Genomic DNA, 52,603 nt, shown 5'->3' with positions numbered 1-52,603 from the left:
TCGTGGCGGAGGCGCCCGACGGGCGGACGGCGGTGGACGCCGCGCTCCGGCACCGTCCGGACGTGGCGCTCGTCGACCTGGAGATGCCCGGCCTGGACGGCATGGCCGTCACCGCCGAGCTGGCGAGGGCGCTGCCCGGCTGCGCCGTCGTGATCCTCACCGGCCGCGGGCGGCCGCCGCACCTGCGCCGCGCCCTCACCGCCGGGGCGCGCGGGTTCGTCCCGAAGGGCGCGTCCGGGTACACCCTCGCCGACGTGATCAGGCAGGTCCACGCGGGCGACCGCTACGTCGACCCGAGGATGGCGGCCGACGCGCTGACCGCGCCCGACTGCCCGCTGAGCGCGCGCGAGCTGGAGGTGCTGCGGCTCGCCGCGTTCGACCTGCCGGTGCGCGACATCGCGCGGCGCGCGGGCCTCGCCGCCGGGACCGTCCGCAACTACCTGTCGGCGGCGCAGGCCAAGCTCGGGACGCGCGACCGCGCCGAGACGATCGAGACCGCCGACCGGCACGGCTGGCTGTGACACATCCGCGGGCTGTGACACATCCGCGGGCGGCGGCGCTGAGGGAGATACCGGCGGTGACTTCCCCAGCCGTCGCCGAGGGGTCACCCCCGCGCCTTGGGAGCGGCGCCCGGGGTGACCGGCCCCGCCCACCCGCGCGACCGTCCCCAGGCGAGAGGGCGGGGCCGCCCGGGGGGCCGGGGCCGCCCCGGCGAACGCGGGGTCGCGCGAAAGGCTCGGAAAGACGAACGTCCAGGCCGACCCTCGCGGATCGGCCTGGACGTTCGCGTCGCCCCGGGCGGGACGTGCGGACTAGCGCAGCTCGAAGCGGTCCAGGTTCATGACCTTGTCCCAGGCCGCGACGAAGTCGCGCACGAACTTCTCCTTGGCGTCGTCGCTGCCGTAGACCTCGGCGACGGCGCGCAGCTCGGAGTTCGAGCCGAAGAGGAGGTCGACGCGGCTGCCCGTCCAGCGGACCTGGCCGCTCGCGTCGCGGCCCTCGTACGTGCCGTCCTCGGCCGGGGACCACGTGGTGCCCATGTCGAGCAGGTTGACGAAGAAGTCGTTCGTGAGCGTCCCCGGACGGTCGGTGAGGACGCCGAGCGACGACCCGCCGTGGTTCGCGCCGAGCGCCCGGAGGCCGCCGACCAGCACCGTCATCTCGGGCGCGCTCAGCGTGAGCAGGTTCGCCCGGTCGATGAGCAGGTTCTCGGCGGGCAGCCGCTGGCCCTTGCCGAGGTAGTTGCGGAACCCGTCCGACCCCGGCTCCATGTGCGAGAACGACTCGACGTCGGTGTCCTCCTGCGAGGCGTCGGTGCGCCCCGGCGTGAACGGGACCTCGATGTCGTGGCCCGCCGCCTTCGCGGCCCGCTCGACCGCGGCGACCCCGCCGAGGACGATCAGGTCGGCGAGCGACACCCGCTTGCCGCCGGTCTGCGCGGCGTTGAACGACTCCTGGACGCCCTCCAGCGCCCGCAGCACGAGCGCCAGCTCGTCCGGCTCGTGCACCTCCCAGCTGTTCTGCGGCTCCAGCCGGATCCGGGCGCCGTTCGCGCCGCCGCGCTTGTCGGTGCCGCGGAACGTCGCCGCCGCCGACCACGCCACCGACACGAGCTGCGCGATCGTCGGCCCGGACTCCAGGATCCGCCGCTTGAGGTCGGCGATGTCGGCGGCGTCGACCAGCTCGTGGTCGACGGCCGGGACGGGGTCCTGCCACACCAGCACCTCGGACGGGACCTCCGGGCCGAGGTAGCGGGCGATCGGCCCCATGTCGCGGTGGGTCAGCTTGAACCACGCGCGGGCGAAGGCGTCCGCGAACTCGTCCGGGTTCTCCAGGAACCGGCGCGAGATCGGCTCGTAGATCGGGTCGAAGCGCAGCGACAGGTCGGTGGTGAGCATCGTCGGGTGGGTGCGCTTGGACGGGTCGTGCGCGTCCGGCACGAGGTCGGCGGCGGCGCCGTCCTTCGGCCGCCACTGGTGCGCGCCCGCCGGGCTCTTGAACAGCTCCCACTCGTACCCGAACAGGATCTCGAAGAAGCTGTTGTCCCAGGTGGTGGGGGTGTTCGTCCAGGTGCCCTCAAGGCCGCTGGTGATCGCGTCGGCGCCCTTGCCGGTGCCGTAGGTGCTCTTCCAGCCGAGGCCCTGCTGTTCGAGCGGGGCGGCCTCCGGCTCGGGGCCGACGTGGTCGGCCGGGCCCGCGCCGTGCGTCTTGCCGAACGTGTGGCCGCCCGCGATGAGCGCGACGGTCTCCTCGTCGTTCATCGCCATCCGGCCGAACGTCTCGCGGATGTCGCGGGCCGCCGCGATCGGGTCCGGGTTGCCGTTCGGGCCCTCCGGGTTGACGTAGATCAGGCCCATCTGGACCGCGCCGAGCGGGCTCTCCAGGTTGCGGTCGCCGGTGTAGCGCTCGTCGCCGAGCCAGGTCGTCTCGGGGCCCCAGAACACGTCCTCGTCGGCCTCCCAGGCGTCCTCGCGCCCGCCCGCGAAGCCGAACGTCGTGAAGCCCATCGACTCCAGCGCGACGTTTCCGGCGAGGATGAGGAGGTCGGCCCAGGAGATCTTCTGGCCGTACTTCTGCTTGACCGGCCAGAGGATCCGGCGGGCCTTGTCGAGGCTCGCGTTGTCCGGCCAGCTGTTCAGGGGCGCGAAGCGCTGCTGCCCGGACCCGGCGCCGCCGCGCCCGTCGCTGACCCGGTAGGTGCCCGCGCTGTGCCACGCCATCCGGATGATGAACGGGCCGTAGTTGCCGAAGTCGGCGGGCCACCAGTCCTGGGAGGTGGTGAGCGCGGTCGCGATGTCGCGCTTCACGGCGGGCAGGTCCAGGCTGAGGAACGCCGCCCGGTAGTCGAAGTCCGCGCCGAGCGGGTTCGTCACGGCGGTGTTCTTCGCGAGGATCTTGAGGTTGAGCCGGTCCGGCCACCAGCCGCGGTTGCCGCCGCCCTGGGTGGGATGCGGGGCTCGGGTGTGCACGACCGGGCAGCCGCCCTCGCCTTCCGCGTTCGTGTCGTAGGCGAATGTTTCCTTGTTCTCTGACATGTGTGGTTCCCTCCCAGGGCACTGCGGGGGTGGTGATTCAGGAACTCTCTAGGTTGCGGAGCACTCGGGGCACACGCCCCAGTAGATGACCTCGGCCTCGTCGATCGCGTAGCCGCTGTCGTCGGACGCGGTCAGGCACGGCGCCTCGCCGACGGCGCAGTCGGCGTCGGCGATGGAGCCGCAGGACCGGCAGACGACGTGGTGGTGGTTGTCCCCGACCCGCGACTCGTACCGGGCCACATGGCCGGACGGCTGGATGCGCCGGACCAGCCCCGCCGCCGTCAGCGCGTGCAGCGAGTCGTAGACGGCCTGGTGGGACACCTTCGGCAGGTCGTGCCGGACGGCGCCGATGATCGAGTCCGTGTCCGCGTGCGGGTGGGCGTGGACCGCTCTCAGTACCGCCACCCGCGGACGGGTCACCCGCAGAGCGGCCCCGCGCAGGAGCCGCTCGTACTCCGAGATCGTGGTCACGCACACAGGCTGGCCCATTTTCTTGAATCAGTCAAGATTGGCGCGTACCCGGCGCGGCACGGCGGGTACGGTGCAGTCATGCTTGCCGAACCGGCGCCCGCCCTCACGGATCTCGCGCTCGGCCTCGTCACCGTCGCGCTCGCGGCCCGGCTGGGGCGCACGGCCGCGCACCGGCACTGGCGCACGTCGTTCTGGTGGGCGGGGGCGGCGGCGCTCGCCGGGTTCGTCCACCACGGGTTCGTGAAGTACTCCCCCGCCCTGGACGGGCCGAGCTGGGCCGTGATCAGCGCGATGGTCGTCGTCGCGGTGTCCTACCTGCTGGCCGGGACGGTCGCCGAGGTGCTCGGACCCCGGCACGGCCGGACGTTCTGGCTGCTGCGCTCGATCGGGATCGGCGCCTACGCCGTCCTCGCGGTCACCGGGCACGCGGGCGTCACCGCGCTGCTGGCCTGCGAGAGCCTGACGATGGTCTGCATCCTCGCGCTGTGGGGGCGGGCCGCCGTCCGGCGCCATCCGATGGCCGGGCCGATGATCGCCGCGCTGGCCGCGAGCGGCGCCGCGGCGGCGGCGAAGGCGATCGACCCGGACGTCACCGGGCGCGTCGGCCTGGACCCGACGTCGGCCTACCACCTCGCCCAGATCGCCGGGATCGTGCTGCTCTACCTCGCGGTCAGCGCGCCGCGCGCGGCGGGGCGCGAGCCGCGTCCGGTGCCGGGCCTGCCGGGCGCGCCGTCCGCCCGCTGACGCCCGGCCTGGCGGGCGCCCCCTGCCGCACCCCTGTTGAGCTGGGTCGATCATGATTTTGTCGTAGTTTGCCTTCTTTTGGGGCTTTGCGTTAGCTTGTCCATCCCAAGGCGCTCTCCAAGCGCTCTTGCCCCCCGTGTCCCATCGGACACGCGAGCCCCACCGGCACGGCCCCGAGGCGGGCCGGCCGCGTCCGGGCCACAACTCAAAGCGCCGCTCTTTCGCACGCGGGACACCGGGTCCCGCGTAGGGGCCCCATCGCGCCCCGTGGATCGCAGCGGCATCGCCGAGTCCGCCTTCGCGCGGAGCCGGGGACCCACATCCTCGCACTGGGGTGAATCGGCCTGCCCCCAGGCCGTAGGGCGACTTCCACGTCCGAACCCGTCAGCTAACCCGGCAGGCGAATTGGAAGAAGGAGCCCCTTGAACGGCAAGCACGGCAAAAACCGTAACCCCCTGCACAATGTCCGTAACCTCCTGAACACCACCCCCCGCGTCGCGGGCGCCGTCGTCGGCCTCGCCGCCTTCGGCGTGATCGCGGGAACCACGCAGGCCGGGGTCTTCGACTCCGACTCCGCCCGGTCGGCCGCCGCGGTGGCGACCGTCCCCGGCGCGGCGGCGGGCGGCGGCGAGCACGGCCGCGCCTCCGCCGAAGGCCGCGAGGCCAAGAAGAAGGCGTCCGAATCCAAGGCGTCCGAGACCCGGACCACCGACTCCAAGTCCAGGCGGGACAGGGTCATCGAGCTGGCGAAGACGTGGCGTCCCGGCACCGATGATCGCGTCCGCTACAGCCAGACCAACACCTATCAGGGCTACCGCACGGACTGCTCGGGGTACGTCGCCATGACGCTCGGCCTCGCGAAGCCCGGCCCGAACACCGTCGGCCTCACGTCGTCGCGCTACACCGAGCGCATCTCGATGTCCGAGCTGAAGAAGGGCGACCTCGTGATGGACGCCCAGGGCACCAACACCACCCGTCACGTCGTCATCTTCGAGAAGTGGGCGAACGACGACCACACGTCCTACTGGGCGTACGAGCAGCGCGGCCGGTACGGCACCGACCACCGGACGCGCGACTACGGCCTGAACGCGGGCAGCGAGTACAAGGCGTACCGTCCGAAGAACCTCTGACGCGACCGCGCGCCTCGGAAGGGCCCGGCCGGGACGACCCCCGGCCGGGCCCTTTCCATGGCGGCTTCCATGGCGCAGCCGCCCCTCGGCTCGGCCAAGGGAAGGGCAAGATCCGGTCGGACGCCAGCGGTCGCCTTGCACCCGCGCGCGGCCCTCCTAGAGTCCGCTGACATGGGGAGACGCTGGAAGATCACGGCCGTGGCCGCGGGCACGGCCGCCGTGGCCGCATCCGCCGCCTGGCCCGCCGCGGCCACCGGAACGGCCACCGGGACGGCGCCGTCCGCGCCCGCCGCCCGGCACGGCTGGAGGCTGGTCGCTCAGGAGGGCTTCGACCGCCCGCCGCGCGTCGACGGGGCCCGGTGGCGCCTCGACCCGCAGGGGCCGCGCAGCCCGTGGCACGTGGACGCGTTCGACGACGACGGCGAGGCGTGGAAGAAGATCAGCGGGCCGCTGTTCGCGCGTCAGCTCGCGACGCTGAACGTGTTCCGCAAGCGCGTCGCGTTCGGCCGGAACGGCTGGCTGACCGCCGAGGTCGCGGCCGTCGACAAGGACCGCGACGGCCGTCCCGACTCGCGTCCCGGGCTGTCGACCAAGACCTTGCCGGACGGCCGCAAGGTCGGGCGGATCTCGGAGCCGAGCTGGGACGCGGGCGTCCTCATCCGCCCCACCCGGCCGCTCCCCCGCCATTACCGCGTGGAGATGACGCTGCGCGGCATCGACTTCGGCGGGAAGCGAAACGGCACGTTCGACTACAACGGCCGCCACAACGGCTACACGAAGGAGCCGTGCAAGACCCGCTACCCCTGGACGTTCCAAGGCGCGCTGCCCGGCAAGAAGCGCTGCGACTACCCGGACGTGACGCGCGAGAACGGCTTCTACTACCTGACGATCCTCGACTACGCGACCCCCGCGCCGCACGGCAACCCGGGCATCCATTTCCGCCGCAAGGTGATCATGGACGGCTACTACAGCGACGACGCGCGCTGGAAGAACGCGGGCACCTGCGACCCGAAGACCGGCCGGATCTACCGCACCTTCGACGGGACGTTCAACGGCGTCAACGCCCTTTTCCCGCGCGGCGACCTGTTCCGCGAGGCGGCGAACAACAACGTCAGCAACGAGTACTACATCAAGACCCGGTGCGGGAACGTCTCGATGGACAAGCCGTACGGGCCCGGCAACCGGTTCGAGGGACATCTCACCAGCGCGGAAATCCGGCCGGAACTGCTGCCGGAGGCCGCCTACCGGTTCGCCGTGGAACGCGACCGCACCGGGTACACGCTCGAAATGAGCGGGCCCTTCCGGCACATCGGGCAGGCGACGCTGCGCGTCCACCACGACTTCGTGGAGGACGGGCGTCCGATCTGGCACTACAACCAGACGCCGGAGGAGTACGACGGGCGGTTCGACCGGCGGCTCGTCCATCGGGGCCCCGCCGGGACGTACACCACCGAGCACGCCTGGCCGAAGGGCTCGGCCTATCCGGACTCGTTCATCATCGGCGACCCGCACCTTAACTATTACGAGGGCGAGGCATACGTCGACGACATCCGCCTCTACGTCCCCGCGAACGGCCGCTGACCCAGAAACGAAGAGACCCGCGCACGGCGGTGGCCGTGCGCGGGTCCTTTTCGGCGATGCGTCCGGATGAGGCGCGTCCGCTGCATCCGGTCAGCAGGTCAGATTGCCGCCGGGCTGGACGCCGAGGAGTTCGGTGAACCTCTTGTAGGCGTTCACCCTGCTCTGCACCTGGGACGGGTTTCCGCCGTTGCATTCCAGGCTGCCGTTGATGCTGCGGATCGTCTCACCGAATCCGCGCTGGTTGACCATCGCGTTGTGCGGGGTCATGGTGCCGGGGCCGTTCTGGGTCATCCAGTACCACAGCGCGGTCTTCCACGACACGGCCGCGTCCCGTTCGACCAGCCACGGGTTGTGCAGCAGGTCGATTCCGAGCGCGTCGCCCGCGGCCTTGTAGTTGAAGTTCCAGCTGAGCTGGATGGGCCCGCGGCCGTAGTAGGCCGCCTGCCCGGCGGGGCAGCCGTAGGGCTGGCTCGCGTCGCAGTAATGCGGGTAGTTGCCCGTGTTCTGCTCCACGATGTAGACCAGCCCGCCGGTCTCGTGGTTCACGTTCGCCAGGAACGCGGCCGCCTCCTGTTTCTTGACGGTGTCGCTCCCGGTGTTGGCGAACGCGGGATACGCGGCCATCGCCGCGGTGAGCCCCTGGTAGGTGTAGAACGAATTCCGGCTCGGGAACATCTGGTTGAACTGGGCTTCGCTCACCACGAAATCCGCGGAGTTTCCGGGGTCGCCGGGATCTCCGGGGTCGTCGGGGGGATCGGCGGGGCCGCAGGTTCCCTGGTCGGCCCACACGATCGTGCCGCCTCCCGGCTTCTCGTTCTGCGTCCACCATTTCGCCGACCAGTTGTGCCCGCCGTAGGACACCTTCGCGCCGCCGGTATAGACGCTGGACGCGTTCCAGGCGGCGGCGCAGTCCGCGGCGGAGGCGGACGCGGTCGGCAGGACGGCGGACGCGGTGCCCGCCGTGAGCAGCACGGCCCCGAGCAGGGGCAAGAATCGGCGCATTACTGGATGTTGACGTCGACGCAGGCGTAGAAGGCGTTGGCGGTGTCCGCGATGTTCCAGACGGCCAGCACCTTCTGCCGGCCGCTGAAGCCGCCGAGGTTGACCGAGTGGGTCACGGTGGCCGGGGGCTGGGTGTTCCCGCCGTCCACGGTGGCGACCTTCTGGCCGCCGACGAAGTACTCGTAGTTCGAGGTGCGGTGCCGGGCGGTGAACGTCCAGGTGAAGCTGACGGTCCGGCCGACGGTCGTGACCTTCCACGGCTTGCTGTCGTCGTTCAGCTCGGTGAACCGGCTGCCGCCGCTGCACGTCCGCTGGCCCTTCGGGCCCTCGACGCTCTGCGGCTCGTACTGGATCGCTCCGCACTGGACGATCTTCTGCGCGCACTGCGCCTGGCGGCTGAGCGGCGCCGAGACGTAGCCGTGCGCGAGGGCCGCCGTGGCGGGGAGGACGACGGCGACCAGCGGTGCGATTCCGACGCCGGCCGTGACGGCGGCGAGCTTGCGCGTTGATTTCTTCATGCGGGGGGTCCTTGCGTTCTGGGGTGGTCGATTTCCTCGCGTTCTCGCGGTGCGTGGCCGTGCGGGGGCGGTCGGGGTGGTTCGGGCCGGTCGGCCCGCGGCGTGGACGGTCCGGCTGCCGCCGGGACCGGGGAGCGCCGCGGCTCCAGGGGACGGCACGGCCGTGTCACCGGCGATGGAGGGGAGCGGGGCATGCGGACTCCATCTGATAGGAAACTTTCCTATCTGGTAGTTGAACGTTAACCCTAAGTCCGCGGCCCGGGCAAGGCTTGTGCACCGGCCGGCCGCCGAATGGCGGCCGGCGCGTCATATGACCACCGCAGGCCGGAAGCCGAACCGGTCCAAAACGTCCAACGAAATCGTCAACATCTTCTGGAGAATGGCGGAACGGTCGGCAACATCTGCGGTTCGGCGCCGTTGATCGGCGCCGTTGATCAGTGCAGCCTGCCGCCGCCCGTCGCCTCGTCGAAGATGAGCCAGGTGCGCGTCGAGCGGACGCCCTCGACCGCGTGGATCCGCGCGAGGACGACGTCCCGCAGCGTGCCGTTGTCGGGCGTGCGGACCAGTACGATCACATCGACGTCGCCCCCGACGAACGCCAGGTGCTGGATGTAGGGGACCTTGCGCAGCCGCTCGGTCACCTCGCGCCAGGAGTGCTGCTCGATGCTGATCAGGACGTACGCGGACGTGCCGAGCCCGGCCCGGACGGGGTCGACGCGGGCGGTGAACCCGGTGATCACGCCGTCCGCGACCATCCGCTCCACCCGCGCGTAGACGCTGGAGCGGGAGACGCTGACCCGCTCGGCGAGGCCGCGCATGGACAGCCGCCCGTCGGCCTCCAGCTCCCGCAGGATCGCGCGGTCGACGTCGTCCAGCGGCGCGGCCGAACGTCCGACCGGAGCGAGGCCGGACGGCGGCTCGAACGACAGTTGGTCCATCCTGACCCCTTGTTTCGACCAGATGTCCGCAAATCAGTGTAGCTATTGAGACTTATGGCAATCCTGATTCATATTCCTACCACCGTCTGGTTGAGGAGGGCAGGAGCCGATGAGGGGAGTACGGCGATGACGGACGTCCGGTTCGACGGCCGGGCGTCCGACGGCAAGGCGTCCGGCGGCAGGGCGTCCGACGGCAGGGCGTCCGACGGCGGCCCCGGGTCGCTGCTGCCCTCGGCGCGGCCCGTCCGGTTCCTCACCGACGCGGGCGCGGCGGCCCGGCCGCGGCCCCGCTACCCGGCGCCCGGCCCCGACCTGCTGCGCCGCGCCTACCGCGCGATGGTCGTCGGACGCCGCTTCGACGCGCAGGCCACGGCGCTGACCAAGCAGGGCAGGCTCGCGGTGTACCCGTCCAGCCACGGGCAGGAGGCGTGCCAGGTCGGCGCGGTGCTCGCCCTGGAGGACGGCGACTGGCTGTTCCCCACCTACCGCGAGTCGGTGGCGCTGGTGACGCGCGGCATCGACCCGGCGGAGGCCCTCTCTCTGCTGCGCGGGGACGCCCACTGCGGCTACGACCCGCACCGCCACCGGGTGGCGCCGCAGTGCACGCCGCTCGCGACGCAGACCGTCCACGCCGCCGGGCTCGCCTACGCCGAGCAGCGCAAGGGGACCGGGCGCGTCGCGCTCGCCTGCGTCGGCGACGGCGGGACGAGCGAGGGCGACTTCCACGAGGCCCTGAATTTCGCGGCGGTGTTCAAGGCGCCCGCCGTCTTCTTCGTGCAGAACAACGGGTACGCCATTTCCGTCCCGCTGGAGCGGCAGACCGCCGCGCCTTCCCTGGCGTACAAAGGCGTCGGGTACGGAATCCGTTCCGAAAGGGTGGACGGGAACGACCCGGTCGCCGTTCTCGCGGTGCTGGCCGCCGCCGTCGAGCACGCGCGCTCCGGCCACGGGCCGTTCCTCGTCGAGGCGCACACCTACCGGCTCGAATCGCACACGAACGCCGACGACGCGACCCGGTACCGCGCCGACTCCGAGCCCGCGGAATGGCGGCGCCGCGACCCGATCGCCCGGCTGGAGGCGTACCTGCGGCGGCGCGGGCACCTCACCGACGAGGACGTCGCGGCGGCCGCCGCCGAGGCCGAGGACGTCGCCGCCCGGACCCGCGCCGCGCTGAACGCCGACCCCCGCCCGGCGCCGCTGGACCTGTTCGAGCACGTCTACCGCACGCCGACCCCGCAGCTGGACGAGCAGCGCGCGTTCCTGCGGGACGAACTCGAAGCCGAGGAGGTGCCGTCGTGACGGGACCCGCCCCCGCGCCCGTGACCATGGCGCAGGCGATCAACGCGGCGCTCGGGGACGCGATCTCGGCGGACGAGCGCGTCCTCGTCTTCGGGGAGGACGTCGGCGCGCTCGGCGGCGTGTTCCGGGTGACCGACGGGCTCGCCGCGAAGTTCGGCGACGACCGGTGCTTCGACACCCCGCTCGCCGAGGCGGGCATCACCGGGTTCGCGGTCGGAATGGCGATGGGCGGGTTCCGTCCCGTCATCGAGATGCAGTTCGACGCGTTCGCCTATCCGGCGTTCGAGCAGATCGCGTCGCACGTCGCGAAGATGCGCAACCGGACGCGCGGCCGGGTCGAGCTGCCGATCGTCATCCGCATCCCCTACGGCGGCGGGATCGGCAGCGTCGAGCACCACTGCGATTCCAGCGAAGGCTATTACGCGCACACCCCGGGCTTGAAGGTCGTCACGCCCGCCACCGTGGACGACGCCTATTCCCTGCTGCGCGAGGCGATCGACGACCCCGACCCCGTCATCTTCATGGAGCCGAAGAAGCTGTACTGGTCGAAGAAGGACGTCGCGCTCCCCGCGCGCACCGCGCCGTTCGGGCGCTCGGAGGTGCGGCGCCCCGGCGCGGACGCGACGCTCGTCGCCTACGGGCCGTCCGTGCCGGTCGCGCTGGAGGCGGCGGAGGCGGCGGCCGCCGAGGGCTGGGACCTGGAGGTCGTCGATCTGCGGACGGTCGTCCCGTTCGACGACGGCGGCGTCGCGGCGTCCGTCCGCAGGACCGGGCGGTGCGTCGTGATCAGCGAGGCGGCCGGGTTCGCGGGCGTCGGCGCGGAGATCGCGGCGCGCGTCCAGGAGCGCTGCTTCCACAGCCTGGCCGCGCCCGTGCTGCGCGTGACCGGGTTCGACATCCCCTATCCCCCGCCGATGCTGGAGCGCCACCACCTGCCCGGCGTCGACCGGATCCTGGACGCGCTCGACCGGCTCCAGCGCGACGACGAGCCCGACACCCGCCACCTCGACCTGGACGGTGCCGCGTGACCGCGACCCTGGCCGAACAGGTCTTCCGGCTGCCCGACCTCGGCGAGGGGCTGACGGAGGCCGAGGTCGTCGAGTGGAAGGTCGCGGTCGGCGACGTCGTCACCGTCGACCAGGCGGTGGTCGAGGTGGAGACCGCGAAGGCCGCCGTCGAGGTGCCCGTCCCGATCGCGGGGACGGTCACCCGGCTGTACGGCGAGGCCGGGACGGTCGTCGGCGTCGGCGAACCGCTCATCGCCGTCGCCGTCGAGGGCTCGGCGGAGCCGCACTCCGAGGAGGCCGGCTCGGGGAACGTGCTGGTCGGCTACGGGACGGGCCCGTCCCGCCCCGCCGGACGCCGCCGCCGCGCCACCACCCGCCGGAACGACGTCCGGCCGTCCGCGGGGACCCCCGTACCGCGCGGGCGGCCGGACGCGCCCCGCGTCATCTCGCCGATGGTGCGGCGCCTCGCGCGCGAGCACGGCATCGACGTCGCCGCGGTGCCGCCGACCGGGCCGGGCGGCATCGTCCTCCGCCGCGACGTCGAGGCCGCCATCACCGCTGCCCAGCCGCCCGCACCGGCGGAAGCGCAGGACGGCGCGGTGCGCGTCCCGCTGAAGGGGCCGCTGCGCGCGGCGGCGGAGAAGCTGTCGCGCAGCCGCCGCGAGATCCCCGACGCGAGCACCTGGGTGGACGCCGACGCCACCCGGCTGGTGGAGCTCAAGGAGTCCATCAACAAGGCGGACCCGGACGCGCGGGTCGGCCTGCTCGCCCTCTTCGCCCGGATCTGCGTCGCCGGGCTGCGCCGGTTCCCCGAGCTCAACGCCTACGTGGACATGGAGCGCGAGGAGATCGTCCGGCTTCCGCACGTGCACCTCGGGTTCGCCGCGCAGACCGGGCGCGGGCTCGTCGTGCCCGTCGTCCGGGACGCCGACCGCCTCACCCTCGCCGAACTCTCCGGGAGGCTGCGCGAGCGGACGGAGGCGGCCCGCGACGGCCGCCTCGCCCCCGCCGACCTCACCGGCGGGACGTTCACCCTCAACAACTACGGTGTCTTCGGCGTGGACGGCGCCGACCCGATCATCAACCACCCCGAGGCCGCGATGCTCGGCGTCGGCCGGATCGTCGAGCGGCCGTGGGCGTTCGAGGGCGAGGTCCGGCTCCGCCGGGTCGTGCAGCTCACCTGCGCGTTCGACCACCGCGTCTGCGACGGGGCGGTCGCGGGCGGCTTCCTGCGCTTCGTCGCCGACTGCGTGGAGCGCCCGGAGGTCCTCGTCACGCACGCATAGCCGCGCGCCGGGTCAGTCCGCGGACGCGGCGGGCAGCCCGATCAGGTCGCAGAAGGCGCTGGACACCTGGCCGGCGTCGAACTCGTCCGGCTTGTACCACCAGTGCATCCAGCTCATCATCCCGAGGATGCCCTCGCTGACGACGCGGGTCGGGTGCCCGGCGGGCAGGACGCCCTCGTCCTGCGCCCGCCGCACGACCTCCTCGACCCGGACGACGAAGTCGCGCTCGTGCCCGCTGACCTCGCGGCCGACGTCCTTCGGCAGCGAGCGGAACTCCTTCCAGTACACGGCGAACGTGCGCTGGTTGATCGCGAGGGAGCGGACGAACGCGTCGATGACGCGGCGGAGCTGGGTCGCCGGGTCGGCGGGGACGGCGAGGGCCTCGTCCAGCGCGGCGGTGAAGTCGCGGTCGACCTGGCGCGCGATCTCCGACATCAGGACTTCCTTCGAGCCCACGTAGTGGTAGATCGTCGGCTGGCTCATCCCGGCCCGCTCGGCGATCTCCTTGGTGGTGCCCCGCTCGTAGCCGCGGACGAAGAAGACGTCGGCGGCGACGTCCAGGATCCGGCGGCGCTTCGCCTCCCAGTCTCCGCTGCGGCTGCCGGGCCTGCGTCCTGGCCGCCGGCGGTTGTCCGCGGGCGGCGCCGTGTTCTCCTGCGTCACGGCCCGATGCTAGCCGACCGGCCGATCGGCCGACCGATCGGCTTTACAGCGCGCCGGACCGGCTGCTAGCGTCCGTATCAATTATTCAATTGATCGATCGAATGAATAGGAGGACGCAGTGGACGGTCGGCTCCTCGCCGCGGCCGCCCGGGTCCGGACGGTCGTCGCGGCCGGGCACGAGACCGCCTACCACGAGGCCGGGACCGGGCGGCCCGTCGTGCTGCTGCACGGTTCGGGCCCCGGCGTGTCGGCGTGGTCGAACTGGGCGGGCGCGCTGCCCGCGCTGGCCGCGTCCGGGCACCGGGTCCTCGCCCCCGACATCGCCGGGTTCGGCGGGACGCGCGCCCTGGACGGCGCGGCCTACGGCATCAAGCTCTGGGTGCGGCACCTGTTCGAGTTCCTGGACGCGGTGGACGTCCCGTCCGCGCTGCTCGTCGGCAACAGCTTCGGCGGCGGGCTGGCGCTCGCCGCGACGCTGCGCGACGCGTCCCGGGTGGACGGGCTCGTCCTGCTCGGCACGCCCGCCGGGACGTTCACGATGACGGAGGGGCTGCGCGCGGGCTGGCACTACGAGCCCGACCTCGACGAGATGCGCCGCATCCTGCGCCTGTTCCCGTACGACCAGAGCCTCGTCACGGACGAGATGGTGAAGGCGCGGTACGAGGCGAGCGCCCGTCCCGGCGCGCAGGACGCATTCCGCAAGCTGATCCCCGAGCCGGGCCCGGCGGACACGCAGGTCAAGGGCGTCCCCGAGGACAGGCTCCGCACGATCGAGAAGCCCGCGCTCGTCGTCCACGGACGCGAGGACAGGGTCATCCCGGTCGAGCTCGGCTGGCGGCTCGCCCGCGCCATCCCGGACGCCGAACTGCACGTCTTCGGCAACTGCGGCCACTGGGTCCAGCTCGAACGCCCGGACGCCTTCACATCCCTCGTGAGCGACTTCGCCAGGCGGCTGCCGTGAGCGCGGAAGGGATCGAGAAGGCGCTCTACGACCTGAACGTCGACCGGCGGGCCCGCGAGGCGTTCACCGGGGAGCCCGACCGGTTCGCCGCGCGCTACCGGCTGACCGGCGACGAGCTGGCCCTGCTGACCGGACGGGACGTCCGCGGCCTCGCCGCCCGGGGCGCGAACCCGATGCTGGTGTGGGGGTTCTGGCTGATGCTCGCCCCCGACGGCGAGCGCGGCACCCCGGCCTACCTGGCCCGGATGCGCGGCGACACGAAAGGAGATTGACCATGGGCACCGTCGTCGGCGGCTTCGTGCTGCCCCACGACCCGATGATGCTCACGCATCCGGACGCGCCGCCCGCCGCCGTGCGCGACCGCGTCCACGCGGCGTACGCGGAGGTGGCGCGGCGGCTCGCGGCGCTCGACCCGACCACCGTCGTGATCTTCGGGACGGACCACTACATCCTGTTCGGCCCGGGCTGCCTGCCGCAGCTGCTGATCGCGACCGGCGACCTGGACGGCCCGGTCGAACGGCTGCCCGGCCTGCGCCGCGGCCCGCTGCCGGACAACGCGCCGCTCGCCCGGCACATCGCCGCGCACGGCCACCGCAACGGCGTCGACTGGGCGGTGGCGCCGACGTTCACCGCCGACCATTCCGTCGTCCTGCCGTACCAACTCGTCGCGGCGCCGCTGGAGCTGCCGCTGATCCCCGTCTACCTGGCGTGCGGGGTGGAGCCGCTGCTGCCGCTGCCGCGCGCCGCCCGCGCCGGGGCGGCGGTCCGGGAGGCGGTCGAGGCGGCCGGGCCGGACGAGCGCGTCGCGGTGATCGGCAGCGGCGGCATCAGCCACTGGGTGGGGACGGCCGAGATGGGCCGCCTCAACACCGGCTTCGACCGGAAGGTGCTCGATCTCGTCGCGGCCGGGGACACCACCGCGCTGGCCGGGCTGGACGACGCGGAGATCCTCTCCGAGGCGGGCAACGGCGCGCTCGAAGTCCGGACGTTCGTCGCCGCGATGTCGGCGGTGGGCCCGTGCCGGGGCGACGTGATCGGCTACGAGGCCGTCCCGGAGTGGATCACGGGCCTCGGGTTCGCGGAGCTGGTCCCGCTGGAGGCCGCCGATGTCCGCTGACGTGACGAGCGCGGGGTGCCGCGTCGTCCTGTGCGCGGCGGACGACGTCCAGCCCGGCCGGATGCTGCGCGTGGTCGTCCCGGAGGCGGGCCCGCTGCTCGTCGCCAACGTCGACGGAACGTTCCACGTCACCGCCGACACCTGTACCCACGCCGAGGCGTCGCTCAGCGAAGGCGACCTGGAGGGACGCCGGGTCGTGTGCCCCGTCCACTGGGCGGAGTTCGACCTCGCGACGGGCGAGGCGCTGTGCTTCCCGGCGACCAGGGCGCTCGCCGTCCATCCGGCGGCCGTGGAGGACGGCCGGGTCGTCGCCTACATCAGGGGTTCCCATGAAGGATGATCTGCTGGCGCTCCGCGACCTGGACGACGGCTGGCTCGACCGCCGCGTCTTCTGGGACCGGGACGTCTACGAGCTGGAGCTGGCGCGGATCTTCGCCCGCTGCTGGCTGTTCGTCGCGCACGAGTCGCAGCTGCCGAAGCCCGGCTCGTTCCTCACCACCTGGATGGGCGAGGACCACGTCCTAGTCGTCCGGCGGCGGGACGGCTCCATCGGCGCCTACCTGAACAGCTGCCCGCACCGGGGCAACCGCGTCTGCACCGCCGAGGCGGGCACCGCGCGCGGGTTCGTGTGCAACTACCACGGCTGGTCCTTCGACCTGGACGGACGGCTCGCCGGGGTCCACGAGTCCGCCGCGTTCGGACGCGAGCCCACGTTCGACCGCTCCCGACTGGGGCTCACGCCCGTCGCGCAGCTCGACACGTACAAGGGCCTGGTGTTCGCCACGTTCGACCCGGACGCGCCGCCCCTGCGCGACTATCTCGGCGACTTCGCCTTCTACCTCGACGTCATGCTGGACAACGACGAGGGCGGGACAGAGTTCGCCGGGGGCTCGATCACGTCCGTCCTGGACTGCAACTGGAAGATCGCGGCGGAGAACTTCGCCGGGGACGCGCTGCACGCCGGGTGGACGCACGCGTCCGGCGCCGAGGCGATGCTCGGCCGGGGCGTCGCCGAGCTCGGCGGGGACGGGGCCGAGAGCTACCACGTCAACGTCAACGGCCACTGCTGGGAGTTCAACCTCGACGGCGTCGGCAACGCGGCGACGCTCGGGGACCGGCGGATCATCGACTACCTGCGCGCGAACGAGGCGCGGTTCGCCGACCGGCTCGGACCGCTGCGGGCGCGGATGGTCGGCTCGATCAGCTCGGTGAACGTGTTCCCGAACTTCTCGTTCCTGCCCGGCCAGAACACGTTCCGGACGTGGCAGCCGAAAGGCCCGCACCGGACGGAGCTGCGCACGTGGGTGCTGGTGAACCGCGACGCGCCCGAGGAGGTGAAGGACGCCTGGCGGAAGGGCGCGATGATGACGTTCTCCCCGTCCGGCGTCTTCGAGATGGACGACGGCGAGAACTGGGAACTGGCGACCCGCTCCAACCAGGGCGTGGTGACGCGGCGGCAGCGGCTCTACTACGGGCTCGGCTCCGACACGGCGGTCGAGCACCCGGAACTGCCCGGCAACGTCCATCGCGGCCAGGTGAACGACGCCAATCAGCGGGCGTTCTACCGGCGCTGGTCGGAACTGCTGCGCGCCGGGACGTGGGACGAGGTGCCGTCATGACCTCGCCGGAGACGTACTGGGAGGTGCAGACCTTCCTCGCGTACGAAGCGCGGCTGCTCGACGAGGAGCGCTATCCGGAATGGCTCGGCCTTTTCACCGAGGACGCGCGTTACTGGGTGCCGGGCGTCGAGAACCGCGGAAGGTCGGATAGGGAAGGGACGTACGCGCCGTCCCGGATGGCGTATTTCGACGACACCCTGGACGACCTCCGCCGCCGCGTCACCCGCTTCACCGCGCCGACCGCCTGGGCCGAGGACCCGGCGACCCGCCACCTCCACGTCGTGTCGAACATCGAGGTCGAGGACGGCGAGACGGCCGGTGAGCTGCTCGTACGCTCGGTCGTCGTGAACTATCGGGGCCAGGGGGACGTGGACGCGGCCACGCTCTACGGGCGGCGCGAGGACGTCCTGCGCCGCGTCCCGGACGGCGGGCTGCGCATCGCGCGGCGGCTCGTCGTCCTGCGGCACGCCGTGCTCCCCGCCAAGAACATCAACACCTTCTTCTAAGGGACGAGCGATGACGGAAGGACGGCTCGCCGGACGGGTCGCGCTGGTGACCGGCGGCGGCAGCGGCATCGGCCGCGCGGTCGTCGACCGCTATGTGGCGGAGGGGGCGCGGGTCGGCGTCCTGGAACGCGACGCGGACCGGGCCGCCGCGCTCGTCCGCGACCACGGCGACCGGGTGGCGGTCGAGGTCGGGGACGTCCGGACGCCCGCCGCGCACACCGCGTCGGTGGCCCGCACCCTCGACGTCCACGGACGGCTCGACGTCTACGTGGGCAACGCGGGCGTCTACGACTACTCGGCCCGTTTCGAGGACCTCGACGCCGAACGCGTCGCCGCCGGATTCACGGAACTGTTCGAGACGAACGTGCTCGGCTACCTGCTGGGCGTGCGGGCCGCCCTCCCGGCGTTGCGGTACAGCGGCGGGACGGTCATTCTCACGGTGTCGTCCAGCGGCCTGTACGCGGGCGGCGGCGGAGTGCTGTACGTGGCGTCCAAGCACGCGGTCGTCGGGCTGATCCGGCAGCTCGCGCACGAGCTGGCGCCGGACGTCCGGGTGAACGGCGTCGCGCCGGGCGCGACCCGCACGGCGCTCGGCGGCCTGTCCGCCCTCGGCACCGCCGCGCGCCGCCTCGAACCGGACGGCCTGGCCCGGCACATCCCGCTCGGCTTCGTCAGCGACCCGGCCGACCACGCCGGGCTGTACACCCTGCTCGCCGACCCGCGCGACTCGCGCTTCATGACGGGCGCCGTCCTCCCGAGCGACGGCGGCCTGGAGGTCCGCGGCACCCGCCCCCGTACGGAGAAAGGCAGGACGCGATGAGGCTGTCGGTGTCGCTGGGGTTCTGGCAGGACCGGCCGCCCGGCGAGGCGCTCGGTACCGCCGTCCACGCCGACGCGCTCGGCTTTCCGGAACTGTGGATCGGCGAGATGGCGACCTACGACGCGTTCGCGCTCGCGACCGCCGTCGCCGCGCGGACGTCCGCGATCGCGCTGACGCCGGGGCCGCTGCCGGTCGCCGTCCGCGACCCGGTGATGATCGCGATGGGCGCGGCGTCGCTGGCCGACCTGACCGGGCGCGCGGTCGGGGTGGCGCTCGGCAGCTCCAGCCCGCACGTCGTGGAGCGCTGGCACGGCCGCGAGCGGCGCGACCCGCCCGCCGCGCTGGCCGAGTCCGCGACCGCCGTGCGGACGCTGCTCGCCGGGGGCCGGGCCGACCTCGACGGGACGGTCGTCCGCGTCCACGACTACCGGTTGCGGCTGCCCGCGCCGCGCGCGCCGATCACGATCGCCGCGTTCGGCCCGGCCGCGATCCGGGTCGCCGCCCGGCACGCCGACCGGATGGTGGTCAGCCTCGTCACGGCGGCCTCGGCGGGACGGCTCGCCGCGCGGCTCCGGGACGAGTCCGCCGCGCTGGACACGGCGGCCCCGCCGGTCGCGGCCTGGGTGCCGGTGGCCGTGGACGGCGGCGCGCGGGCCCGTGAACAGGTGCGCCGCGCGGTCGTCGGCTACCTCGGCGCGCCCGGCTACGCGGAGATGTTCGAGGCGGCCGGGTTCGCGGACGTGGTCGCGTTCGCACGGACCCGCCCGCACCCGGCGGAGCTGCTCGCGGCCGTCCCGGACGACCTGGTGCACGCGGTAGCGGCGATCGGCCCGGCTGACGAGGTAGCCGAACGGCTCGCCTCCTACCCGGTGGACGAGATCGCCGTCCTGCCGTGCAGCACGGACGACGACCCGTGCGGCGAACACACCCTGCGCACCCTGGCCACCATCCTGCCTTCATAGCAGCCCATAGAATTACAATCGTGCAATCACCATCAGAGGCATGGCTTAACAGGGACCAGGATTTCGCACCGGGCAGAGAGCTGTTCCGCTCCGACCGTCCATTTTCCGTATGGGCCTACACCGTCAGCCACAGCCAACTCTTGCTGAGAGCCCGGACCGACGGGGGCCGTCAGTCGAGGATCGATATCCTGTTCAAGCCCGTGGAAGGCCTCAAGACCCGCATCGACTATCGGGACGGAATCATCATTAGGTGCGCCACGCAAAAGGAGCACCAGCAGACTATTGCGGAGACCGGGAACTCCGGCCGCGACTATCGGGTGCTGATCCTGGAATCAGCGGGGACTCGGGACTATGTAGTCACCGGCGCGGTCGGTTGGCGTGAAGATCACGACAATGAACGCGACCCGAGTCACCTCGCGTTCTTCCCCCCGGGAAGTGATCCAAAGCGCATTCTCCCGTCGACCGACTGATCCCCACCGCTCTAGGACGACAGGGAGGCGCGGACGGCGTCCGGTAGTTCGCGCAGGCGGTGGAGCGGCAGTTCGAGGGGCGTCACGTCCCGGGACCAGGGCGCGGCGTCGGCGGCGAGGGCGCGGGCCTGCCGCTTCGTCAGACCCGGCCGGACGTCGATCAGTGCGTCCCGCCAGGTGTTGGCGACCTTGCCGTGCGCCCGCTCCAGCACCGCCCGCAGGACGCGCCGCGCGGAATCGTCGTCCGGCGGCCTTCGGACGGCCTCCACCACGGGACCGTCCGCCGTCACCTCGAACACCGGCTCCAGCACGGCCGCGACCTGCGTCACGTCCGGCGGCTCGGCCAGCACGACCCGCACCCGCTCGGCCCGCGCCGCCAGCAGCACGCGGACGAGCGCCCGCTCCATCCCGGCGGGCAGCGCCACGGCGACCTCGCGCGTCCGCGCCGCGTAGGGCTTGGCCAGCCAGGTGCTCAGCCGGGCGCGCGGCACGCCGGGCAGCACCGGCTTAGGCCAGTCGCCGACCAGCACGTCCGGGCGGAGGCCCGCCAGGTCGTCCGCCGAGGGCGCGAACCGGTCCCGCGACTCGACCGCCTGCGGGCCCTGCGTGTAGATGGCGGCGCCGAACCGGTCGGCGCGGGCGGACGCGGCGGGCAGGCTCTTCGCCGTGGGACGCAGCACGTACAGGTCGGCGGCCGAGCCGATGGCCTCCGCGCCGTGGTACCGGTTGAAGTCCGGGTAGATGGCCTCGGACACCAGGTTCAGGTCGCGCAGCGCGTTCTGCACCTTCAGCGCCAGCGCGGGCGTCCGGTCGCTCGCCCCGTACGCGAGGAGGACGCGCCCGCGCGCCTGCTCGCGCAGCCCTTGCACGGCGCGCGCCACGAACAGCCCGACGCCGTCCGGCGTGTAGGGCGGGTCGGTGATCGCCAGGTCGGCGTACTCGGAGGCCGAAGGCGGGAGCCCCAGCCGCAGGTCGGCCCAGCGCGCCGAGACCCGCAGCCCCAGCTCGGCGGCGCGGGCGTCGATGTAGGCGAGGATGCGCTCGTCCACGTCCACGACCAGGGACTCGACCTCCGGGTGGACGAGCCCGACCGCGAGCGAGGTCAGGTCGTGGTCGCCGACGCACAGCAGCCGCGTGCCGGGCAGCCAGAACCGCGCGCCGAGCAGCAGCGCCCGCCGCACCACCGTGTCCGGTGTCGCGGCGACGTGGTCGAGGACGTGCCGCCCGCGCGGCGCCCCCGCGATCAGCTCCGCCATCCGCTTGACCACCTCGGCGTGGTCGGGCAGCAGGTGCTCCACCGGGTCGGCGGGGGTGAACGGCCGGTACCGCAGCAGTTCACCGACGTCGCCCGTCAGGCGGAACCGGTCGCCCGCGCGCTCCACCTCCAGGCTCGCGAGCAGCGCCTCCACGGAGCGGCGGGGCGCGGCGGTCTCCCGGACGAGGTCCGCGAGCGTCCACCAACCGCCGTCCGCGAGGAGGGTCAGCGCCGCGTGGACCCGCCGGGGCTCCATGTCGCCCGCGGCCGGAAGCGTCCCGTCCTCGTCCTCCATCCGAGGGAGCCTATCGGCCGGGCACCTCCGTGATCGTGGTGAGCGCCTCGTCCAGGGACAGGACGTCGGCGTACTTGGCGTGCAGGTCCAGGAGGTTCGCCTCGTGCAGGCGGCGGTCGCGGTCGCCGCAGGCGTCGTCCACGACCAGCGGGCGGAACCCGTGCTGGAGCGCGTCGGTCGCCGTCGCCCGGATGCACCCGCTCGTCGTCAGCCCGCAGATCAGCAGCGTGTCGATCCCGGACGACGTCAGCGTCGCGGACAGCGACGTCCCGTGGAACGCGCTCGCGTACTGCTTCGTGACGACGGTCTCGCCCGGGGCGGGGGCGGCCCCCTCGGCGAACTCGCCGAGGGGGCTCCCCTCCTCGAACACGCGCAGAGCGGGGATCTTGCGGCGGAACAGGCCGCCGTCCGCGCTTCCCGGCCGGTAGGCGACGCGGGTGAACAGCACGGGCAGGCCCGCCGCCCGTGCCGCGCCGATCAGCGTCACGGACGCGGCGGCCGCGTCCTCGACGGGGGCGCGCAGCGGCGAGCCGTCCACCAGGTAGGCGCGGACGAGATCGACCACCAGCACCGCCGGCGACCGCCCGCACCCGACCCGTCCGGCGAACCCGGACTCGCGATAATCAGCCGCGAGATCGGTCATCTCCGCAGCGCCTCCGCTGACCGCACGTCGACCGGCGGGCGGGGCGCGGGCAGTCCCGTCTCCGCTTCGCAGTTGGCGAGGATCTCCGGGAGCGGCGGGCCCATGTCGAACACCGGGACCTCCGTCCGCTCGGCCGCCTTCTCGGCGCGGAGCGCCTCGGTCGCGGCCGCGTCGAGCACGCCGTCCTCGGAGCAGACGACGCCGTAGCCGTCGCGGGCGCCGTCCGGGGTGACGAGCCCGCGCAGCACCTCAAGCGCGACCAGCTCGGCCGGACGGGCCAGCGGGTCGCCCCATCCGCCGCCGCCCCACGTCACGAAGTGGAGCACGTCGCCCGGCGCGACCGGGACGTCGTGGATCTTGCTGGGCAGCACCTCCCGCGTCCCGTCCGCGCGGTCGATCCACTTGCGGCCCCGCTCGCCGGGACGTCCGCCGTTCACGCCCCACGGGTAGGTGAGCCAGCGGTCGTCGTGGATCGCGATCGTGCCGGGCTCCTCGAAGTGGTAGGCGACGTCCACGCCGTTGCCGCCCCGGTGCAGTCCCGCGCCGCCGGAGTCGGCGATCGTCTCCCACCGCTCGACGCGCAGCGGGTAGTACGACTCCAGGTACTCGCAGGGGATGTTGACGAACGACGGCCAGAGCGAGTGCCCGTCCGGGCCGTCGCCGACCGGGCGTCCCGGCACGCCGCCGAACCCGATCGAGTAGAGCTGGAACCACTCGCCCGCCCGCTCCCCGGACGTGTAGTGCCCCGAGTACATGAAGTGCGGCGACGAGGAGAACCCGGCCGCGTTCAGGATGTCGGGGTTGGTCTGCCCGAGCAGCCCGCCGAACAGGTCGAACACGCGGCCGATGCCGTGGTTGCGGGCGTTCAGCGCGGCGGGGTGGCGCGGCTTCCAGAACGAGTCCTCGGGGATCGTGACGTCGATCAGCGGGTAGAAGCCGTCGTTCCAGAGGATCTGCGGGTCCGCCACGGTGATCACGTAGATCCCGAAGAACATCCGGACGAGGTTCTCGTTGATGAAGTAGTTCACCGGGCCCACGGCCTGCGGCGCGGCGTGCGAGAAGTCGAGGTGGACCTTCTCGCCGTGCCGGGTGAGGGAGATCTTCAGCTCGTAGGGGCCGTAGCCGCAGCCGTCGTCGCAGATGTAGTCGGCGAACTCCAGCGTCCTGCCGTCCTCGAACAGGGCGGCGAGGAGGACCTTCATCGCCTGGTAGTTGCGGTCGAGCAGGGCGTCCAGCGCGGACAGGTACGTCTCCACGCCGAACCGGTCGCACAGCTCCCGGACGCGCCGCGCCGCCGTCGTGCACGCCGCGACGAGGCCGTTCAGGTCGGCGCGGTTCCAGTCGGGCATGCGGACCTGGTTGAGGATGATGCGCAGCGCGTCCTCGTTCAGCTCGCCGCCCTCGTACAGCTTGAACGGCGGGACGACCACGCCCTCCTCGTAGATGGTGCGGGCGTCGGCGGGCATCGAGCACGGCGTCTTGCCGCCGACGTCCGACATGTGCCCGAACATCGACGACCAGCCGACGAGCCGCCCCCGGTGGTAGATCGGGACGACGAGCAGCCAGTCGTTCGCGTGGCTGATCGCCGCGCCGCACGCGTACGGGTCGGACGTCATGAGGATGTCGCCCTCGCCGATCGTCCCGTCGAAGTTGTCCAGGAAGTCGGGGACCGACAGCCCGAACTGCCCGACGACCATCTTCCCGGCCGGGTCCGCGATCAGCGGGAACTCGTCGTGCTGCTCGCGGATGCCCGGGGAGAGGGCGGTGCGGAACAGCACCTCGTCCATCTCGTGGCGCGCGTTGCGCAGCGCGTTCTCGATGATGTCGAGCGTGACCGGGTCGATGTCGACCCGGCCGATCGGCTCGGTGTCGCTCTGCAGGATCTCGGCCATCAGCCCTCCTCGGTCACCGGACGGATCAGCAGGCTGCCGCTCGGGTGGACGGTCGCCGCGTGCCCCGGCAGCACGAGCGTCGTGGAGTCCATCTCCGTCACGACGGCGGGGCCCGTCACGACGTCCCCGGCGAGCAGCTTGGAACGGTCGTAGATGCGGGCGGGCGTGGTGGCGCCGTCCATCCACACCTCGGTCTCGCGGACGAGCGCGCCGGACGGGTCGCCGGTCCCCTCGGGGAGCGTCCGCCACGCCACCTCGGGACGCGGCCCGCTCACCGTCACCCGCAGGTTGATGACCTCCCGCTCGTTGCCGAGCAGGAACGAGAACAGCCGCTCGTGCTCGGCGTCGAACGCGGCGCCGAGCTCGGCGAGCAGGTCGCCGTCCACGGCCGCGCGGTCGACCTCGACGGGGATCTCGAAGCCCTGCCCGTGGTAGCGCAGGTCGATCTGGTACGTCTCGGTCTGGTCGGCGCGCGGGACGCCCTCGTCCTCCAGCCGCCGCGCGGCGGAGTCGGCGAGTTCGAGGAGCGCGGCGCGCAGCTCGGCGTCGTCCAGGGTGGAGAAGCGGCGGACCATCGTGCGGGCGCTCTCGTCGCGGGCGCAGGTCGTCGCGTCGCCGTAGGCGCAGAGGACGCCGGGCGACGGCGGCACGATCACCGGCCACGACCCGGTCAGCCTGCCGAGCGCGTTGGCGTGCAGCGGCCCGGCCCCGCCGAACGACACGAGCGCGAACTCGCGCGGGTCGAAGCCCTGCTGGACGCTGATCAGCCGCAGCGCGCCGAGCATGTTCTCGTTGACGATGTCGATGATCCCGGCCGCCGCCGCCTCGACGCTGGGCAGGCCCATCGCGTCGGCCACCGTCCGGACGGCCTTGCGGGCGCTTTCCACGTCGAGTTCTATCTCGCCGCCCGCCAGTTCGCGCGGCAGGTAGCCGAGGACGACGTTTGCGTCCGTCACGGTGGGGTCGGTGCCGCCCGTCCCGTACGCGGCGGGGCCCGGGTCGGCGCCCGCCGACTGCGGGCCGACGCGCAGCGCCTTCGTCAGCTCGGGGACGTGCGCGATCGAGCCGCCGCCCGCGCCGACCGTCCGGACGTCCACGCTCGTCGCGCGCACGGTGAGGTCGCCGACCGTCGTCTCCCGGCCGATGCGCGGACGCCCGCCGAGGACGAGCGCCACGTCGGTGGACGTCCCGCCCATGTCGAAGGTGAGGAAGTCGCGGAATCCGGCCTGCTCGGCGAACCACACCGCGCCGGTCACGCCGCCCGCCGGGCCGGACAGCAGCAGCGCCACCGGGTCCTCGGCCGCCTTCGCGGCGCGGCTCAGCCCGCCGTCGCTGCGCAGCACCGACAGCGGCGCCTCGATCCCGCTGGCGGTGAGGGAACGGTCCAGGTTGCGGACGTACCGGGACACCTCGGGCTGGACGTAGCCGTTCGCCACGGTCGTGACGGTCCGCTCGTACTCCCGCATCTCCGGCAGGACGCGGCTCGACAGCGACACCGGGATCCCCGGCAGCTCGTCCGCCGCCAGCTCCGCGACCCGCCGTTCGTGCGCGTCGTTCGCGTACGAGTTGATCAGCGAGATGGTGAGGGCCTCGATGCCCTGTCCGGCGAGGCGGCGCAGGGCGTCCCGGACGCGGTCCTCGTCCAGCGGTGCGACCTCCGCGCCGTCCGCCCCGATCCGGCCCGGGACCTCGACGGTGTGCTCCAGTTTCGCGAGCGGCTCCGGCTTCGGCCAGATGATCCACCCGGCGAGCCCGCCCGGCACGAACGACCGCGCGATCTGGAGCACCTGCCGGAACCCCTCGGTCGTGACCAGCCCGACCCGCGCGCCCCTGCCCTGCAGGATCGCGTTCGTCGCCACCGTCGTGCCGTGCAGGACGTGCGCCACCTCCGGCAGGCCGATCCCCGCGTCCCGGCACACCTTGCGGATGCCGTTCAGGACGCCTTCGGACTGGTCTGCCGGGGTGGACGCCGTCTTCGCCCGGTGGCTGACGCCGGTCTCCTCGTCCACGAGCAGCACGTCGGTGAACGTGCCGCCCACGTCGACGCCTAGCCGATATCCCATGCCGTCTCCCGGTGGGTCAGACGATTCCGCGCTCCGTCAGCGCGGCGATCTCGTCGTCGGAAAGGTCCAGGAGGCCGCCGTACACCTCCCGGTTGTGCTCGCCGAGCGCCGGGCCGGGGTGCCGCACCGACCCGGGCGTCTCGCTGAGCCTGGGGAACGCGTTGTGCATCGGCAGTTCGCCGAAGTCGGGGTGGACGAGCCGCACGATCGCCTCGCGGGCGGCGAAGTGCGGGTCGTCGAACATGTCCTTGGCGGTGTAGATGCGGCCCGCCGGGACGCCGCCCGCGTGCAGCTCGTCCAGCAGCGCCTCGGTGTCGAGGGTGGCCGACCATGCCGCGATCAGCTCGTCCAGCTCGGCCATGTTCCGACCGCGCTCGGCGTGCCCGGCGAAGCGCGGGTCGGCGCTCAGCTCGGGACGTCCCATGGTCTTGGCGAGCCGCGCGAACACCGTGTCCTGGTTCGCGGCGATCAGGATCATCTCGCCGGACTTCGTCGGGTACACGTTGCTCGGCGACACGTTCGGCAGCACGGAGCCGGTGCGTTCCCGCTGGTAACCGGCCACGGCCCACTCGGGGAGCAGGGACTCCATCATCGCGAGCACGGCCTCGTAGATCGCGGAGTCGACGACCTGGCCGCGTCCCGTGCGCTCCCGGTGGTGGACGGCGACGAGCGCGCCGATCGTGGCGAACACGGCGGCGAGGGAGTCGCCGAGCGAGATCCCGGCGCGGGACGGCGCCTTCCCCGGATCGCCGGTCACGTACCGGATTCCGCCCATCGCCTCACCGATCGACCCGTATCCGGCGCGCGGCGCGTACGGCCCGCTCTGCCCGAACCCGGACACGCGCACCAGCACCAGCCCGGGGTTCGCCTCACGGAGCCGGTCGAAGTCGAGGCCCCAGCGCTCCAGCGTGCCGGGGCGGAAGTTCTCGACGACGATGTCGGCCTTCTCGATGATCCGCCGCGCGAGGTCCTGGCCCTCTTCCGTCCGCAGGTTGCACGTGACCGACTTCTTGTTGCGCGCGACGACCGGCCACCACAGCGACTTGCCGTGCGGCTTCTCCCGTCCCCACTGCCGCATCGGGTCTCCGGCGCCCGGCGACTCCAGCTTGACGACCTCGGCGCCGAAGTCGCCGAGGAGCTGCCCGCAGAACGGACCGGCGAGCAGTTGTCCCATCTCCACGACGCGCAGGTCGGCGAGCGGGCCGGGGGCTTCCTCAGGCATCGAACCTCGTTTCCTCGGGGGTCAGGACGGGGGGGCGCGGAGCAGGACGGCCTTGGCCGCCAGCACATGGGCGCGCATCACGGACTCGGCCCACGTCCCGTCGTGGGCGCGCAGCGCGGCTACCAGCTCGCGGTGGTGAGCGCAGCTCCGGGTGAGGTCGTCCGGCGAGTAGCGGTGGAAGGTGCGCATCACCAGCGGGAGCTGCACCACGGCGTTGAGCATGGTGACGAGCCGGTTGCTGGCCGCGGCCGCGCGGGCGATGCCGTGGAACTCGGCGTTCAGCTCGGCGACCCGATCGAGGTCTTGTTGGTCGCCCGGCGCGGCGGCCCGCTCGATGAGGCCGCACAGCTCGTCCATGCGGTCGGCGTCCTTCGGCTCGATCCGCGTGGCGGCGCGGCGCGCGGCCGCGCCCTCCAGCAGCATCCGCAGGTCGTAGATCTCGTCCAGGTCCTCGGGCGTCCAGTCCGGGACGCGGGCGCCGCGGTGCGGCAGCACCTCGACCAGGCCCTCGACCTCCAGCCTGCGCAGCGCCTCCCGGACGGGCGTCCGCGACGACCCGGTCGCCTCGGCCAGCTCGGCCTCGCCCAGCCGCGCCCCCGGCGGGTGGACGCCGCCCAGGATGTCGGCGCGCAACCGCTCGTAGACGCGGTCCACGGCAAGGACCATGCGAACCTCCCAGACCGGTGATTGCATGCAACATAGGCAAACTTCCCGGTTGACACAAGGGTCCTACCTGGAAGAATCTTCGAGAGTCACTCCAGCTTGCATACAAGAGGGCGTTCATGGCGAAGGTCGAAGTCATCGAGGTCGGGCCCCGGGACGGGCTGCAGAACGAGTCCGCGATCCTCCCGACCGCCGACAAGGTGCGGCTGATCGAGCGGAGCGTCGCGGCCGGGCTGCGGCGGATCGAGGCGGTGAGCTTCGTCCACCCGAAACGCGTCCCGCAGATGGCGGACGCCGAAGCGGTGATGGAACGCGTCCCCCGCCCGGACGGCGTGAAATACGCGGGCCTGGTCCTGAACCCCCGCGGCCTGGACCGCGCCCTGGCCACCTCCGTAGACGAGGTCAACGTCGTAGTAGTCGCCACCGACGAATTCAGCCAACGCAACCAGGGCTGCTCAGTAGAAGAGGGCCTCCGAAACTGGGCCCAAATAGCAGAAGACGCACGCGCCGCCGGTCTCTACCGAACGGTCACGATCGCAGCCGCCTTCGGCTGCCCCTTCGAGGGCGAAGTACCCACCGCCAAGGTCCTGGACCTGATCCGCCGAATCACAGAAAGCGCCCCAGACGAAATAGCCATAGCCGACACGATCGGCGTGGGCGTCCCGGCCCAGGTCAGAGCACTCCTTGACGGGGCGGCCGAAATAGCCCCCGGCATCCCGCTCCGCTGCCACTTCCACAACACCCGCAACACCGGCTACGCCAACGCCCTGACCGCCCTGGACCACGGCGTCTCCGCCCTGGACGCCAGCACCGGCGGCTTCGGCGGCTGCCCCTTCGCCCCCGCCGCCACCGGCAACATAGCGACAGAAGACCTCGTCTACGCCCTGGACCGAACCGGCCTAAAAACAGGCATCGAAATGGCCACCCTGACAGAAACAGCAGATTGGCTAGCCGACCGCCTGAACAGCCCGGTCCAAGCCCTACTAGGCCGCGCCGGCCCCTTCCCCACCCCGCGCAAGGAGGAAACCGAATGAGCAGCTTCCTGGCACCGAGCACCCCCAACGGCACCGTCACCTACGGCTACCTCGTCGACATGGTCGAGCGCTACTTCAACGCCGTCGACGACTACGACATTGACGGCGTGCTCTCCCTCTTCAACGAGGACGCCGTATTCACCATCCAGTCCGCCCACTCCGTCCACACCGGCCGCGACGAGGGCATCCGCCAGATGTACGTGGAACTGTTCGAGAACTACAGGCGACACATGCGCCACATCCATTTCCGCCACGTCGCCGACCCGGACAACAACCGCGTAGCCAGCCAGTTCACCGTCGAACTGACTGACAACGACGGCAACGACATAACCCTCACGAACGCGAACTTCTTCTACCTGGAGAACGGCAAGTTCAGCCGCGTCTACGTCTACATGAGCGACGGCGCCAACGTCCTCAACTAAGGGGCGGCCCACCGTCAGTTCGTCAAGCCCCACGGCAACGGGCTCGGCGGCGCGTGCGGCGGCCGGACGGGCAGGGGTCTCCAGCGCTCAACGGCGACATCGTGGATAGTCGATGTCGACAATAGGCTAGTGTTGATCACATGAAGCTCTCCCAAGGCGTTGAGTGGGGTCTGCACTGCGTCGTGCTGCTGGCGCGCATGCCGGCCGAGACCGTCGTGCGCCGCACCGACCTCGCCGACTATCACGGTCTGGCCGAGCCGACTCTGGCCAAGCACCTGCACTCCCTGACCCGGGCCGGGCTGCTGCACGCGGTGCCGGGTCCCAAGGGCGGCTACCGCCTCGGCCGCCCGGCGGCCGACATCAGCGTCCTCGACGTCGTCGAGGCGATCGACGGCACGTCCCGGATGTTCGTGTGCACGGAGATCCGCCAGCGCGGCACCGGCGCGCTCTCCCCCGAGCAGTGCGGCCGTCCCTGCCTGATCAACGCCGCGATGGGCGACGCCGAACGCGCCTGGCGGGACTCGCTGCGCACGGTCACCATCGCCGGTCTCGCCGCCCGGATCCCCACCCCGGTCACCGGTGGGGAAACGGCATGAGACTCCACTCCGTGCTGCCGACAGGGGCGGCCCGCAAGCCGGTCCTGCTGCTGTCGCTGGGCACCTTCGCGCTGGGCACCGACGCGTTCGTCATCAGCGGCGTCCTGCCCGTGCTCGGACGCAGCCTCGACGTCGGCGTCGGCGAGGCCGGGCAGCTGATCACGATCTTCTCGGGCGTCTACGCGCTGGCCGCCCCCGTGCTCGCGGTGCTGACCGGCAACTGGAACCGGCGGACCGCGCTGCTCGCGGCCATGGCGGTCTTCGTCGCGGCCAACCTGCTCGCCGCCGTCGCCCCCAACTATCCGATCATGGTGGTCGCCCGGGTGCTCGCCGCGCTGGCCGCGGCGCTGTTCACCCCCGCCGCCTCAGCGGCCGCCGCGTCCCTTTCCGCCCCCGCCGAACGCGGACGCGCGCTGGCGACCGTCCTCGGCGGTCTGACGGTCGCCAACGCTCTCGGGGTGCCGTTGGGAACCCTGATCGGCCAGACGGCGGGCTGGCGTGGCACGTTCGTGTTCGTCGCGGTCCTGGGCGTGATCGCGTTGGCCGGGTTGAGCATGACCCTTCGCTCGATGCCCTCCCCCGGCGTCGTCTCGTTCGCGCAGCGCATGGCCGTGGCCCGGATTCGCGGCGTGCCGTCCACCCTTGTCGCCACGGCGCTGGCGATGACCGGCGTGTTCGTCCTCTACTCCTACCTGGCCTGGTTCGCCGACCATGCGGCCGGTGTCACCGGCAGCGAGCTGACCGTGCTGTACCTGGTCGCCGGAATCACCGCGGTGCTGTCGAACCTCGCCGCGGGATGGATGATCGACCACATGCCGCCCACCCGGGTCGCCGCCGTCGGCATGGCCGGACTGCTGTTCTTCACGCTGGTGCTCGCCGCGCTCGGGCTCACCGGGACCAACGTGGTGGTGCTGTGCCTGGCGCTCGGCCTCTGGTCGCTGATCGGCTGGCTGTTCAACCCGGCCCAGCAGCAGCGGCTGCTCGGCGCGAGCGGCCCCACCGGCCCCATCGCGCTGTCGCTGAACTCCTCGGCGATCTACGCGGGCCAGGCGGTGGCCGGAGGCGTCGGCGCCTTCGCCGTGGCCGGCGGCGCGGGCGTACTGGCCGTGGTGGCGGCCGCCGCGGTCGCCCTCGCCCTGCTGTCGCTGTACGTCTCGACCCGCCGCTCCACCTCCGTCCCAGAACAGGCGGAAACCCCGGCCGAGGCCGTAACCCGGTAAGCGACCTCGACACCGGACGTCCGCTCGTGGTGAGCGACGTCTGGTGTCGAGTTCGCTCACCCCGACGCAAGGCCGGAGACCACACCCGCCAAGTCCGCCTCGCCATGGACCTACCCCGCTACTCCCGGTGCCGCCCGCAGGCGTCCCATCGACCCTGGGGCCCGCGTCGCGGTCAGGTCCATTCGGTGTTGGGGTACATGCGGTGCTTGAGCAGTTGGTCTAAGCGGTTGGCCGCCGCCTCGGCGTCGCGGCAGGAGGACAGGAACCAGCCGCGTCCCGCTCCGGCCTCGAAGTAGCCCCACGTCCCGCCCGGCGTCGCCCGCACGGTCACCATGGCTCCGACGTCGTCGGCGGCCCCGCTGGCGTACACCCACAGCAGCGGCGCCGGGTAGCGGAACTCGTGCTCTTCGTACAGCCCGACGCACCGCCTGCCATCGGCCGACCGCCTGGCGCACGCCGTGAAGCATTCCGAACACCTTCCGCTGATCCTTGTCGTTTCGGCTCGTCGGCGCAGGTCAGAATGCGACGTACGCCCACACCCATTTCCCGGACGGCTTGCTTTCGGTCACCCCGCATGAAGAGGCGAGCGACTCCACCATCGGCAGCCCGCGTCCACCTGCGCACTCGTCGTGGCCCGGGTCCAGCGCCTCGGCATCCGGGGTCACGTCGTCGGCGCTCGCTGCCAGCGGCCGCTTGGACACGGGCCTGTCATCGGACGAGTCCCACACCGCCAGCAGCACCCGCCGGGGCTCCAGCGCCAGCCTCACCCGAATCTCCTGGTCGCCTCCCCAGCGCAGCGCGTTGGTCACCAGCTCGCTGGCGATCAGTGTCAGGTCGTCCCTGAGCCGCGACAGTCCCCAATCCGCGAGCCGCAACTCCACCAGCGTCCGAACCTGCGCCGGAGCCGTTGGCGCGGCTAGGAACGTCGTGTCCAGCGCTCCGGCGATCCCTCTGGACGCGCTCACCATGCGGCCGCTCATCCCGGTCACCGCGCGAGCTGCTTCAAGACGATCAGCGCCCGCTCCGCGGCCGCCGACTCGGCTCCCACCTCGCCCAGGACGTGACCGCGCTCGCCGCCCCACCGGAACCGGCGTCCAGCGCAGATGATTACTCGCTCGCCTCGCGTCCCGAGCGCCACCAGGAGGGTGTTCTCGTGCACCTGTGCCCGGCGTCCACGCCGTCCGAACTGCACCGCCAACTCGCTCAGCGCGTCGGCTCTACCATCTGGCATGGGGCCGCCCCGCGCCGTCGGATCAGCACCCGGAAGCATCCGAGCTGCCGCCTCCAGACGGCCGGTCTTACGGGTCATATCTGACATGGCGGGTACGTCTCCAAGGTCGGCAAGCGGGAGCTTCCGGGTCGATTTGCTTCAACAAATCGGCCCGGCTTCATGGTGCCGATAGACTGCGTTGCCCGTCAATAAGTTTCAACAAATCGGCCCGACAAGAGGAGATGAGCGCGTGGGGTCAGCGCGGTACAACGAGATCGCCGACGACCTGTTGCGGCGCATTGACGCAGGTGAGTGGCAGTCGGGCGACACTCTGCCGCCGATGGAGAAGCTTGCCGAGCACTACGCCGCCAGCCGCAACGCGGTGGCTCGCGCGGTCGGGAAGCTCGCGAAGCAAGGCCGCCTGGTTTCAGTGCCCCGGCGCGGGACGGTCGTCCGTCCCAAGCATCGCAAGACCGTCATGCGCACCGATCTTGTGAAGCGGAACACCAGGCACCGGCGGGACGGGGAGGAGTTCGCGGGCGGCTACAGCTTTCCCGCCGCCATGGGCAACGAGATTTGGACTCATCACGTCAAGCCCGATGTCCGCAAGGCTCCTATCGATGACGCTCGGCTGGCCCATCTGCTGAACGTGCCGGTCGGGGAGATTGTCATGAGGCGCCTGCGTGTGACGGGGCCGGAGGGTGAACCGGCCTTTCAGATCTCGACCTCCTGGATACATCCGCGAATCTCCGATGAGGTTCCAGAAGTCAAGGAGCCTTATGGGACGGGGCCGGGAGCCTGGATCGACGCCATTGAGGCCAAGGGGCATGGGCCGCTGGAATGGCTTGAGCGGCGGCGTGTGCGGATGCCGACCGTCGATGAGGCCAAGCTGTTGCTCATTCCGGCCGAACTGCCCGTTTGGGAGGTCGTCCGCATCAGCTACAGCGCCAAAGACGAGAAGGCCGTGGACGTCACGCAGGTCATCATCCCCGGTGACCGCATGGAAGAGGTCTCGCGGTTGCGGCGTGACGACTCCGCCAAGTGGCCCCACCGTTCCAGCGGCCCGGACGGACCACGGGTCGCGCCCGTCGACTAGCGCGTCCTCAGATGACGGGGCCGGATTTGAGGTGACGGCCGCCGGGGGTTGGGTCTTGCAGGTCGCCTTGATCGACTACTACTCGGCCACGTACTAGGACGGTTTCTGGGCGGCCGGTTATCCGCATTCCTTCGTAGGGGGTGTAGTCGGTGGCCATGTGTAGGGCGGTGGACGTTATTTGCCATTCTACGGTGGGGTTCCAGATGGCTATGTCTGCGTCCGCGCCGGGGAGGAGGGTGCCCTTGCGGGGGTAGAGGCCGTTTGTGCGGGCTGGGTTTGTGGACGTCAGTTCCACGAAGCGGGTTGCGGGAAGGTTCTGGCGTACTACGTATTCGGAGAAGATTACCGGGAGGCGGGTTTCCACGCCGGGGAGGCCGTTCGGCATCGCGCGGACGTCGGTGGCGCGGGATTCCTTTTGGGCCGTGTCGTAGCAGCAGTGGTCGCTGCCGATCGTTGTCACCTCGCCGGTGAACAGGTGGCGACCTAGGGCCTTGACCTGGGCGGACGAGCGCAGGGGTGGGCAGCAGACGTAGCGTTCGGGGTGCGTGCCGTTGTAGGCGGAGTCGTCCAGGATCAGGTGGTGCGCCACTGTTTCGCTGTAGGCGCGGACGCCTCGGCGGCGGGCGGCGGCTACCAGTTCCACGGCCTCGGCTGTGGATTGGTGGACGAAGTACACCGGAGCTTCCACCGCTTCGGCGATGGCCAGGATCTCGGCTACTGAGGCGGTTTCGGCCAGGTCGGGACGGGTCGCCGCCATGTTCGCCGCGCCGATGTGGTCAGCGGCGGCGCAGCGGCGTTGGGCGTCGCCGACTATGTGGTCGGCCTCGCAGTGGATGACGACCATGCCGCCGAGGCGGGCCAGTTCGGTCATGGTGCGGAGGACGGTGTCCTCGTCCGCCATTGTTTCGCCGCGGTAGGTGGTGAACATTTTGACGGTGGAGATTCCGTCATTGACGAGGGCGGCGAGTTGGTCGGGAACGGTTTCGTCCCATTCGACCACGCAGGCGTGTAGGGCGCTGTCGCAGAGGCCCTGCGTGGCTTTCTCGCGTTGCGCGTAGGCGACGTCGGCCGGGTTCTCCCCGGGACGCGGGATCGCGAAGTCCACAATGGTGGTCGTGCCGCCGAAGACGGCGGCGGTGGTGCACTGGCGGTAGTCGTCCAGGGAGGTGAACTCGCCGGACGTGAAGCCGACGTGGCAGTGCGGGTCGACGCCGCCGGGCATGACCAGGCGGCCGGTCGCGTCGATGACGGTCGCGGCGGCGGGGGCCGTGCCGGGGGCGGCCAGCGCGGTGACACGGCCGGAGGCGATCACCACGTCGGCGGGGCCCGACCAGCCGGCTTCGACGACCGTCCCGCCTCGGACGACGACGTCGGCGGTCACAGGGCCGCCAGGTGGGCGCGCCAGCCGCCCGCGTCGCTGATGTCGGTGACGCCGGGCAGGGTGAGCGACTCGGCGCGCATCCGCATGCAGAGGGTGCCGGAGCCGTCCGCGAGTTCGATCACGCCGAGCTCCAGCTCGGGCGGCTCGCCGGGCAGCAGGTGGTCGCGCAGGATCTCGTAGGTGACGGCGTACAGCTCGCCGGGCACGGACCGTCCGCCGGACGGCACCGGGTGCAGCCCCGGGAACTCGTCCCGGACGGAGTAGAACCGGTACCGGGGCGCCGTCTCGGCCGGGCCGAGGAACTCGGCGCCGCTCAGCGCCCCGTTCAGCGAGCCGCCGGACATGGCCTGCCCGTTCACGAACATCCGCAGGTTTTCCATATGCCTTTCCTCGTCAGACCGCTTGCCGGGCGCGTTCGGCCGCCGGGTCGGGGACCGGGACGGCGTCCAGCAGCGAGCGCGTGTAGGGGTGTGTGGGGCGCCGGTAGATCTCTCCGCAGGGACCGATCTCGACCAGCGAGCCCTGGTCGAGCACCGCGACCCGGTCGCACAGGTAGTGCACGACGGCGAGGTCGTGCGCGATGAACAGGATCGACAGGTCGAGCCGTTCGCGCAGGTCGCGGAAGAGGTTCAGCACCTGCGCCTGGACGGACACGTCCAGCGACGACACCACCTCGTCGCAGATCAGCACCTTCGGCTCGACGGCGAGGGCGCGGGCGATCGCGATGCGCTGGCGCTGGCCGCCGGAGAAGGAGCGCGGGTGCCGGTCGGCGTCGGCGGCGGACAGCCCGACCGTCTCCAGCAGGGCGGCGGCCCGGTCGCGCCGCTTGCGGCGGTCCGGCTCGATGCCGTGGACGAGCAGGCCCTCCTCGATCAGCGCGCCCGCCGTCATCCGCGGGTTCAGCGACGAGTACGGGTCCTGGAAGACCATCTGCATGTCGCGGCGGAGGGTCCGCAGCTCGCGCCGCGACGCGCCGAGGACGTCCCGCCCGCCGAGCTTGACCTCGCCGGAGTCGGGCTTGGTCAGCCGCGCGACGCAGCGCGCGACCGTCGACTTGCCGGAGCCCGACTCGCCGACCAGCCCGAGCACCTCGCCGGGCGCCAGATCGAACGAGACCCCCTTCACGACCGGACGTCCGCCGAAGCTCTTCACAAGGTTCCGCACGCTCAGCGCACTGACCCCGGTAACAGCAGTCATAGGGTCTCCCCCTCCAACGCGGCCTCGTCGACGGTGCTTAGGCGGCGGGACGGGTCGTCGTCTATTCGGGGCACCGAGGCGAGGAGGCCGCGTGTGTACGGGTGTTGCGGACGGGTGTAGATGTCGTCCACCACGCCCTGCTCGACGGGCGCGCCGTGGCGCATGACGACGACGCGGTCGGCGAAGCCCGCCACGATCCCCAGGTCGTGCGTGATGAGCAGCACCGACATCGACCGTTCCGCCGCCAGTTCGCGCAGCAGCGTGAGCACCTGGGCCTGGACGCGGACGTCCAGAGCCGTGGTCGGCTCGTCCGCGATGAGCAGCGCCGGTTCGGCGATCACCGCGATGGCGATGACGACGCGCTGCCGCATCCCGCCGGAGAACTGGTGCGGGTAGTCGTCGAAGCGCCGGTCGGCGTCGCGGACGCCGAGGCGGCCGAGCAGCTCGACGCCGCGCCGCCGCGCCTCCTTCTTCTTCACCCCGCGGATGAGGAGCGGCTGCATGATCTGCCAGCCGATCGTCATCACCGGGTTGAGGGACGCGAGCGGGTCCTGGAAGACGAGCCCGATCCGGGCGCCGCGCACGTCCCGCATCGCCCGCTCGGACAGCCCGAGCAGGTCCTTGCCGTCAAGAAGGACGCGCCCCGACAGGGAGGCGTCGCGGTCGAGGCGCAGGACGGCCCGCGCTGTCACCGACTTGCCCGACCCCGACTCCCCGACCAGCGCGACCTTCTCCCCGGCGGCGACCGACATGGTCACCCCGCGCAGCACCTCGGCCGGGCCGTCCGGTCCGGGGAAGGAGGCGCGCAGGTCGTCCAGCTCCAGCAGCGGGGTCATGACCGCCTCCCTCGCAGCGTCGGGTCGTTGCGGACGCGCAGCCAGTCCCCCACGAGGTTGAACGAGACCGCGGTGAGCATGATCGCCAGGCCCGGGAAGACGACGGCCCACCAGCCGTTCGTCAGGTTCCCGGCCGCGCCCGCGATCATCGCGCCCCACTCGGCGGACGGCACCTGCGCGCCGACCCCGACGAACGACAGCCCGGAGATCACGAGCATGACCGCCGACACGTCCAGGGTCGTCTGCACGTAGAGGGTGTCGAGCGAGTTCGGCAGCACGTGCCGGAACACCAGGCGCGGCGTCGACACCCCGAGCGTGCGGGCGGCCTCGACGTACTCGGCGTCCCGGACGTCGCGGACGAGCGTCCGGACGAGCCGCGCGTACCCCGGCCACCAGGTGAGGCACAGCGCGATCACCGCCGAGCGCAGCCCGGGGCCGAGCGCGGCGGCCAGGCCGAGCGCCAGGATGATCGCGGGCAGCGACAGGCCGATGTCGCAGATCCGCATCAGGACCTCGTCGGCGACGCGGCCGCCGAGCGCGGCGAGCGTCCCGATGACCGTGCCGATGAGGGTCGCGACGGCGATGACGATGACGGTCGCGAGCAGCGACACCCGCGCCCCGTACAGGACGCGGCTGAAGATGTCGCGGCCGTTCGCGTCCGTCCCGAACCAGTGGTCGGCGGACGGCGCGTGCAGCGCCTGCCCGAGGTTCACCGAGTACGGGTCGTGCGGCGCGAGCAGCGGCCCGACCAGCGCGATCAGCACCATCAGGCCCGCGATCGCCAGGGCGACGCGGTCGACGAGCGAGGCGCGTCCGGCGGGCGCGAACCGCCGGCGGCGGAGCACGGCCGGTCCGCGCTCCACGGTGTCCGCGACGGCGGTCTTCATGTCGCCGCCCCTTCCACGACGCCCGGCTCGACCGGCTCCGCCGCCGGGGCGGCGGCCGAGCGCGACCCGCCGGGCTGCCGGAGCCTCGGGTTGAGCCAGAGCTGGACGACGTCCACGACGATGTTGGCCAGCACGAACACCACTCCGATCACGAGGACGGTGCCGATCACCGCGTACAGGTCGTTCTGCAGGACGGCGTTGACCGCGTACGCGCCGATCCCCCGCCGTCCGAACACCGACTCGACGAGGACGGTGGAGCCGAGCATCCAGCCGAGCTGCATGCCGAGGATGGTGCTGACCGGGACGAGCGCGTTCCGCAGCCCGTGCCTGATCACCACCCGCCACTCCGACGCCCCGGTCGCGCGGGCGAGCGTGATGTAGTCCGAGTCCAGCACGCTGATCATCGACGACCGGACCGTCCGGGCGACGACCGCGACGAACGCCGCCGCGAGCGTCACCGCGGGCAGGACCAGGTGCGACACCGCGTCCGTGAACGCCGCCGGGTCGCCGCTGAGCAGGGCGTCCACCGAGGTCATGCCGGTGATGGACGGCACCTCCCGGCCGAACCCGAGCTGCCCGGTGAGCGGCAGCGCGCCGAGCCGGTCGGCGAACACGAGCTGGAGCATCAGCCCCAGCCAGAACACCGGGACACCCGCGCCGAACAGCACGATCAGCCGGGCGGCGACGTCGGCGGCGCGGCCCCGCCGGTAGGCGGCGTACACGCCGAGCGGCACCGCGATCGCCACGTTGATCAGCATCGCGGCGAGCACCAGCTCCAGCGACGACGGCAGCGCGTCGGCGATGTCGTCCAGCACGGGACGCTGGGTGAACACCGACGTGCCGAGGTCGCCGTGCAGGAGGTTCCCGAGGTAGGCCGGGAACTGCTCCCACAAGGGCTTGTCGAGCCCGAGCCGCGCGGAGACCGCGGCGACCTGCTCGGCGGTCGCGTTGCGTCCCGCCGCGGCCCGCGCCGGGTCCCCGGGCAGCACCTGGGACATCAGGAACGTGACGACGCCCAGGCCGAACAGCACGACGACGCTGGTGACGAGCCGTCTGAGCAGGAATCGCGCCATTGCCGTGCCTCCCCTCGTCAGCCGACCTTGACGCCGTAGACGTCGACGGTCTGGTGGTGGGACGGCTGGTAGGCGTAGCCCTCCACGCCCTTGCGCAGGACGGTCACGTACTGCGGGTTGGACATGTTGACCGACGCGACGTCACCGGCGATGAGGGTCTGCGCCTGCTTGTACAGGCCGCAGCGCTCGTTCTCGTCGGTGACCGTCTGGGCCTTCTCGACCAGCTCGTCGACCTTCGGGTTGTGGTAGCCGCCGTTGTTCTGCCCGTTGTTGATGAACCGGGAGTCGAACAGCTGGTACAGCACCGAGTCCGGGTCGGGGTTCGGCGGGAAGGCGTAGATCATGCCGAGGTCCGGCGTGGTCTTGTTCGTCTTCAGCCGCTGCACGTACTCGGGGTAGGTGATGGCCTCCAGCTTCAGCTTCACGCCGATCTTCGCCAGGTCGGACTGGAACAGCGTCGCCGCCTGCTCCATCTCGGCCGTCGCCTTCAGGTACGTCATCGTCAGCGAGACGTTCGACAGGCCCGCCGCCTGGAGCGCGCTCTTCGCCTTCGCCACGTCGTAGCCGGGCTGCGGCGTCGCGGCGTCGAAGCACTGCATGGTGGACGGCACCACGCCGACCGCCTTCTTCCCGGCGCCCTTGAGGATGGACGAGATGTGCTGGTCGTACTGGTACGCGGACGCGATCGCCTCGCGCAGCGCCTTGTTCTCGACCGGCGAGCCCTTCATCTTGAAGAACACGTAGAGCTGGACGTTGGTGTCCGCCTTGTCGACCTTGTAGCCGCCGTTGCCCTCGAAGGACGCCCAGTCGTTGGGGTCGATGTCCATCGCGATGTCGATGTCACCGGCGAGCAGGGCGCTCTTCTGCGTCGCGGCCTGCGGCAGGTACCGGAAGACGACGTTCTTCGCCTGCCCGCTGAAGCCGCCCCAGTACTTGCCGTACTGGGCGTACTTCGCTTCCTGGTTGGCCGTGTACCCGGTCAGCTTGTACGGGCCGGAGCCCGCGTCCGCCGTGGCGAGCCACTTCTGCCCGTCGTCGCTTCCCTTGTGCGACTCGACCAGCTTGGAGTTCAGGATGTAGACGCGGGTCAGCGCGGCGACCATCGGCGCGTAGGCGCGGCTCATCGTGATGGTGAGGTGCGTGTCGTCGAGCACCTTCGACGACTCGTAGGTGCTGATGAGGGACGCGACGCCCACCTTCAGCTTCTTGATCCGGTCCAGGCTGTACTTGACGTCCGCGGCGGTGAGCTTCGCGCCGTCGTGGAAGGTGACGTCGCCGCGCAGCGTCAGGTCGATGGACTTGCCGTCAGGGGCCACCTTCCACTCGGTCGCGACGCTGGGCTCGATCTTGTTGCCCGCGCCGTACTTGACCAGCGTGTCGTAGGCGGGGCGGACGACCTCGTCCACCGTGGAGTTGTCGGCCTGCGCCGGGTCGAAGGTCGCGGGCGGCTCGTTCTCGGCGACGATGAGCGTCTGCGCGCGCTCGCCGCTGCCGCCGCCGCTGGAGCCGCCGCAGGCGGCCGCGGCGATCGCCGCCGCCGCGAGCACGGCGGTCAGCCGGGCCGGCCGTGGGCCGGGGAACCACCTGGTCCTCTTGGCCGATGTGTCGTGGAGCACGGTCGTCTCCTAATCGTGGACGTGTCCGAGGGCGGACGGGTCAGGTGTCGTGCCGTTCGGCGCCGTCGCGGATGCGGCGGCGCTCGGCCCTGGCGGGGGTCTCGGTGTGGGAGCCGTCGGGGGCGACGACCAGGCCGTAGTCGCGTTCGGCGGCCGCGGCGGTGACGTAGCCGTCGAGGACGTCGGCGACGACGGCGGCCGGGTCGCGGTCCAGCGGGTCTCCGTAGCCGCCGCCTCCGGCGGTGCGGTTGACGAACCGGTCGCCCGCCTTCATCGCGGCCCGGTACATGCCGACGCGCTTCTCGCGGTCGGTGCCGGGCCACAGCGTCATGCCGCTGGGCTCGGGCTCATGGCCGCCTTCGAGCGCCCACGGCCTGGTCTTGCTCTTCTTCTTCATCGACAGGACCTCGCCGTCCGCGAGGTAGCGGACCTCGCGCAGGACGCCGACGCCGCCGCGGAACGTCCCGGCCCCGCCGGAGTCCGGGATGAGTTCGAGGCGCTCGTGGAACACGGTCGACTTGTGCTCCAGCACCTCGATCGGCGTGTTCCGGACGACGCTCTGCGACGGGTGCTGCTGCGCGTTCGCGCCGTCCCGGTCGCGCCGCGCGCCCCAGCCGATGCCCTCGTTGTTGCTGATGACGAAGTCCTCGTCGGTGCGCGGGTCGTGGCCGAGCGCCATGAAGCCGGGCTCGTCCCCGCCGGAGGACGCCGGGATCGAGTCGAGCACCCCGGCGAGCGCCTTGTGGATCAGCTCGAACGCGACGATGCCGCTCCACTGCGTGAACGTCGCCACCGGGTACTGGGCGTGGAAGAAGTTGCCCGGGTCGGCCTTGATGGTCAGGGCCCGGTAGTGGCCCGCGTTGGACGGCTCGTCCGGCGTCGTCAGCTCCTTGAACGTCGACTTGGCGAGGCTCTCCGTCGCGCCGATCGGCAGGTTCACCGGGCCGAGGACGGCGCCGTCGGAGCCGTTGAAGTCGACCTCCATCCGGTCGCCGTCGATCGTGACCTTGACCTCCATGCGGATCAGGTCGTCGGTGATGCCGTCGTCGTCGCAGTAGTCGGCGGCCGTCCAGGTGCCGTCCGGGAGGGCGGCGACGGCCTTGCGCGCGACGCGCTCGCCGTGCTCGATGATCTGCTTGACGGCCTGGTCGACGGTCTCGCCGCCGAACTTCTCCCACACCTGCGCGAGCCGGTTCTCACCAGTGCGGAGCGCGGCGAGCTGCGCGTGGAAGTCGCCGATCGTCAGATCGGGCAGGCGCGAGTTGAAGCGGATCAGCTCGACGATGTCCCGGACGACCTCGCCCTTGTGGACGATCCGCGTGCCCGGGAAGATCAGCCCTTCCTGGTGCATGTCGGTCGAGTCGAGGACGTAGCCGGGCGCCTTCGCGCCGAGGTCCATCCAGTGCGCCCGGACGGCCAGGTACGCCGACGGGGCATCGCCGCCGTCCCGGAACACCGGGGCGAACAGCATCGCGTCGTAGGAGTGGGCGCCGGACCAGTACGGGTAGTTGAGCAGGTAGACGTCGCCGGGCGCGAGGTTCTCCCTGCCCACGTACTCGACGCCCTTGACGATCGCGTGGTCGTTCGCGCCGAGGAACGAGGTGATCCCGGCGGCCTCCGCCATCAGTTCGAGGTCGCCGTCGTAGATCGAGATGCCGAAGTCGAGCACCTCGTAGATCACCGGGTTGAACGCGGCGCGGACGAGCGTCCGGCGCATCTGCTCCCCGACCGACACCAGGTAGTTGCGGATCACCTCGACGGTCGCGCCGTCCAGCTCGCTGGTCATGGGGGTTCCTGTCACTGGTCCGCCTCCGGGCTGCTCACCAGCAGGTGGCCGTGGGCGTCCACGGCGAGGCGCTGGTCACTGAAGATCACCGTCGTGGAGGTGCCCTCCTCGACGATCGCGGGGCCCGGCAGGGTGTGGCCGGGCGCGAGCGTCGACCGCTCGTACACCGGGAACGGCACGGTCTCCCCGGCGGCGAAGTCGAACGCGGGACGCGAGCCCACCGGCTCCGGCGTGCCCTCGCCTGTGCCGTCCAGGCGGCGCAGGCCGGGCTTCGGCAGGACGCCGACCGCCCGCACCCGCAGGGTGAGGATCTGGCCGCCGTCCGGCATCGCGTGCCCGTACCGGGCGCGGTGCTGCTCGTGGAACCGCTCCAGGATCGCGGCCGCGTCGTCGCCGTCCCTGAGGTCTATGCCGAGCGTGTGCTCCTGGCCGTGGTAGCGGACGTCCAGGCGGCGGATGAGCGTCCGGTCCTCGGGCTTCACGCCCTGGACGGACAGCACCTCCTCGCCCTGCGACTCCAGGTCGGCGAACGCGGGCTCCAGCTCGGCGAGCGTCGCGTCGCTGAGCGGCTTCAGGACGGTCGTCGCGAACTCGTACTCCAGGTCCGACATGAGCATGCCGAACGCGGAGAACGCGGCCGGGACCTGCGGGACGACCGTCTCCGTCACGCCCATCTCGCGGGCCAGCATCGGGCCGAGCAGCGGCCCGGCCCCGCCGAACGCGAGCAGCGCGAACTCGCGCGGGTCGAGCGCCCGCTCGACGGTGATCTCGCGGAGCGCGCCGACCGTCCGGGCCAGCAGGACGCGGAACACGCTCGCCGCCGCGTGCGTCGCGTCGACGCCGAGCGGGCCGGCGAGCTTCTCCGCGACGGCGGCGCGGGCCGCGTCCGCGTCGATGGTCATGTCGCCGCCGAGGAACGCGGCCGGGTCGAGGTAGCCGAGGACGAGCGCCGCGTCCGTCACGGTCGGCTCGGTGCCGCCCGCGCCGTAGGCGACCGGGCCAGGGACGGCGCCCGCGCTGCGCGGACCGACCTTGAGCAGGCCCTCGTCTATCCAGGCGATGGAGCCGCCGCCCGCGCCGACCGTCCGGATGTCGAAGATCGGGATCAGCAGCGGGAAGCCGTCGATCCCGGCCTCGTGGACCTCGCCGGGCGAGCCGTCCTCGATCACGCAGCAGTCCACGCTGGTGCCGCCGACGTCGAACGAGATCAGCTTGTCCCGGCCGAGCTCGCGGGCGAGGAACGAGGCGCCGACCACGCCGCCCGCCGGGCCGGACAGCACGGTCATCAGCGGGGCGCGGCGGGCCAGGTCGGCGGTCATCGCACCGCCGCCCGACCGCATGATGTGCAGCGGGCGGGTCAGCCCGGCGGCGGAGAGGCGTCCCTCCAGCGCGCCGATGTAGTCGCTCAGCACCGGACGGATGTAGGCGTCCAGCGTGACGGTGCTGGTCCGCTCGTACTCGCGGTACTCGCGGCTGATGTCGGTGGACGTGGAGATCGACACGTCCGGGTAGGCGTCCCGCAGGATCTGCGCGGCGCGCCGCTCGTGCGCGGGCTCGGCGTAGGAGTGCAGGAAGCAGATCGCGAGCGAGCGCAGCCCGTGCTCCTCGACCAGCAGGCGGCCCGCCTCGCGGACGGCGTCCTCGTCGAGCGGCTCCACCTCCTGGCCCTGCGCGTCGATCCGGCCGGGCACGCCGGTCCGGTGGCGGCGCGGGACGAGCGGCGGCGGCGGCGCGTACGCGAAGTCGTACATGTACTGGCCGGGGACGTTCGCGCGGGCGATCTCCAGCAGGTCGCGGAACCCGGCGTTGGTGATGATCCCGACGTCCGCGCCGCGCCGCTGCAGGATCGCGTTCAGGCCGAGCGTCGTGCCGTGGACGAACGCCTCGACGCCGTCCAGCCGGTCCGCGAGGCCGCCGACCGCGTCGAGCACGCCGCGCGCCGGGGCGTCCGGAGTGGTCGGGGCCTTGTGCAGGCGAAGCTCGCCGGTGGCCTCGTCGTAGGCGATCGCGTCGACGAACGTGCCGCCGATGTCGACCGCCAGCCGGGTGCGGGACGAGGGGCTCACGGGGTTCCTCCCAGGGTGCCGGGGACGGGCAGGTCGTTCCGGACGACCCGTCCGGCCTGCATGACGAACGGGATGCGGCGCAGCGCGGACAGGTCCGACAGCGGGTCCCGGTCGGTGACGACCAGGTCCGCGAGCAGGCCCTCCTCGACCGCGCCCGCCTCGCCGCCGAGGCCGACGAGCCGGGCCGCGTCGCTGGTACCCGCGCGCAGCGCCTGCGCGGGGTCGAGCCCCGCGTCGGTGAGGAACTCCATCTCGCGGACGGCGACGACGGTGTCCTCGATGGGCTCGCCCGGCGGGTAGTCGGTCCCGGCGAGCATCGTGATGCCGGGCTTCTCCGGGTCGAGCGGGTCGGCGATCCCGGCGGCGACCGCGCGCCGGATGCTCGCGAGGTGCCCGGGCCCGACCTGCGTCGCGCGCTCGATCTGCCATTCGCTGAACGAGTGCCCGGCCATCCAGTCGGGGCAGCGGGTGACGCACAGCGTCGGGGTGAGGAAGACGCGGCGGTCCGCCATCTCCTTCGCGGTCGCCTCGTCCAGCTCGTAGGCGTGCTCGTAGCCGCGGACCCCGGCGGCGAGCGCCTCCCGGATCGCCGACCCCGACCCGGCGTGCGCCGTGACGTACGTGCCGTGCTCCTGCGCGGCGCGGACGACGGCGCGCATCTCGTCCAGGGTCATCTGCGAGCCGGTGAACGACTCGCCCTCGTGCGCGATGCCGCCGGTGATGAACACCTTGATCAGGTCGGCTCCGGCGGCCAGTTCCGCGCGGGCCGCGCGCAGGAAGCCGTCGTGGCCGTCGGCGTAGGAGCAGGCGGAGCCGTGGCCGTGGCCGCCGGTCGTGGAGACCGCGCGGCCCGCGCCGATGATGCGCGGCGCGTCCACCCAGCCCTGCGCGACGCTCTCCTTGATGAGGAGGTCCGCGCGGTTCTGCTCGTGGACGCAGCGGATCGTCGTGACGCCCGCGTGCAGCGCGTCCTGCGCCCGCGACAGCGCCCGCAGCGCGGTCAGGCCCGGGTTCTCGGCCTCGTCGGTCGCGGAGAACGGGTACGTCACCGACAGGTGCGTGTGCACCGAGATCAGGCCGGGCAGCAGGTACCGGCCGCCGAGGTCGATCCGGCGGGCGCCGGGCTCCGGCGCGGCCGTCGTGATCGTCTCGATCCGGCCGCCGGACACCGCGACGTTGGCGTTCCGGCGGACCGTGCCGCGCAGGACGTCCACGACGTGCCCGCCGGTCAGCCAGACCGTCCCGTCCTCCGCCACGGGCCGCCGCCCGCTGGTCGATGTCGACACCGCCATCTCCTCTCTCATCTGGCCTGCTCCTGGGCCTGCTCGAACGGGACCGGGTCGATCAGCCGGTCTGGGCCGAGGTCGTGGACGTCCACCGGGGGCGCCGTCCCCTCGGCGAGGCAGCGCAGGGTCTCGCCCCACAGCGGGGCGAACGTGAAGGCGTAGGTCCCGCCCGCGACGAGGAAGCCGGGCGCGCCCGGCACCTCCCCGATCACGGGCATCTCGTCGGGGGTGGCGGCGAGGGGCCCGGCCCAGGCGCGCAGCAGCCGCAGCCCCCGGACGAACGGCAGCACCCGCGCGGCCTGCGCCATGTTGCCGAGGACGCTCGCCGCGCTGATCGGGCTGCGCCCGTCCGGGTCGAACCGGAGCGCGGGCCAGCCGCCGCCGACGAGGAGGTTCCCGGCCGTGACCTGCTTGACCGACAGGCCCTCGCCGATGTGCTGGACGAGGTGCCGCAGCGTCTCCGGCAGCCGGACGGTCACGTGCATCTGGATCGCGACGGGCGTCATCCGCAGCCGGATCCCGGCCAGCGCGGCGATCTCGCCGAGCCAGGGTCCGGCGACGTCGAGCACGCGCGGCGTCTCGATCGGCGCGTCGGTCCCGGCGGTGACGCGCCAGCCGGAGCCGGAACGTTCCACCACGCGCACCGGGGAGAACGGCCGCACCTCGGCGCCGTGCCGGACGGCCGCGGCGAGGTAGGCGGGCGTGGTCAGCAGCGGGTTCGCGTAGCCGTCGAGCGGGCACCAGGTGGCGGCCGTGACGGTCGGGCCGAGCAGCGGCAGCGCCTCGCGGGCGCCGTCGCCGTCGAGCACCTCGGTGGCGATCCCGGCCCGGTCCTCCCAGGCGTGCTTGGCGATCAGCTCGGCGCGCTGTTCGGGTGTTTCGGCGATGGTGAACCCGCCGCTGCGGCGCAGCTCCACCGACGCGTCGAGTTCCGCCTCGACCTTCTCCCAGCGGTCGCTCGCGGCGCGCTGCAACGGCAGGAACCGGGCGCTGTCGAGCGGCACCTCCTGCCCGGGCCGCCGCGTGTGGACGGCCTGGACGTGCAGGTTGCCCGCCGTCGTCCCCGATCCCTCCCGGCCGGGCGCGCCCCGGTCGAGCACGATCACCCGGTGCCCGGCCCTGGCCAGGTGGAACGCCGCCGACGCGCCGAGCACGCCCGCGCCGATCACCACGGCGTCCGCGGTCCGGGCGCTCACGCGGCGTCCCCCTCGGGCTCCTGCTCGCCGAGCGCGAGCAGCGTCTCCACCGGCACGGGACGGACGGGCTGCCGCGCCGGGAACACCGGCTCGCCCCGCTCGCCCTCGCGCGCCGCGCGGACGAGCCCGGCGACGGCGAAACCGCAGAAACGTCCTTGGCAGGGCCCCATCCCGGCGCGCGACCAGGACTTCGTGGCGTTCAGGTCGCCGCCCGCCCGGTCCGCCGCGGCGGCGCGCACGTCGGCCGCGGTCACGGCCTCGCAGCGGCACACGACGGTCTCGTCCGGCAGGGCGCCGGCCAGCGCGTCCTGGAGCGCGGCGGGGCTCGGGTAGAGCGCCTCGCTGAGCGCGGTGAACCGGCCGAGCGCGCGGGCCCGCGCGGCGAGCCGGACGACCTCGCGCCGGTCGCCCGCGCCGCGCGCGCCGAGGATGTGCGCGGCGGCGAGCAGTCCGCGCGCCCGCGCCAGGTGGACGCCGCCGATCCCGGCCGCCTCGCCGACGACGTAGACGCCGGGACGGCTCGTCCGGCCGAAGGCGTCGGTGACGGGCGCGGCGTCGCCGGTCGCGGCGTCCGCGCGGATCTCGCAGCCGAGCAGCCGGGCCAGCTCCGGCTGCGGGCGGAACCCGTAGCCGACGCACACCGCGTCCACGGCGAACGAGCCGAGCGGGCGCGCCGGGTCGGCGGTCGCGGCGACCGTGACGGACGAGACCCGCCCGTCGCCGGACGCGCCGGTGACGACCCGTCCCTGCCAGATCGGGACGCGCGCCCGCGCGAGCCGCGCCATGTAGCCGGCCAGCTCGCGGAGCCGCGCGGGGTGCCGGAGCGCGGCGGTCGCGCGGAGCGACGGCGTGTAGGGGTGCCCGGCCTCGGCGACGGCGACGACCTCGGCGCCCGCGTCCAGCAGCGAGCAGGCGACGGGAAGCAGGAACGGTCCAGACCCGGCGACCAGCACGCGCCGCCCGACCGGTGTCCCGTCGGCGGCCGCGAGGTGCTGGGCGAACCCGGGCGTCGTGACGCCGGGGAGCTGCCAGCCGGGGAACGGGTGCGTGCGCTCGTACGCGCCGGTCGCCACGATCACGTGGCGGGCGCGGAGCCGGACCGCGCCGCCGTCCGGCGCGGTGGCGAACAGGGTGCGGCCGTCGTCGGCGACGCCCCAGACGAGGTGCCCGGTCAGGCAGTCGACGCCGAGCTCCCGGACGCGGGCGATGAGCCGCCCGCCCTCCGGCCGGTGGTCGCCGTGGGCGCGCAGCACCGCGGGCGACGGGCGGCGGAAGTACTGCCCGCCGAGCTCGGGCTGCTCGTCGGCGATCGCGACGGTGAGCCCGGCGGCGGCCAGCCGGGCCGCGGCCGACAGCCCGGCCGGACCGCCGCCGACGACCAGCACGTCATGGGAGAGCGTCATCGTCCCGTCTCCACCGTCATGCCGGGGACGACGCGGGTCAGGCACGCCCGCACGCCCGGCCGTCCGTCGACCGTGACCTCGCATTCGAAGCACACGCCCATGCCGCAGAACGGGCCGCGCGGCTCGCCGCTCACCGGGTTGTCGCGCAGCCGCCAGCGGCGGGCGGCGACGAACGCGGCGGTGAGCGAGGAGCCCGCGGTCGCGTCCACCGGCTCGCCGTCCACGGTGATCCGGGTGACGCTCACGACGACGCCCCGGCGGACTCCAGCGCGGCGCGCAGCCCGGACTCCGCCAGCGCGGCGCGGATGCCGTCGAGCGCGGCGCCGGTCGCCGGCAGCAGCGGCCGGCGGACGTGCCCGCCCGGCTGCCCGAGCTCGGCCATCGCGGCCTTGAGCTGCGGGATCGGCGACGCGAACACGCCGCTGTAGTCGGGCCTGATGAGCCGGGACGACAGCGCGGCGTAGCGGTCGGCGAAGTCGCGGGCGGCCTCCTCGTCGCGCCGCGCCACGGCCTCGTAGTAGGGGACGGCGAACGGCGCGCCGAGCCCGCCGCCGTCGATGTTGCCGTCGCCGCCGAGCCCGAGCAGGACGGCGAGCCCGCGGCGGTGCAGGAAGCTGCCGAACACGCGGACGCGGTCCGAGACCGCCTCGACGGTGGCGAGCATCTTCAGCCAGTCGCCGGTGCTGTCCTTGATCGCGGCGACGTTCGGCAGGTCGGCGAGCCGCTCGAACAGGCCCGGGTGGTCGCCGATGTCGACGGCGACGCCGCGCGGCCAGTTGTAGACCATGAACGGCAGGTCGGTGGCGGAGCTGACCCGCTCGTAGAACGCGTAGATCTCGTCCGGTCCGGGGTGGACGTAGGGCGGCGGGGTGGCGAGCACGCCACCGGCCCCCGTGGCGGCCGCGTGCTCGGCCAGCCCGATCGCCTCGTCCTCGGTGTAGGCGGTGACCCCGACGACGACCGGGATCCGCCCGGCGACCTCGACGGCGATCTCGGCGACGCGGCGGCGCTCGGCCGGGCTCTGGCTGAACCACTCGCCGGTGCTGCCGTTGACCAGCACGCCGTGCACGCCCTGCCGGAGGTACAGCCGCAGCAGTTCACGCCAGGCGTCCTCGTCGAGGGCGCCGTCCGCGGTGAACGGCGTGGGCGCCGCGGGCCAGTAGCCGCGCCATGGGACGTCGTCGCGATCCAAGATCATTCCCCGAGTTCGTAGTGCTCATCCCGCTGGGATCGGTTGCACAAGGTTGCGGCACAGCGTACGTCAGTGTCAAGGGTCACTTCGCCATTTCGACGTGCGAGGACGCGAAGGCTCGTTGCGCCGTGCACACTTCGCCCGGCGGATGGGTATGGCATGATTGCCCCGACATTGGGATCGATTGCAGAATCGGAGCACGATGAGCGTCACCCTGAAGGACGTGGCCGCCGCGGCGGGCGTGTCCCGCAGCACCGCCTCCCGGGCGCTGAGCGGGTCGTCCCTGATCGCGCCGGAGACCCGCGCCCTCGTCGAGGACGCCGCGCGCCGGCTCGGCTACCAGCCGAACCGCGCCGCGAGCGCGCTCCGGTCCCGGCAGTCGCACCTGATCGGGCTCGTCGTCGGCAACCTCGTGAACGCCTCGTTCCACACGATCGCCGAGGTCGTGCAGCGCCGCGCCGCCGCCGAGGACTACCAGATGATGCTGTCCATCACCGACGCCGACCCGCGCCGCGAGGAGAACATCCTCCGCACGCTCGGCGAGCACGGCGTGGACGGCGTCATCCTCATCGGCACCGGCTCGAACGCCGCCGCCTCCAACGCGCTGCTCGGCTCCGGGACGGCGGTCGTCAACCTCATCCGGGGCGCGGCGGAGAGCGCGGCGCCGACCGTCCTCGCCTCCGACCGGGACGGCGCGCAGGAGGCGACCCGGTACCTGCTCGGCCTCGGGCACCGGCACATCGGCTATATCGGCGGCCCCGCCGACACGAACTCCGGGCAGGAGCGCTTCGCGGGCTACGAGCTGGCGCTGCGCGAGCGCGGCCTGCCGGTGGACGAGCGGCTCGTCGAGCGCGGCCCGTTCGAGCCGTCCTTCGGGTCCGTCGCGGCCGAGCGGCTGCTGCGCCGCGCGCCGGAGGTCACCGCGCTGTTCGCCGCCAACCACGAGGCCGTGTTCGGGGTGCTGCCCGCGCTCGTCGCCGCGGGCGTCCGCGTCCCGGACGACCTCTCGCTCGTCTGCTACGAGGACATCAGCTGGCTCCGCTGGTGGCACCCGCCGGTCACCGTCGTCGACAACGGGGCGCGCGAGCTGGGCGAACTCGCCATGGACCTGCTCCTCCAGCAGCTCGAACGCGGCCGGCGCGGCGTGCCGGGCGCGCGGACGGGCCGCACCTACCGCGTCGGCGCGCAGCTCCTCCAGCGCGACTCGTGCGCCCCGCCGCGCGACCGGGGCGGGCGCGGCGAGCGGCCGGAGCCCGTCCCGACGGGCTGACGCCTACGCGCCGGTCTCGACCGACTCGGCGTGCAGCGTCCGGACCGCCGACACGAGCCGCGCCCCCGCCTCGTCGCCGAGCGGGCCGCCCGCCGACCAGGCCAGCAGCAGGACGGCGTTCAGCGGCGTGCCCCGCAGCGGGACGTGCGCCATCCGCGCCTTCTTCACGTTCGGCCAGTAGGTCAGCGTGATCGCGCCGAGCGCGTGGCCGAGCGCGACCGCCGCGGACGCGCTGTTGGCATAGCTCACCCGCGGCCGGATCCCCGCCGCCGCGCACGCGGTGTGGAAGTGCCCGGTGAGCGGCTGGCACTCCGGGTAGGCGAGCACGACGTGCTCGTCCCCGAGGTCGGCGAGCCCGGCGCCGGGGCGGTCCGCGAGCCGGTGCGTGTCCGGCACGCACAGGTACGGGTACTGCGCGGCGATCGTCTCGTGCCGCACCGGCTCCGGCGGCTCCGGGTCCAGCTCGGGGAAGTGGCGGAACATCGCGACGTCGATCTCGCCGTTGCCGACGAGCTGGACGAGCCGCTGCCCGGACTCGTCCACCAGCAGCGACATGGGCGCGATGCCGAGGTCCTCCACGCAGCGGACGAACGACGTCAGCGTCGGCGCGGGCACGGCGCCGAGCCGCGCCGGCGACCTGCCGCCGTCCGCGGCGAGGCAGCGGCGGACGTCGGTGAACATGCGGCTGACCGCGGGCAGGACCGTGTCGGCGTGTTCGAGCAGGATCGACCCGGCCGTGGTGAGCGTGATCCCGGACGGCCTGCGGTGCAGCACCGGCAGCCCGACCGCGCGCTCCAGCCGTTGGAGCGCGCGGCTGACCCCGCTCTGGCTCATGCCGAGTTCCTCGGCCGCGCGGTTGATGCTGCCCGTCTCGGCGACCCTGTGCAGGATGCGCAGCTGCTGGAGTTCGATGTCCATCGTCACCCGCTCGCCGAACGCGGCCCCGCGTCGATCCTCGCCTTGTGCGCCTCGCGCAGCGCGCGGGCGAAATGCGGGACCTCCCGCGCCCACAGGCCGTCCGGCCGGTACATGAGGCAGTGCCGCGACACCCACGGCAGCCCCGCGATCGGGCGGCGGGCCGTGCCCGGCGCGGACGGCCGCCACCCCTGCGTCAGCAGCACGCTGCCGTCCAGCCGGACGACGTCCTCGTGCGGCCCGTGCAGCGGCAGATGGTGGACGATGTCCGGGGTGAACCCGAACGGGCGGCACACGCGGTGCAGGAAGGCGATGCACCCGTCCGACCCGGAGATCGCGATCCACCGCTCGTCCCGCAGCTCGGGGACGGTGACGGCGGGCCGCCTGGCGAGCGGGTGGTCGCCGCGCAGCAGGACGTGCGGCCGCTCGTCGATGATGTGCTGGACGGCGAGCCCGCCCGGACGGCAGCCCGGCATGACGGTCTGCTCGTTCACCAGCGCCATGTCGATCTCGCCGGTGAGCAGCCAGTCCGTCACCTGGCGGATGGAGTCGCCGACGGTGACCTCGATCGCGGTGCCGGGGAAACGGCGGCGCAACTCCTCCAGGAGCAGGTCGGCGAGGCAGCTCGCCGTCCAGCCGAGCCGGATCGTGCCGGTCTGCCGGTCCCGGTGCCGGGCGAGGTCGTCGTGGATGGCGGCGCAGTCGTCGAGGATCGCGGCGGCGTGGTGCAGGACGACGCGGCCGAGCGCGGTCGGGCGG

At 72.5% G+C, this 52,603-nt stretch carries 53 protein-coding genes and 1 riboswitch; of the genes, 22 read left to right on the top strand and 31 right to left on the bottom strand.

The features are described 5' to 3' along the window. Positions 1-521 (top strand): response regulator transcription factor (locus tag ACH01S_RS37665; protein WP_067903874.1); only part of this gene is annotated, 521 nt, incomplete at its 5' end. A 291-nt stretch (positions 522-812) separates the two neighbouring features. On the opposite strand, the gene katG is transcribed toward ACH01S_RS37665, so the two are convergent. Both katG and ACH01S_RS37655 read right to left on the bottom strand, forming a co-directional pair. Beyond that, complete coding sequence (katG, locus tag ACH01S_RS37660; RefSeq protein WP_067903871.1) at positions 813-3,035, bottom strand: catalase/peroxidase HPI; 2,223 nt, start codon at positions 3,033-3,035, stop codon at positions 813-815. A gap of 48 nt (positions 3,036-3,083) precedes the next feature. Next, a complete protein-coding gene (locus ACH01S_RS37655) occupies positions 3,084-3,506 on the bottom strand; it encodes a Fur family transcriptional regulator (RefSeq protein ID WP_067903894.1) in 423 nt (140 codons plus the stop codon). A 78-nt stretch (positions 3,507-3,584) separates the two neighbouring features. Here ACH01S_RS37655 and ACH01S_RS37650 point away from each other — a divergent pair, with 78 nt between their 5' ends. The 3 genes from ACH01S_RS37650 (at position 3,585) to ACH01S_RS37640 (ending at position 6,961) form a co-directional block, all read left to right on the top strand. Beyond that, positions 3,585-4,250: a DUF6962 family protein gene (locus tag ACH01S_RS37650; protein WP_067903868.1), complete on the top strand. Its 666-nt coding sequence runs from the start codon at positions 3,585-3,587 to the stop codon at positions 4,248-4,250. A 274-nt stretch (positions 4,251-4,524) separates the two neighbouring features. Further along, positions 4,525-4,667, top strand: a riboswitch (cyclic di-AMP (ydaO/yuaA leader). Positions 4,668-4,672: 5 nt separating this feature from the next. Further along, positions 4,673-5,380, top strand: a complete 708-nt coding sequence (locus ACH01S_RS37645; protein ID WP_067903865.1) for an NlpC/P60 family protein — start codon at positions 4,673-4,675, stop codon at positions 5,378-5,380. 171 nt (positions 5,381-5,551) lie between these two features. Further along, the gene (locus ACH01S_RS37640) at positions 5,552-6,961 is read left to right on the top strand and encodes a hypothetical protein (protein WP_067903862.1); all 1,410 of its coding nucleotides are present in this window, start codon (positions 5,552-5,554) and stop codon (positions 6,959-6,961) included. A 90-nt stretch (positions 6,962-7,051) separates the two neighbouring features. Here the strand turns inward: ACH01S_RS37640 and ACH01S_RS37635 are convergent, their stop codons facing one another. The 3 genes from ACH01S_RS37635 to ACH01S_RS37625 all read right to left on the bottom strand — a co-directional run bounded on the left by ACH01S_RS37635 (position 7,052) and on the right by ACH01S_RS37625 (position 9,419). Then, positions 7,052-7,963 carry a glycoside hydrolase family 19 protein gene (locus tag ACH01S_RS37635; protein WP_067903859.1) on the bottom strand — a complete coding sequence of 304 codons (912 nt, stop codon included), beginning with the start codon at positions 7,961-7,963 and terminating at the stop codon, positions 7,052-7,054. Further along, positions 7,963-8,481, bottom strand: a complete 519-nt coding sequence (locus tag ACH01S_RS37630) for a lytic polysaccharide monooxygenase auxiliary activity family 9 protein (protein ID WP_067903856.1) — start codon at positions 8,479-8,481, stop codon at positions 7,963-7,965. Before ACH01S_RS37630 ends, ACH01S_RS37635 begins: the two co-directional genes overlap by 1 nt. Before the next feature lie 434 nt (positions 8,482-8,915). Further along, the gene (locus ACH01S_RS37625; protein WP_067903853.1) at positions 8,916-9,419 is read right to left on the bottom strand and encodes an Lrp/AsnC family transcriptional regulator; all 504 of its coding nucleotides are present in this window, start codon (positions 9,417-9,419) and stop codon (positions 8,916-8,918) included. Positions 9,420-9,545: 126 nt separating this feature from the next. Between ACH01S_RS37625 and pdhA the strand changes: the two genes are divergently transcribed. Genes pdhA through ACH01S_RS37610 form a run of 3 tightly spaced genes read left to right on the top strand, consistent with a single transcriptional unit; the run spans position 9,546 to position 13,011 of the window. Beyond that, positions 9,546-10,718: a pyruvate dehydrogenase (acetyl-transferring) E1 component subunit alpha gene (gene pdhA / locus ACH01S_RS37620; RefSeq protein ID WP_083981588.1), complete on the top strand. Its 1,173-nt coding sequence runs from the start codon at positions 9,546-9,548 to the stop codon at positions 10,716-10,718. A gap of 26 nt (positions 10,719-10,744) precedes the next feature. Continuing rightward, positions 10,745-11,746: an alpha-ketoacid dehydrogenase subunit beta gene (locus ACH01S_RS37615; RefSeq protein ID WP_067903888.1), complete on the top strand. Its 1,002-nt coding sequence runs from the start codon at positions 10,745-10,747 to the stop codon at positions 11,744-11,746. Next, on the top strand, positions 11,743-13,011 hold the full coding sequence (locus ACH01S_RS37610; protein ID WP_067903850.1) for a dihydrolipoamide acetyltransferase family protein: 1,269 nt from the start codon (positions 11,743-11,745) through the stop codon (positions 13,009-13,011). Before ACH01S_RS37615 ends, ACH01S_RS37610 begins: the two co-directional genes overlap by 4 nt. A 12-nt stretch (positions 13,012-13,023) precedes the next feature. Here the strand turns inward: ACH01S_RS37610 and ACH01S_RS37605 are convergent, their stop codons facing one another. Beyond that, positions 13,024-13,674 (bottom strand): TetR/AcrR family transcriptional regulator, encoded by a 651-nt coding sequence (locus tag ACH01S_RS37605; protein ID WP_067903847.1) that lies wholly within the window; start codon positions 13,672-13,674, stop codon positions 13,024-13,026. Between the two features lie 118 nt (positions 13,675-13,792). On the opposite strand from ACH01S_RS37605, the gene ACH01S_RS37600 reads away from it, so the two are divergent. Genes ACH01S_RS37600 through ACH01S_RS37560 form a run of 9 tightly spaced genes read left to right on the top strand, consistent with a single transcriptional unit; the run spans position 13,793 to position 20,129 of the window. Further along, a complete protein-coding gene (locus ACH01S_RS37600; RefSeq protein ID WP_067903845.1) occupies positions 13,793-14,635 on the top strand; it encodes an alpha/beta fold hydrolase in 843 nt (280 codons plus the stop codon). Next, positions 14,632-14,907, top strand: coding sequence for a hypothetical protein (locus tag ACH01S_RS37595; RefSeq protein WP_067903842.1), 276 nt, complete (start codon positions 14,632-14,634; stop codon positions 14,905-14,907). Before ACH01S_RS37600 ends, ACH01S_RS37595 begins: the two co-directional genes overlap by 4 nt. Before the next feature lie 2 nt (positions 14,908-14,909). Then, the gene (locus tag ACH01S_RS37590) at positions 14,910-15,752 is read left to right on the top strand and encodes a DODA-type extradiol aromatic ring-opening family dioxygenase (protein WP_067903839.1); all 843 of its coding nucleotides are present in this window, start codon (positions 14,910-14,912) and stop codon (positions 15,750-15,752) included. Continuing rightward, positions 15,742-16,092 carry a non-heme iron oxygenase ferredoxin subunit gene (locus tag ACH01S_RS37585; RefSeq protein ID WP_067903836.1) on the top strand — a complete coding sequence of 117 codons (351 nt, stop codon included), beginning with the start codon at positions 15,742-15,744 and terminating at the stop codon, positions 16,090-16,092. The genes ACH01S_RS37590 and ACH01S_RS37585 overlap by 11 nt, the downstream gene beginning before the upstream one ends. Further along, positions 16,082-17,371, top strand: a complete 1,290-nt coding sequence (locus ACH01S_RS37580; RefSeq protein ID WP_067903832.1) for an aromatic ring-hydroxylating oxygenase subunit alpha — start codon at positions 16,082-16,084, stop codon at positions 17,369-17,371. Before ACH01S_RS37585 ends, ACH01S_RS37580 begins: the two co-directional genes overlap by 11 nt. Then, entirely contained in the window at positions 17,368-17,877 is a 510-nt protein-coding gene (locus ACH01S_RS37575) for a 3-phenylpropionate/cinnamic acid dioxygenase subunit beta (RefSeq protein WP_067903830.1), read from the top strand. Before ACH01S_RS37580 ends, ACH01S_RS37575 begins: the two co-directional genes overlap by 4 nt. Before the next feature lie 10 nt (positions 17,878-17,887). After that, a complete protein-coding gene (gene hcaB, locus ACH01S_RS37570; protein WP_067903829.1) occupies positions 17,888-18,697 on the top strand; it encodes a 3-(cis-5,6-dihydroxycyclohexa-1,3-dien-1-yl)propanoate dehydrogenase in 810 nt (269 codons plus the stop codon). Beyond that, entirely contained in the window at positions 18,694-19,659 is a 966-nt protein-coding gene (locus ACH01S_RS37565) for an LLM class F420-dependent oxidoreductase (protein WP_067903827.1), read from the top strand. The genes hcaB and ACH01S_RS37565 overlap by 4 nt, the downstream gene beginning before the upstream one ends. A 20-nt stretch (positions 19,660-19,679) precedes the next feature. Then, on the top strand, positions 19,680-20,129 hold the full coding sequence (locus tag ACH01S_RS37560) for a hypothetical protein (protein WP_148344210.1): 450 nt from the start codon (positions 19,680-19,682) through the stop codon (positions 20,127-20,129). Between the two features lie 11 nt (positions 20,130-20,140). Here the strand turns inward: ACH01S_RS37560 and ACH01S_RS37555 are convergent, their stop codons facing one another. Genes ACH01S_RS37555 through ACH01S_RS37530 form a run of 6 tightly spaced genes read right to left on the bottom strand, consistent with a single transcriptional unit; the run spans position 20,141 to position 28,165 of the window. Next, complete coding sequence (locus ACH01S_RS37555) at positions 20,141-21,679, bottom strand: bis-aminopropyl spermidine synthase family protein (RefSeq protein WP_067903821.1); 1,539 nt, start codon at positions 21,677-21,679, stop codon at positions 20,141-20,143. Between the two features lie 10 nt (positions 21,680-21,689). Continuing rightward, positions 21,690-22,322, bottom strand: a complete 633-nt coding sequence (locus ACH01S_RS37550; RefSeq protein WP_067903819.1) for an isochorismatase family protein — start codon at positions 22,320-22,322, stop codon at positions 21,690-21,692. After that, entirely contained in the window at positions 22,319-24,214 is a 1,896-nt protein-coding gene (locus ACH01S_RS37545) for a hydantoinase B/oxoprolinase family protein (RefSeq protein ID WP_067903816.1), read from the bottom strand. Before ACH01S_RS37545 ends, ACH01S_RS37550 begins: the two co-directional genes overlap by 4 nt. Next, a complete protein-coding gene (locus ACH01S_RS37540) occupies positions 24,214-26,277 on the bottom strand; it encodes a hydantoinase/oxoprolinase family protein (RefSeq protein WP_067903813.1) in 2,064 nt (687 codons plus the stop codon). Before ACH01S_RS37540 ends, ACH01S_RS37545 begins: the two co-directional genes overlap by 1 nt. A gap of 16 nt (positions 26,278-26,293) precedes the next feature. Beyond that, entirely contained in the window at positions 26,294-27,499 is a 1,206-nt protein-coding gene (locus ACH01S_RS37535; protein WP_067903810.1) for a CaiB/BaiF CoA transferase family protein, read from the bottom strand. Between the two features lie 21 nt (positions 27,500-27,520). Next, positions 27,521-28,165 (bottom strand): GntR family transcriptional regulator, encoded by a 645-nt coding sequence (locus ACH01S_RS37530; RefSeq protein ID WP_067903807.1) that lies wholly within the window; start codon positions 28,163-28,165, stop codon positions 27,521-27,523. 116 nt (positions 28,166-28,281) lie between these two features. Between ACH01S_RS37530 and ACH01S_RS37525 the strand changes: the two genes are divergently transcribed. The 4 genes from ACH01S_RS37525 to ACH01S_RS37510 all read left to right on the top strand — a co-directional run bounded on the left by ACH01S_RS37525 (position 28,282) and on the right by ACH01S_RS37510 (position 31,434). Then, the gene (locus tag ACH01S_RS37525) at positions 28,282-29,196 is read left to right on the top strand and encodes a hydroxymethylglutaryl-CoA lyase (protein ID WP_067903804.1); all 915 of its coding nucleotides are present in this window, start codon (positions 28,282-28,284) and stop codon (positions 29,194-29,196) included. Then, positions 29,193-29,618: a nuclear transport factor 2 family protein gene (locus tag ACH01S_RS37520; protein ID WP_067903801.1), complete on the top strand. Its 426-nt coding sequence runs from the start codon at positions 29,193-29,195 to the stop codon at positions 29,616-29,618. The genes ACH01S_RS37525 and ACH01S_RS37520 overlap by 4 nt, the downstream gene beginning before the upstream one ends. A gap of 140 nt (positions 29,619-29,758) precedes the next feature. Beyond that, positions 29,759-30,214: an RrF2 family transcriptional regulator gene (locus ACH01S_RS37515; protein ID WP_067903798.1), complete on the top strand. Its 456-nt coding sequence runs from the start codon at positions 29,759-29,761 to the stop codon at positions 30,212-30,214. After that, on the top strand, positions 30,211-31,434 hold the full coding sequence (locus tag ACH01S_RS37510; RefSeq protein WP_067903795.1) for an MFS transporter: 1,224 nt from the start codon (positions 30,211-30,213) through the stop codon (positions 31,432-31,434). Before ACH01S_RS37515 ends, ACH01S_RS37510 begins: the two co-directional genes overlap by 4 nt. A gap of 172 nt (positions 31,435-31,606) precedes the next feature. Here the strand turns inward: ACH01S_RS37510 and ACH01S_RS37505 are convergent, their stop codons facing one another. From ACH01S_RS37505 to ACH01S_RS44130, 3 genes are all read right to left on the bottom strand, one after another. Then, entirely contained in the window at positions 31,607-31,804 is a 198-nt protein-coding gene (locus tag ACH01S_RS37505; RefSeq protein ID WP_067903792.1) for a hypothetical protein, read from the bottom strand. A 145-nt stretch (positions 31,805-31,949) separates the two neighbouring features. Continuing rightward, the gene (locus ACH01S_RS37500; protein ID WP_148344209.1) at positions 31,950-32,414 is read right to left on the bottom strand and encodes an ATP-binding protein; all 465 of its coding nucleotides are present in this window, start codon (positions 32,412-32,414) and stop codon (positions 31,950-31,952) included. Positions 32,415-32,419: 5 nt separating this feature from the next. Then, a complete protein-coding gene (locus tag ACH01S_RS44130) occupies positions 32,420-32,665 on the bottom strand; it encodes a hypothetical protein (protein WP_148344208.1) in 246 nt (81 codons plus the stop codon). A 229-nt stretch (positions 32,666-32,894) separates the two neighbouring features. Here ACH01S_RS44130 and ACH01S_RS37495 point away from each other — a divergent pair, with 229 nt between their 5' ends. Next, positions 32,895-33,740 carry a GntR family transcriptional regulator gene (locus ACH01S_RS37495; RefSeq protein WP_083981587.1) on the top strand — a complete coding sequence of 282 codons (846 nt, stop codon included), beginning with the start codon at positions 32,895-32,897 and terminating at the stop codon, positions 33,738-33,740. A gap of 7 nt (positions 33,741-33,747) precedes the next feature. Here ACH01S_RS37495 and hydA read toward each other — a convergent pair whose 3' ends face one another. The 14 genes from hydA to ACH01S_RS37425 are packed head-to-tail and all read right to left on the bottom strand — an operon-like array spanning position 33,748 to position 49,665. After that, complete coding sequence (gene hydA, locus ACH01S_RS37490; RefSeq protein WP_067903789.1) at positions 33,748-35,121, bottom strand: dihydropyrimidinase; 1,374 nt, start codon at positions 35,119-35,121, stop codon at positions 33,748-33,750. Further along, positions 35,118-35,501: an allophanate hydrolase-related protein gene (locus ACH01S_RS37485; RefSeq protein WP_067903786.1), complete on the bottom strand. Its 384-nt coding sequence runs from the start codon at positions 35,499-35,501 to the stop codon at positions 35,118-35,120. Before ACH01S_RS37485 ends, hydA begins: the two co-directional genes overlap by 4 nt. A gap of 13 nt (positions 35,502-35,514) precedes the next feature. Beyond that, positions 35,515-36,318, bottom strand: a complete 804-nt coding sequence (locus tag ACH01S_RS45580; protein WP_067903781.1) for an ATP-binding cassette domain-containing protein — start codon at positions 36,316-36,318, stop codon at positions 35,515-35,517. After that, complete coding sequence (locus ACH01S_RS45575) at positions 36,315-37,154, bottom strand: ABC transporter ATP-binding protein (protein WP_067903778.1); 840 nt, start codon at positions 37,152-37,154, stop codon at positions 36,315-36,317. Before ACH01S_RS45575 ends, ACH01S_RS45580 begins: the two co-directional genes overlap by 4 nt. Next, positions 37,151-38,041 (bottom strand): ABC transporter permease, encoded by an 891-nt coding sequence (locus tag ACH01S_RS37470; RefSeq protein WP_067903775.1) that lies wholly within the window; start codon positions 38,039-38,041, stop codon positions 37,151-37,153. Before ACH01S_RS37470 ends, ACH01S_RS45575 begins: the two co-directional genes overlap by 4 nt. Continuing rightward, on the bottom strand, positions 38,038-39,114 hold the full coding sequence (locus ACH01S_RS37465; protein ID WP_067903772.1) for an ABC transporter permease: 1,077 nt from the start codon (positions 39,112-39,114) through the stop codon (positions 38,038-38,040). The genes ACH01S_RS37470 and ACH01S_RS37465 overlap by 4 nt, the downstream gene beginning before the upstream one ends. 17 nt (positions 39,115-39,131) lie before the next feature. Next, positions 39,132-40,730 carry an ABC transporter substrate-binding protein gene (locus ACH01S_RS37460; RefSeq protein ID WP_083981586.1) on the bottom strand — a complete coding sequence of 533 codons (1,599 nt, stop codon included), beginning with the start codon at positions 40,728-40,730 and terminating at the stop codon, positions 39,132-39,134. Positions 40,731-40,770: 40 nt separating this feature from the next. Continuing rightward, complete coding sequence (locus ACH01S_RS37455; protein WP_067903767.1) at positions 40,771-42,516, bottom strand: hydantoinase B/oxoprolinase family protein; 1,746 nt, start codon at positions 42,514-42,516, stop codon at positions 40,771-40,773. A gap of 11 nt (positions 42,517-42,527) precedes the next feature. Continuing rightward, positions 42,528-44,582 carry a hydantoinase/oxoprolinase family protein gene (locus ACH01S_RS37450; protein ID WP_067903764.1) on the bottom strand — a complete coding sequence of 685 codons (2,055 nt, stop codon included), beginning with the start codon at positions 44,580-44,582 and terminating at the stop codon, positions 42,528-42,530. After that, on the bottom strand, positions 44,579-45,868 hold the full coding sequence (locus ACH01S_RS37445; protein WP_187414042.1) for an amidohydrolase family protein: 1,290 nt from the start codon (positions 45,866-45,868) through the stop codon (positions 44,579-44,581). The genes ACH01S_RS37450 and ACH01S_RS37445 overlap by 4 nt, the downstream gene beginning before the upstream one ends. Before the next feature lie 14 nt (positions 45,869-45,882). After that, positions 45,883-47,064: an NAD(P)/FAD-dependent oxidoreductase gene (locus tag ACH01S_RS37440; RefSeq protein ID WP_067903759.1), complete on the bottom strand. Its 1,182-nt coding sequence runs from the start codon at positions 47,062-47,064 to the stop codon at positions 45,883-45,885. Beyond that, positions 47,061-48,467 carry an FAD-dependent oxidoreductase gene (locus ACH01S_RS37435; protein ID WP_067903755.1) on the bottom strand — a complete coding sequence of 469 codons (1,407 nt, stop codon included), beginning with the start codon at positions 48,465-48,467 and terminating at the stop codon, positions 47,061-47,063. The genes ACH01S_RS37440 and ACH01S_RS37435 overlap by 4 nt, the downstream gene beginning before the upstream one ends. After that, positions 48,464-48,712, bottom strand: coding sequence for a (2Fe-2S)-binding protein (locus ACH01S_RS37430; RefSeq protein WP_067903752.1), 249 nt, complete (start codon positions 48,710-48,712; stop codon positions 48,464-48,466). Before ACH01S_RS37430 ends, ACH01S_RS37435 begins: the two co-directional genes overlap by 4 nt. Beyond that, on the bottom strand, positions 48,709-49,665 hold the full coding sequence (locus ACH01S_RS37425; RefSeq protein WP_218010535.1) for a dihydrodipicolinate synthase family protein: 957 nt from the start codon (positions 49,663-49,665) through the stop codon (positions 48,709-48,711). Before ACH01S_RS37425 ends, ACH01S_RS37430 begins: the two co-directional genes overlap by 4 nt. Positions 49,666-49,861: 196 nt before the next feature. Here ACH01S_RS37425 and ACH01S_RS37420 point away from each other — a divergent pair, with 196 nt between their 5' ends. Beyond that, positions 49,862-50,929 carry a LacI family DNA-binding transcriptional regulator gene (locus tag ACH01S_RS37420; protein ID WP_067903749.1) on the top strand — a complete coding sequence of 356 codons (1,068 nt, stop codon included), beginning with the start codon at positions 49,862-49,864 and terminating at the stop codon, positions 50,927-50,929. A gap of 3 nt (positions 50,930-50,932) precedes the next feature. Here the strand turns inward: ACH01S_RS37420 and ACH01S_RS37415 are convergent, their stop codons facing one another. Both ACH01S_RS37415 and ACH01S_RS37410 read right to left on the bottom strand, forming a co-directional pair. After that, the gene (locus ACH01S_RS37415) at positions 50,933-51,847 is read right to left on the bottom strand and encodes a LysR family transcriptional regulator (protein WP_067903746.1); all 915 of its coding nucleotides are present in this window, start codon (positions 51,845-51,847) and stop codon (positions 50,933-50,935) included. Positions 51,848-51,849: 2 nt separating this feature from the next. Next, positions 51,850-52,603: LysR family transcriptional regulator (locus ACH01S_RS37410; protein WP_067903743.1), on the bottom strand; the 754-nt coding region annotated here is incomplete at its 5' end.

The organism is Actinomadura chibensis NBRC 106107, from assembly GCF_001552135.1.
Classification (GTDB): domain Bacteria; phylum Actinomycetota; class Actinomycetes; order Streptosporangiales; family Streptosporangiaceae; genus Spirillospora; species Spirillospora chibensis.
The sequence above is the reverse complement of the archived record's forward strand: the minus strand, read 5'-3'. Positions and strand labels throughout refer to the sequence as shown.

What these genes read in the sequence shown, in the direction of transcription:
- katG (WP_067903871.1), bottom strand. Translation starts at nt 3,035, where the DNA reads ATGTCAGAGAACAAGGAAACATTCGCCTACGACACGAACGCGGAAGGC.
- ACH01S_RS37650 (WP_067903868.1), top strand. Translation starts at nt 3,585, where the DNA reads ATGCTTGCCGAACCGGCGCCCGCCCTCACGGATCTCGCGCTCGGCCTC.
- ACH01S_RS37640 (WP_067903862.1), top strand. Translation starts at nt 5,552, where the DNA reads ATGGGGAGACGCTGGAAGATCACGGCCGTGGCCGCGGGCACGGCCGCC.
- ACH01S_RS37635 (WP_067903859.1), bottom strand. Translation starts at nt 7,963, where the DNA reads ATGCGCCGATTCTTGCCCCTGCTCGGGGCCGTGCTGCTCACGGCGGGC.
- ACH01S_RS37630 (WP_067903856.1), bottom strand. Translation starts at nt 8,481, where the DNA reads ATGAAGAAATCAACGCGCAAGCTCGCCGCCGTCACGGCCGGCGTCGGA.
- ACH01S_RS37625 (WP_067903853.1), bottom strand. Translation starts at nt 9,419, where the DNA reads ATGGACCAACTGTCGTTCGAGCCGCCGTCCGGCCTCGCTCCGGTCGGA.
- pdhA (WP_083981588.1), top strand. Translation starts at nt 9,546, where the DNA reads ATGACGGACGTCCGGTTCGACGGCCGGGCGTCCGACGGCAAGGCGTCC.
- ACH01S_RS37615 (WP_067903888.1), top strand. Translation starts at nt 10,745, where the DNA reads ATGGCGCAGGCGATCAACGCGGCGCTCGGGGACGCGATCTCGGCGGAC.
- ACH01S_RS37590 (WP_067903839.1), top strand. Translation starts at nt 14,910, where the DNA reads ATGGGCACCGTCGTCGGCGGCTTCGTGCTGCCCCACGACCCGATGATG.
- ACH01S_RS37585 (WP_067903836.1), top strand. Translation starts at nt 15,742, where the DNA reads ATGTCCGCTGACGTGACGAGCGCGGGGTGCCGCGTCGTCCTGTGCGCG.
- ACH01S_RS37580 (WP_067903832.1), top strand. Translation starts at nt 16,082, where the DNA reads ATGAAGGATGATCTGCTGGCGCTCCGCGACCTGGACGACGGCTGGCTC.
- ACH01S_RS37575 (WP_067903830.1), top strand. Translation starts at nt 17,368, where the DNA reads ATGACCTCGCCGGAGACGTACTGGGAGGTGCAGACCTTCCTCGCGTAC.
- hcaB (WP_067903829.1), top strand. Translation starts at nt 17,888, where the DNA reads ATGACGGAAGGACGGCTCGCCGGACGGGTCGCGCTGGTGACCGGCGGC.
- ACH01S_RS37565 (WP_067903827.1), top strand. Translation starts at nt 18,694, where the DNA reads ATGAGGCTGTCGGTGTCGCTGGGGTTCTGGCAGGACCGGCCGCCCGGC.
- ACH01S_RS37555 (WP_067903821.1), bottom strand. Translation starts at nt 21,679, where the DNA reads ATGGAGGACGAGGACGGGACGCTTCCGGCCGCGGGCGACATGGAGCCC.
- ACH01S_RS37550 (WP_067903819.1), bottom strand. Translation starts at nt 22,322, where the DNA reads ATGACCGATCTCGCGGCTGATTATCGCGAGTCCGGGTTCGCCGGACGG.
- ACH01S_RS37545 (WP_067903816.1), bottom strand. Translation starts at nt 24,214, where the DNA reads ATGGCCGAGATCCTGCAGAGCGACACCGAGCCGATCGGCCGGGTCGAC.
- ACH01S_RS37540 (WP_067903813.1), bottom strand. Translation starts at nt 26,277, where the DNA reads ATGGGATATCGGCTAGGCGTCGACGTGGGCGGCACGTTCACCGACGTG.
- ACH01S_RS37535 (WP_067903810.1), bottom strand. Translation starts at nt 27,499, where the DNA reads ATGCCTGAGGAAGCCCCCGGCCCGCTCGCCGACCTGCGCGTCGTGGAG.
- ACH01S_RS37530 (WP_067903807.1), bottom strand. Translation starts at nt 28,165, where the DNA reads ATGGTCCTTGCCGTGGACCGCGTCTACGAGCGGTTGCGCGCCGACATC.
- ACH01S_RS37525 (WP_067903804.1), top strand. Translation starts at nt 28,282, where the DNA reads ATGGCGAAGGTCGAAGTCATCGAGGTCGGGCCCCGGGACGGGCTGCAG.
- ACH01S_RS37520 (WP_067903801.1), top strand. Translation starts at nt 29,193, where the DNA reads ATGAGCAGCTTCCTGGCACCGAGCACCCCCAACGGCACCGTCACCTAC.
- ACH01S_RS37515 (WP_067903798.1), top strand. Translation starts at nt 29,759, where the DNA reads ATGAAGCTCTCCCAAGGCGTTGAGTGGGGTCTGCACTGCGTCGTGCTG.
- ACH01S_RS37510 (WP_067903795.1), top strand. Translation starts at nt 30,211, where the DNA reads ATGAGACTCCACTCCGTGCTGCCGACAGGGGCGGCCCGCAAGCCGGTC.
- ACH01S_RS37500 (WP_148344209.1), bottom strand. Translation starts at nt 32,414, where the DNA reads ATGAGCGGCCGCATGGTGAGCGCGTCCAGAGGGATCGCCGGAGCGCTG.
- ACH01S_RS44130 (WP_148344208.1), bottom strand. Translation starts at nt 32,665, where the DNA reads ATGCCAGATGGTAGAGCCGACGCGCTGAGCGAGTTGGCGGTGCAGTTC.
- ACH01S_RS37485 (WP_067903786.1), bottom strand. Translation starts at nt 35,501, where the DNA reads ATGGAAAACCTGCGGATGTTCGTGAACGGGCAGGCCATGTCCGGCGGC.
- ACH01S_RS45580 (WP_067903781.1), bottom strand. Translation starts at nt 36,318, where the DNA reads ATGACTGCTGTTACCGGGGTCAGTGCGCTGAGCGTGCGGAACCTTGTG.
- ACH01S_RS45575 (WP_067903778.1), bottom strand. Translation starts at nt 37,154, where the DNA reads ATGACCCCGCTGCTGGAGCTGGACGACCTGCGCGCCTCCTTCCCCGGA.
- ACH01S_RS37470 (WP_067903775.1), bottom strand. Translation starts at nt 38,041, where the DNA reads ATGAAGACCGCCGTCGCGGACACCGTGGAGCGCGGACCGGCCGTGCTC.
- ACH01S_RS37465 (WP_067903772.1), bottom strand. Translation starts at nt 39,114, where the DNA reads ATGGCGCGATTCCTGCTCAGACGGCTCGTCACCAGCGTCGTCGTGCTG.
- ACH01S_RS37455 (WP_067903767.1), bottom strand. Translation starts at nt 42,516, where the DNA reads ATGACCAGCGAGCTGGACGGCGCGACCGTCGAGGTGATCCGCAACTAC.
- ACH01S_RS37435 (WP_067903755.1), bottom strand. Translation starts at nt 48,467, where the DNA reads ATGACGCTCTCCCATGACGTGCTGGTCGTCGGCGGCGGTCCGGCCGGG.
- ACH01S_RS37425 (WP_218010535.1), bottom strand. Translation starts at nt 49,665, where the DNA reads ATGATCTTGGATCGCGACGACGTCCCATGGCGCGGCTACTGGCCCGCG.
- ACH01S_RS37420 (WP_067903749.1), top strand. Translation starts at nt 49,862, where the DNA reads ATGAGCGTCACCCTGAAGGACGTGGCCGCCGCGGCGGGCGTGTCCCGC.
- ACH01S_RS37415 (WP_067903746.1), bottom strand. Translation starts at nt 51,847, where the DNA reads ATGGACATCGAACTCCAGCAGCTGCGCATCCTGCACAGGGTCGCCGAG.